44 protein-coding genes and 4 pseudogenes (2 of these 48 cut by a window edge) are annotated in these 57,671 nt (G+C 45.6%); 12 read left to right on the plus strand and 36 right to left on the minus strand.

The window, feature by feature from the left end:
• From AB447_RS11970 to pdxR, 3 genes are all read right to left on the minus strand, one after another.
• Positions 1-247 carry the 5' portion of a YebC/PmpR family DNA-binding transcriptional regulator gene (locus tag AB447_RS11970; RefSeq protein ID WP_048353962.1) on the minus strand. Its footprint begins 473 nt before the window's first position, so the window shows 247 of its 720 coding nt (coding positions 1-247); it begins with the start codon at positions 245-247; the stop codon falls past the left edge of the window.
• Positions 248-355: 108 nt separating this feature from the next.
• Complete coding sequence (locus AB447_RS11975) at positions 356-1,261, minus strand: DMT family transporter (RefSeq protein ID WP_048353961.1); 906 nt, start codon at positions 1,259-1,261, stop codon at positions 356-358.
• 59 nt (positions 1,262-1,320) lie between these two features.
• Entirely contained in the window at positions 1,321-2,748 is a 1,428-nt protein-coding gene (pdxR, locus tag AB447_RS11980; protein ID WP_048353960.1) for a MocR-like pyridoxine biosynthesis transcription factor PdxR, read from the minus strand.
• Positions 2,749-2,881: 133 nt separating this feature from the next.
• Here pdxR and AB447_RS11985 point away from each other — a divergent pair.
• Positions 2,882-3,808 (plus strand): annotated as a pseudogene (locus tag AB447_RS11985) (DMT family transporter).
• A gap of 556 nt (positions 3,809-4,364) precedes the next feature.
• Here AB447_RS11985 and AB447_RS11990 read toward each other — a convergent pair.
• From AB447_RS11990 to AB447_RS12045, 12 genes are all read right to left on the minus strand, one after another.
• Positions 4,365-5,282, minus strand: a complete 918-nt coding sequence (locus AB447_RS11990; protein WP_048406789.1) for a DUF5655 domain-containing protein — start codon at positions 5,280-5,282, stop codon at positions 4,365-4,367.
• A gap of 20 nt (positions 5,283-5,302) precedes the next feature.
• Positions 5,303-8,176 (minus strand): AAA domain-containing protein, encoded by a 2,874-nt coding sequence (locus tag AB447_RS11995; protein WP_048353959.1) that lies wholly within the window; start codon positions 8,174-8,176, stop codon positions 5,303-5,305.
• Between the two features lie 215 nt (positions 8,177-8,391).
• Complete coding sequence (locus AB447_RS12000) at positions 8,392-9,135, minus strand: SDR family NAD(P)-dependent oxidoreductase (protein ID WP_048353958.1); 744 nt, start codon at positions 9,133-9,135, stop codon at positions 8,392-8,394.
• Positions 9,129-10,304 carry a sialidase family protein gene (locus AB447_RS12005; protein ID WP_048353957.1) on the minus strand — a complete coding sequence of 392 codons (1,176 nt, stop codon included), beginning with the start codon at positions 10,302-10,304 and terminating at the stop codon, positions 9,129-9,131. The genes AB447_RS12000 and AB447_RS12005 overlap by 7 nt, the downstream gene beginning before the upstream one ends.
• A 12-nt stretch (positions 10,305-10,316) precedes the next feature.
• Positions 10,317-11,729, minus strand: coding sequence for a sodium:solute symporter family protein (locus tag AB447_RS12010; RefSeq protein WP_048353956.1), 1,413 nt, complete (start codon positions 11,727-11,729; stop codon positions 10,317-10,319).
• A 500-nt stretch (positions 11,730-12,229) separates the two neighbouring features.
• Positions 12,230-12,985 (minus strand): class I SAM-dependent methyltransferase, encoded by a 756-nt coding sequence (locus AB447_RS12015; protein ID WP_048353955.1) that lies wholly within the window; start codon positions 12,983-12,985, stop codon positions 12,230-12,232.
• A 159-nt stretch (positions 12,986-13,144) separates the two neighbouring features.
• A complete protein-coding gene (locus tag AB447_RS12020) occupies positions 13,145-13,267 on the minus strand; it encodes a PhrK family phosphatase-inhibitory pheromone (protein WP_048353954.1) in 123 nt (40 codons plus the stop codon).
• Positions 13,267-14,376: a Rap family tetratricopeptide repeat protein gene (locus tag AB447_RS12025; RefSeq protein ID WP_048353953.1), complete on the minus strand. Its 1,110-nt coding sequence runs from the start codon at positions 14,374-14,376 to the stop codon at positions 13,267-13,269. The genes AB447_RS12020 and AB447_RS12025 overlap by 1 nt, the downstream gene beginning before the upstream one ends.
• Positions 14,377-14,733: 357 nt before the next feature.
• Positions 14,734-16,059 carry an FAD-dependent oxidoreductase gene (locus AB447_RS12030; protein ID WP_048353952.1) on the minus strand — a complete coding sequence of 442 codons (1,326 nt, stop codon included), beginning with the start codon at positions 16,057-16,059 and terminating at the stop codon, positions 14,734-14,736.
• 412 nt (positions 16,060-16,471) lie between these two features.
• Positions 16,472-17,320: a PRD domain-containing protein gene (locus tag AB447_RS12035; RefSeq protein WP_057957584.1), complete on the minus strand. Its 849-nt coding sequence runs from the start codon at positions 17,318-17,320 to the stop codon at positions 16,472-16,474.
• A gap of 29 nt (positions 17,321-17,349) precedes the next feature.
• Entirely contained in the window at positions 17,350-18,816 is a 1,467-nt protein-coding gene (locus AB447_RS12040) for a glycoside hydrolase family 1 protein (RefSeq protein WP_048353999.1), read from the minus strand.
• 5 nt (positions 18,817-18,821) lie between these two features.
• Positions 18,822-20,687 (minus strand): beta-glucoside-specific PTS transporter subunit IIABC, encoded by a 1,866-nt coding sequence (locus AB447_RS12045; RefSeq protein ID WP_048353950.1) that lies wholly within the window; start codon positions 20,685-20,687, stop codon positions 18,822-18,824.
• Positions 20,688-21,721: 1,034 nt separating this feature from the next.
• On the opposite strand from AB447_RS12045, the gene AB447_RS12050 reads away from it, so the two are divergent.
• A complete protein-coding gene (locus AB447_RS12050; protein WP_048353949.1) occupies positions 21,722-22,147 on the plus strand; it encodes a very short patch repair endonuclease in 426 nt (141 codons plus the stop codon).
• Between the two features lie 246 nt (positions 22,148-22,393).
• Here the strand turns inward: AB447_RS12050 and AB447_RS12055 are convergent, their stop codons facing one another.
• Positions 22,394-23,566 carry a type II restriction endonuclease gene (locus AB447_RS12055; RefSeq protein WP_048353948.1) on the minus strand — a complete coding sequence of 391 codons (1,173 nt, stop codon included), beginning with the start codon at positions 23,564-23,566 and terminating at the stop codon, positions 22,394-22,396.
• Positions 23,553-24,539: a DNA (cytosine-5-)-methyltransferase gene (gene dcm, locus AB447_RS12060; RefSeq protein ID WP_048353947.1), complete on the minus strand. Its 987-nt coding sequence runs from the start codon at positions 24,537-24,539 to the stop codon at positions 23,553-23,555. Before dcm ends, AB447_RS12055 begins: the two co-directional genes overlap by 14 nt.
• 131 nt (positions 24,540-24,670) lie before the next feature.
• On the opposite strand from dcm, the gene AB447_RS12065 reads away from it, so the two are divergent.
• Positions 24,671-24,961: a hypothetical protein gene (locus AB447_RS12065; RefSeq protein ID WP_048353946.1), complete on the plus strand. Its 291-nt coding sequence runs from the start codon at positions 24,671-24,673 to the stop codon at positions 24,959-24,961.
• Between the two features lie 408 nt (positions 24,962-25,369).
• Here the strand turns inward: AB447_RS12065 and rlmD are convergent, their stop codons facing one another.
• Both rlmD and AB447_RS12075 read right to left on the minus strand, forming a co-directional pair.
• A complete protein-coding gene (gene rlmD / locus AB447_RS12070; protein ID WP_057957585.1) occupies positions 25,370-26,746 on the minus strand; it encodes a 23S rRNA (uracil(1939)-C(5))-methyltransferase RlmD in 1,377 nt (458 codons plus the stop codon).
• A 50-nt stretch (positions 26,747-26,796) separates the two neighbouring features.
• Positions 26,797-27,708: a diacylglycerol kinase gene (locus AB447_RS12075; protein ID WP_048353944.1), complete on the minus strand. Its 912-nt coding sequence runs from the start codon at positions 27,706-27,708 to the stop codon at positions 26,797-26,799.
• Between the two features lie 176 nt (positions 27,709-27,884).
• Here AB447_RS12075 and AB447_RS12080 point away from each other — a divergent pair, with 176 nt between their 5' ends.
• Both AB447_RS12080 and AB447_RS12085 read left to right on the plus strand, forming a co-directional pair.
• Complete coding sequence (locus AB447_RS12080) at positions 27,885-28,838, plus strand: nucleoside hydrolase (protein ID WP_048353943.1); 954 nt, start codon at positions 27,885-27,887, stop codon at positions 28,836-28,838.
• 12 nt (positions 28,839-28,850) lie between these two features.
• Positions 28,851-29,390: a GNAT family N-acetyltransferase gene (locus tag AB447_RS12085; protein ID WP_048353942.1), complete on the plus strand. Its 540-nt coding sequence runs from the start codon at positions 28,851-28,853 to the stop codon at positions 29,388-29,390.
• Positions 29,391-29,430: 40 nt separating this feature from the next.
• Here the strand turns inward: AB447_RS12085 and AB447_RS12090 are convergent, their stop codons facing one another.
• On the minus strand, positions 29,431-32,574 hold the full coding sequence (locus AB447_RS12090) for an efflux RND transporter permease subunit (RefSeq protein WP_057957586.1): 3,144 nt from the start codon (positions 32,572-32,574) through the stop codon (positions 29,431-29,433).
• Between the two features lie 144 nt (positions 32,575-32,718).
• Between AB447_RS12090 and AB447_RS12095 the strand changes: the two genes are divergently transcribed.
• Positions 32,719-33,567: a TetR/AcrR family transcriptional regulator gene (locus AB447_RS12095; protein WP_048353941.1), complete on the plus strand. Its 849-nt coding sequence runs from the start codon at positions 32,719-32,721 to the stop codon at positions 33,565-33,567.
• 45 nt (positions 33,568-33,612) lie between these two features.
• Here AB447_RS12095 and AB447_RS12100 read toward each other — a convergent pair whose 3' ends face one another.
• A complete protein-coding gene (locus AB447_RS12100) occupies positions 33,613-34,659 on the minus strand; it encodes a 2,3-butanediol dehydrogenase (protein ID WP_048353940.1) in 1,047 nt (348 codons plus the stop codon).
• A gap of 348 nt (positions 34,660-35,007) precedes the next feature.
• On the opposite strand from AB447_RS12100, the pseudogene AB447_RS12105 reads away from it, so the two are divergent.
• A pseudogene (locus AB447_RS12105) lies at positions 35,008-35,957 on the plus strand (glycosyl hydrolase).
• 39 nt (positions 35,958-35,996) lie between these two features.
• Here AB447_RS12105 and gatB read toward each other — a convergent pair.
• Genes gatB through gatC form a run of 3 tightly spaced genes read right to left on the minus strand, consistent with a single transcriptional unit; the run spans position 35,997 to position 39,207 of the window.
• Positions 35,997-37,427, minus strand: coding sequence for an Asp-tRNA(Asn)/Glu-tRNA(Gln) amidotransferase subunit GatB (gene gatB, locus AB447_RS12110; protein ID WP_048353939.1), 1,431 nt, complete (start codon positions 37,425-37,427; stop codon positions 35,997-35,999).
• A gap of 13 nt (positions 37,428-37,440) precedes the next feature.
• Entirely contained in the window at positions 37,441-38,898 is a 1,458-nt protein-coding gene (gene gatA / locus AB447_RS12115) for an Asp-tRNA(Asn)/Glu-tRNA(Gln) amidotransferase subunit GatA (protein ID WP_057957587.1), read from the minus strand.
• An 18-nt stretch (positions 38,899-38,916) separates the two neighbouring features.
• Positions 38,917-39,207, minus strand: coding sequence for an Asp-tRNA(Asn)/Glu-tRNA(Gln) amidotransferase subunit GatC (gene gatC / locus AB447_RS12120; RefSeq protein ID WP_003179590.1), 291 nt, complete (start codon positions 39,205-39,207; stop codon positions 38,917-38,919).
• A gap of 435 nt (positions 39,208-39,642) precedes the next feature.
• Between gatC and putP the strand changes: the two genes are divergently transcribed.
• Positions 39,643-41,121 (plus strand): sodium/proline symporter PutP, encoded by a 1,479-nt coding sequence (gene putP / locus AB447_RS12125; protein ID WP_048353938.1) that lies wholly within the window; start codon positions 39,643-39,645, stop codon positions 41,119-41,121.
• A gap of 36 nt (positions 41,122-41,157) precedes the next feature.
• On the opposite strand, the gene AB447_RS12130 is transcribed toward putP, so the two are convergent.
• The gene (locus tag AB447_RS12130) at positions 41,158-41,364 is read right to left on the minus strand and encodes a DUF3951 domain-containing protein (RefSeq protein WP_082634649.1); all 207 of its coding nucleotides are present in this window, start codon (positions 41,362-41,364) and stop codon (positions 41,158-41,160) included.
• A gap of 93 nt (positions 41,365-41,457) precedes the next feature.
• Here AB447_RS12130 and AB447_RS12135 point away from each other — a divergent pair, with 93 nt between their 5' ends.
• Complete coding sequence (locus AB447_RS12135) at positions 41,458-42,156, plus strand: MgtC/SapB family protein (RefSeq protein ID WP_096892051.1); 699 nt, start codon at positions 41,458-41,460, stop codon at positions 42,154-42,156.
• A gap of 78 nt (positions 42,157-42,234) precedes the next feature.
• Entirely contained in the window at positions 42,235-42,366 is a 132-nt protein-coding gene (locus AB447_RS27255) for a hypothetical protein (RefSeq protein ID WP_269769331.1), read from the plus strand.
• On the opposite strand, the gene AB447_RS12140 is transcribed toward AB447_RS27255, so the two are convergent.
• From AB447_RS12140 to AB447_RS12170, 7 genes are all read right to left on the minus strand, one after another.
• Positions 42,361-43,554 carry a CamS family sex pheromone protein gene (locus AB447_RS12140; protein ID WP_048353936.1) on the minus strand — a complete coding sequence of 398 codons (1,194 nt, stop codon included), beginning with the start codon at positions 43,552-43,554 and terminating at the stop codon, positions 42,361-42,363. The two genes, AB447_RS27255 and AB447_RS12140, sit on opposite strands and share 6 nt — an antisense overlap.
• A gap of 15 nt (positions 43,555-43,569) precedes the next feature.
• Positions 43,570-45,573: an NAD-dependent DNA ligase LigA gene (gene ligA / locus AB447_RS12145; RefSeq protein WP_057957596.1), complete on the minus strand. Its 2,004-nt coding sequence runs from the start codon at positions 45,571-45,573 to the stop codon at positions 43,570-43,572.
• 34 nt (positions 45,574-45,607) lie between these two features.
• Entirely contained in the window at positions 45,608-47,824 is a 2,217-nt protein-coding gene (gene pcrA / locus AB447_RS12150) for a DNA helicase PcrA (protein WP_048353998.1), read from the minus strand.
• 58 nt (positions 47,825-47,882) lie between these two features.
• Positions 47,883-48,569 (minus strand): heptaprenylglyceryl phosphate synthase, encoded by a 687-nt coding sequence (gene pcrB / locus AB447_RS12155; protein WP_048405837.1) that lies wholly within the window; start codon positions 48,567-48,569, stop codon positions 47,883-47,885.
• A gap of 144 nt (positions 48,570-48,713) precedes the next feature.
• Positions 48,714-49,016, minus strand: a complete 303-nt coding sequence (locus AB447_RS12160) for a YerC/YecD family TrpR-related protein (RefSeq protein WP_048353935.1) — start codon at positions 49,014-49,016, stop codon at positions 48,714-48,716.
• A 2-nt stretch (positions 49,017-49,018) separates the two neighbouring features.
• A complete protein-coding gene (locus AB447_RS12165) occupies positions 49,019-49,954 on the minus strand; it encodes a DUF3048 domain-containing protein (protein WP_231592058.1) in 936 nt (311 codons plus the stop codon).
• A 73-nt stretch (positions 49,955-50,027) separates the two neighbouring features.
• Positions 50,028-51,767, minus strand: a complete 1,740-nt coding sequence (locus AB447_RS12170) for an adenine deaminase C-terminal domain-containing protein (RefSeq protein WP_048353933.1) — start codon at positions 51,765-51,767, stop codon at positions 50,028-50,030.
• Between the two features lie 124 nt (positions 51,768-51,891).
• On the opposite strand from AB447_RS12170, the gene AB447_RS12175 reads away from it, so the two are divergent.
• Entirely contained in the window at positions 51,892-52,122 is a 231-nt protein-coding gene (locus tag AB447_RS12175; protein ID WP_048353932.1) for a YgaP family membrane protein, read from the plus strand.
• A 303-nt stretch (positions 52,123-52,425) separates the two neighbouring features.
• Here the strand turns inward: AB447_RS12175 and AB447_RS12180 are convergent.
• Positions 52,426-53,641, minus strand: a pseudogene (locus AB447_RS12180) (cytochrome P450).
• A 202-nt stretch (positions 53,642-53,843) separates the two neighbouring features.
• Between AB447_RS12180 and AB447_RS26850 the strand changes: the two are divergent.
• Positions 53,844-54,359 (plus strand): annotated as a pseudogene (locus AB447_RS26850) (TetR/AcrR family transcriptional regulator).
• A gap of 46 nt (positions 54,360-54,405) precedes the next feature.
• Here the strand turns inward: AB447_RS26850 and purD are convergent.
• The 3 genes in view from purD to purN are tightly spaced (at most 14 nt apart) and all read right to left on the minus strand, a layout consistent with a single transcriptional unit that may run on beyond the window.
• Positions 54,406-55,674 carry a phosphoribosylamine--glycine ligase gene (gene purD, locus AB447_RS12195; RefSeq protein ID WP_048405835.1) on the minus strand — a complete coding sequence of 423 codons (1,269 nt, stop codon included), beginning with the start codon at positions 55,672-55,674 and terminating at the stop codon, positions 54,406-54,408.
• Between the two features lie 14 nt (positions 55,675-55,688).
• Positions 55,689-57,227: a bifunctional phosphoribosylaminoimidazolecarboxamide formyltransferase/IMP cyclohydrolase gene (purH, locus tag AB447_RS12200; RefSeq protein WP_057957588.1), complete on the minus strand. Its 1,539-nt coding sequence runs from the start codon at positions 57,225-57,227 to the stop codon at positions 55,689-55,691.
• Between the two features lie 11 nt (positions 57,228-57,238).
• A protein-coding gene (gene purN / locus AB447_RS12205) for a phosphoribosylglycinamide formyltransferase (protein WP_048354868.1) crosses the window boundary here: on the minus strand, positions 57,239-57,671 show its 3' portion. The gene runs 140 nt beyond the window's last position; only the last 433 of its 573 coding nucleotides appear in the window; its start codon lies off the right edge, out of view; its stop codon occupies positions 57,239-57,241.

A 57,671-nucleotide genomic window follows, 5' to 3' on the forward strand; every position in this document is an offset into this window, starting at 1 on the left:
GCAGCTCGTCATAGTTTTCCTCAGAACCGCCCTTCGCCTTTTCGATCGCCCGCTCGATAATCGCTTTCGGGACATTGTACGTTTTCGCCCGCTCAAGCACGAACCTCAGCGCCTGGTTTGACTCAGGATCCGGCTCGCCCTGCTTTGCCGCCACATATATTTCACGTCCGAATTTGGCGTATATCCGGCTCGTATTCGCATCCTTAGACGCTTTCTTTTCTTTTATATTGTTCCATTTACGGCCCATAATGTAACCACTCTCTTTCCATTTCATTCACAAAATCTATTATACCGCAGGGCTTGGCGATTTCATCAAATTGATGCATTAAATTTGCGACATTTTTTTGGAAATCTGCTAGGATGCGAGATTTTGGCTGTCCTTTTTCACAACCACGGTGACAAAAATTCCGGCGATCACAAGCGTGATTCCGATCAGATGAATCATGGTAAATTGCTCCTTCAGAACGATGCCGGATAAGACGACGGCGGAAACGGGCAATACCGACGTGAAAATCCCGGAAATGCCGGCGGAAACCTTCGACACACCGCTGTACCACAAGTAAAAGGCAAGCACTGTAACGATCAGTGCATAATAGAGTACGTATGACCAATCAAGAAGTCCCGGTGCCGCAAAGTTGAAAGACAGCGCTTCGAAGACCGCAAACGGAAGAAAAAACAAAAACCCGAACAGCGACACAAACGTTGCAATCGCCAAAGCCGAAATATGCGGGGACAACAGTTTTGCCAAAAGCGTAAACATCGCCTCGCCAACCACAGCCGCTGCGATTAAGAGATTCCCGATCAAAGCGTGCGGGCTTCCGCCCCCGTCTGCTCCAAACAGATTGATCGTCATCACGCCCATGACGGCGAGCACGATTCCGATCAACATCCGCTTTTCGATTCGTTCTTTCAATAGAAAAAAAGCCAAAATCCCGACAGCCATCGGCGTCGTGCTTGTAATCATTCCGCTCTCCATCCCCGTCGTCAGCTTGACGCCGTAAAGCATGCAGACGCTGAACAGAAAAACGCCGGTAAACGACTGCATCACCAGCACAAACACGTCTTTTTTCGTCAGCTCCGGAAACCCTTTTTCAAAAACAATAAGCAAGACGATTAAAACGGCCGCCGCGATCAAAAAGCGAATCCCTGACGAAAGAAACACCGGAATCATTTCGACCATCAGTTTGCCGACGACGACAGAGCTGCCGACGATCGCCATCGCAAGCGCCATTGAGATGTAAGCCTTCAGTTGATGCTGCATTCATTTTCTCCTGTCTTTATGTATTTAGGTAAATTGTATCAAATTTCCGGCGGCATTTTTTATTTTTTTCCGCTTTCTGTCGCTAACGTCTTGATGATCAGGCTTAATTGATAGATTCCCTTTTTAAGATCGCCGGAGGAGGCAAAAGCGTAGGATAACCTGATAAAATTCCCGTTTTCCTGCGCATAGATGCTCCCGGAATTCAACAGAATGCCTTCTGCCAATGCTTTGGCGTAAAGAGATTTCATCGACAGGGGCGGCAGTATGTTCAGCCAAATAAAAAAACCGCCCTTTGGTACGTTCCATGACGCCAATCCTTTCAAGTGTTCTGCCAAAACCTCCAAGACAAAATCCCTTCTCTTTTTAAGCTGATCCCTGACGTTTTCGAGGTGCTTCTGATAATGTCCGGTTGTCAGCCATTCAGCCGCCACCCTTTGAGACAGCGAGCTTGAACCGTAGTCTGTCTGCATTTTAATATCTGATAAACGTTCGATGACAGGCTCCGGACCGACGATCCAGCCGATTCTGAGTCCCGGGCTCAGCGTTTTGGAAAAGCTTCCGATGTACAAAACATGCCCGTTTTGATCGATCGACTTGATCGGAGGGGGCGGAGCCTGGTCGATCCACAGCTCGCGGTAGATATCGTCTTCAATGATCGGAAGCTGTTCCTTTTCGCTCAAACGCAAAACCTCTTCCCTCCGCTTTTGGGACATTAACACGCCGGTCGGATTTTGAAAACAAGGGTTTGTGTACAAAATCGCCCTGCCCCGCGGCACCGTTCCGATCGTTTGCGGCAAAAGCCCGGCTTCATCCATCGGCAGCCCCGAAAGCTTCATCCCCGCCGATTGGAAGACATGCAAAGAATAAAGATAGGACGGACGATCCAAAAACACGGTCGATCCGCTTTGCAAAAGCCCCATTGAAATGAGCTGCAAAGCTTGAAGCGCGCCGGAAACGATGAGAATCGAAGCCGGGGACGCTTGAATCCCGAGCGTCCGCAAATAACGGCTGAGCGCCTCTCGTAAAGGAAGATAGCCCTTTGGCTCCTCATATCCGAAAGCCTCCAGATTGTGAGCCACCTTCCCCATCATCTCCTTCATCACAGACAAGGGAAACATGTCTTTGGAAAGCTCGCCTTTGCTAAGCTGGATCAAATCTGGATTTGACTCCGACTGGTTGATTTCCTGAACCGTTTTCCGGCTCGGCTGCTGAAACCCGGCGTCGACATACTTCCCCCAATCAGGGGACGAACGGTTGGCCAACAGCGTCCACGTATTGCTGACGACGACCGTCCCTTTCCCCATTCTGCCTTCAATCAGCCCGTCTGCCGCAAGCTCCTCCAGTGCCGTAATCACCGTGCTTCTGTTCACATTGAATTCTCTTGCCAGCGTGCGCTGGCTCGGAATCTTGCTTCCGATCGGCCACTCGCCATTTCCGATTTTCTCTTTGATATACTCAATAATTTGTTTGTATTTTGGACGTTTCATGATCGATCTCCCTGATGCAAAGTGGTTGGTTTTATTTTTTCGAAACTGGTTGAAGCCATTTTACCAAACGTTTATTAAGATGAATACCACACAAATCAACTGGTTGGTTTTTAAAAAGGAGATTGAGGATTTCATGTCAAAACAAACGATACCACTCACATTGTCATACTGCATCATGATCGGTCTATGGGCCAGTGCGTTTCCCGGCATTCGCGCAGGCCTGGCGCATTACACGCCGGAACATCTCGCATTGCTTCGGCTGCTTATCGGCTCTCTGGCGCTGTTGCTGATCGCCTTAATCACCCGCATCCCGCTCCCGGAGATGAAAGATATTCCGATGATCTTATTGCTCGGATGTTTAGGGTTTTCCGCTTATCACACACTGCTGAATGTCGGCGAACAAACGGTGAACGCCGGGATTGCCAGCCTGCTCGTTGCGACAACGCCTCTATTTTCCGCCGCATTGTCCGGTTTGTTTTTCCGCTAAAGGTTCGGAACTGCAAAATGGGCCGGATCTTGCATCAGTTTTTTAGGCGTCGGCTTGATCTCATTCGGAACAGGGAATTTCAAACAATCGGCCGCGGGGATTTTGCTGATCTTGCTGGCCGCTTTTTCAGAAAGCGTCTATTTCGTCCTGCAAACGCGCTATATCAAAAAATACGGCTTCATTCCGTTTGTCATCTATACGATTTGGGGAGGAACCGTTCCGATGCTCGCGTTTCTCCCCGGATTAGGCGAAGAGCTGAGCAATGCGCCGCTCCACTCTACGGCAAGTGTGCTGTACTTAGGATTGCTGCCGACAGTTGTGCCGTATTTTGCCCTTGCTTATATTACGTCCCGGGTCGGTCCTGCGGAAGCGACGGTTTCGTTGTATGTAACGCCGGCTTTAACGCTTATTATCGCATGGGTATGGATCAATGAAGTTCCCGCTTTTCTTTCGTTGCTCGGAGGGATGGTGACGATAGCGGGGGTATTGTTTACATACCGGAAATCGGGAAATGCCATTACCACTGCTCCGAATTTATGCCGCTCAAGACGCCGGAGAAAACAGAACGCTTGAACGGAGACGGGAGAAAGGCTTTTATTGGTATAAAGGTGTAATTGAGAAAAAAGTGATGAGATGTCCCTTAGGTGCGGGACGTCTTTTTTATTTGGCAGGTGAAACAGATATTCATGTTGAAGAGGAAAATGGGAGAGGGCGATTTTCAGCTCTTTTCCAAGAAGAAAATGATCATGTCGGTTTCAGAGAGGAGCCCGAACAATGTTAATGTTTGAAACGATCATAGGATATGTTTGTTTTCTAATGGTTAATATCATTTTTGATAAATGCATAAGAAAAAAAATCTCCGTTTGCCCACTTAGCTGTCGTTTCATTAGTACAAACAATAATTGCATTGGATATATACTTTATTTTTTGAAAACATCACAAAACGTGTGAACATCTCCCAAACTCAAAAAATAGTCCGCCAACAGTTAGGTTACCGTTCTGATAAGGAGCGGATGCCGGGATTCAACAATCCGCTTTCAAGTTTGTATGAATGTTTTAACATGGATTGGTGTTTCATTTTGCCTCACCTTTTAAGTTAACTGATGATCCAGTTTTAAGAACATCAGTTTTAAATATTTTTCTCATAAACTTGCTTGATCAAATGGATGATATATTCAATATGCTCCTCATCATTAATTTGAACTTCATAATCGCCGTTTCCCCAGTGACCTTTGCCAGCAACGTCTCTCATTAGTCCAGCCGGATCATCCAGCTCTCCCCTTTTGGCGTTAATCCAAATCTTCAAACCCTTTTTTAAAAGACGAACATCTACCATGTTACGCTTATTAATAGTAAAAGCGATATAAAGCTTTGTCGCTCTTATTGATAGGTTGTCTCCTAAATTTAAAATCTCTTCTTTTAACTGCTGGTATAGGTCAATCACCTCATCAGGCTTACGGGTTAGATGATCTTCCTCTGTAAAGACTTTGATTTCCCTGCTCACTTGTTCAATTGCTACACTTTGCTTTGAAATCGTGTTAATCGAACCCGAAGCCCCCGTTGGTCTGATAGGGTTCATTTGTATGATATTATTTTCGTACCTTTTGATTTCCCACAGTTCCATCGGCAAATCTCTAAAGTTAATTGATTCCTTTTGATGTGTTGTAAACTCAGGAGAAATAAAAATAACCTTTGATTGCGACCAATCGACACTGTTCCTCTTTAATTGTGTATCTTGATTTTCATTATATTCAAGAATAAAGTCAGCTTTATTATTGAGCATGACGGACAGATAGGCATAGCCCTGGTCAATCACGCTTGAGTGCTTCTTGTTTTTATATTCAATAATGACAAACGATTGCGTCTGGTCATCAAATGCCAGCGTATCGATCCGAAAGCCGGCCACTCGAAACTCAGACGCAATGAACCTGAGGCCTAATAATTGTTTTAAATTCTTCTCACATAGGTGCTGGATGTCTTTTTCTTTCTTAAACGGTTTTTCCCGGATTTCTTTCAGATCTTGTTGGTGTAATTGAAAGAGATACATGGCTGCGCTCCTTACTTTTATTAAGAATAAACGACGTCGTTTTCTAAAAGCATCTTCTTCAACAATCCGCTCGGTTTATTCGCGCTGTCTGATAAACAATTCATATCACCCATGACAAGAAAGCTGTCCTTTGCCCGTGAGACAGCGACGTTTAACAGGCTTTTATTAGCGTCTATGAAAAAGCAGCCGTCATTTTTTCCGTACACAGTCGACATGATGATGACCTTTCTTTCCCCGCCTTGAAAGGTATGCACGGTTCCGACATTGACAAAAGGTTTCACATCGGGTGATAAGGCTCGCTTTATAGTTCTAACTTGCATTTTAAAAGGCGTGATGATGCCGATAAGGCTTTTCGGATCTTCTTCATGATAAGCATCCCGGATTCTGTAGAAATGCTCGTTGATCCATGCGGCGATGGCCCTTGCCTCGATTTCGTTATATCGGCTCCCCGCTTTTTTGTTTGACTGTTGAGAATTGACATGTATGTGGGCTAGTGAAGGGATCGATAATTGAGCGAGCGGAAACTTATCATCTTCAGCTGCTTTTCCTCTCATTGGCTCAAGTTTTCCTTTGTACACCAGCTTGTTGCAATAATCAATAATGTCATCGTAGCAGCGCCTATGCTCGCTTAAAAACAAACCGCGTTGTTGATGCTTTTCGTATTTGCAGCTTTTGCCCGCCACTTTCATCACGCTTGATTCTGATGTGTTCAAACCAAGTACGCGAAGCTGCTCAAACTGTTCGATCGAAGTGATGACATCATTGGAAAGCGCTAATGACATATCCAGTGTTTCGTTAATATTCCACACAGGTTCAATCTGATAGACATCTCCTACAACGACTGCCCGTTTCGCTAGCGAAAATGAACATGCCGCAATCTCAGGAGTCACCTGCCCTGCTTCATCTACGATTAGCAAATCAATATAATTGTAGAGAAAATGTTCTTTCCCGTTATCATAGGCCAGCAGCAGCCGCGGAAGCTGATAAAAAGTCATAACGAAACAAGGGGTCAACATGCTTAAGTTTGTATAAAACCGGTTTAATACATTTTCAAAGTTTCTCCCCTTTTGTTTTTCCGACAGCCTTTTCTCCGTCAGCCACCTGCACTCATAATAATGAACCGCCAGCCAAAAGGACGCGTATTTTATCGTTGTATCTAAAAAATCATTGGCTTTGTCTAAAGATACAAATGAACCTGGATATTTTTCAAGAATGTTCAGCGTAATGAGTTCCTCTATTAATTGATTGTATTTGGTGCTCAATTCGCTGATTTGTTGATGTATAAGATCAACCTGCTTTATTTTTTCTCTTGCCTCTTTTGCTTTTTCGCTATAAACAGAAATAATTTCATCAAGATTCATCGACTCATCAATACATTCTTCATCCGGCAGTATAAAATACCGGATATGACTTACTAATTTGTTCTTGAAGAACGGAATAAACCGGAGCAGGCGAACAAAGAACGGCAGGTTTGAAAAGTGCGTCTGCCACTCTGATATTCTTTGTTGAATCGCTTGAAACGTGTCTTCCCACTCGCTTTTTTCCTTAGACAATTGTGTCATGTATGTATCCAAAGAAACTCCCTCAGGAGCCATTTGATTATATTCGGAGAACAGGGATAAAACCTTTTGTCTGATCTCCTCTATCGCTGATAATCGATTTGAAATCGTCTGCTCACATTGCTTGATGTCAGTGTGGTTTGTGCCAAAATAACGATTGCATTCTTTGAGCATCTTTTCGGCAGACCGCGCAATATTTTCGTTGCTTTCAACCTCGTCAAAAAAGTTTTCTCCCCGGGAATTCGTATATTGAAACCCTTTTTCCTTAGCCTCTTTCTCCTTACTGCCGGACGGAAAATAAACAGCAAAGCTGTCTACACCTTCGATCCAACGCTGCTCCAAATTGCTGTTTTCCCATTTTGGTTTGATCTTTCCGAATGATTCAATTATGTTGGTTACCGCCTGATTGTTTGTTGATGAAGCGACAATGACAGGAGGATTTTCCTTTTTTAACGCCCGTTCGACATAAAGGTTGGCAACGAGTGATTGCAATAACGTCGTTTTTCCCGTACCTGGAGGACCGTTGACAGCTAGAATTTCTCCCTCTTCCATGTTGTTGAAATGATTCAGGCACTCCCTTTGCGAAGGCGATAAAGGATATTCCCCGCCCATTTGCCCGACATGCTTCTGCATCTCTGACAGCCGATTTGGGATAAGCGGCGATAAAGAAGTGAACTCCTTGTTGATGAAATTTTGATAAAGCGGCAGACGATCCGGCTGGCCGGATAGAAGGTGATCATATAATTTTAGTATGTTTCTAGTTGCGTTGACGGAATCATCCTTAATGATGTAAACGTTTGTCTCCAATTCTATTTCTTTAACTGTATTTGAGCTTATTCCACTTTCAGTAACGGCCTCATACAGATCTTTCGTAAAATCAAAGTAGCTTTTCCAAGTGAGATTGTTTTCCAGCCTTTGATAATTGTTACTCATAAATTCATCAAAATCATTGACATAGCCGATCGCAAGCTCTTCGTCAATGATCGGATGAAGATGCTCTCTCGGAATCCACGGATATTTGCCTTCTGACGGCAGCAGTACACCATTAACAGTCAAAACCGCCGGAATATAAAGAATTCCGCTCATGTCTTCAATATTCGTCTCAACCTTTTGCTGACCGTCGAAATTCATTTTAATCGTCTTTGCCACAACGATAACATCCAGTTTTCCGGAAACGTTTTTGCGGTCTGAGAGCGTGGCAAAATGCTCATTACCGATCTTTCCTCGGATAATGCTGTCTAAATCCGAAATCGTATAGCGGCTGTTTTTAAAATTGATTTTTAATTTGGCAGCCACACTATCGCGAAAATACTTGGTTACATTTTGGGATGACATCGCTTTTCCTCCTGATATATGAAAAAACCGTTATATTGGTAATAACATTAAGTAGTAACAATTATATCCTAAATGAATGTAGGGATAAATAACTGTCTTTACAAAAAAAGATATGAATGAATTCAAAAAGGATGCCCTTAAGTTCCAAAGACATCCTTTTTTGGTTTTATAAAAATACTCTCTACAAAAAGAAGCCCCTAAAGGGCCTCAAATTTTCAATTCATATACGTCCCGCCATTCACATTAATCGTTTCCCCTGTTATAAAGTCAGACATATGTGAAGCCAGGAACAAAACGGCATCTGCGACATTTTGCGGAGTGCCGAGCTTTTGCAGCGGGATTTTGGCTGAAACTTCCTGGCGGTATTCATCAGTCCACTGCCGGCTCATGTCGGTTTCGACGGGCCCGGGGCAAACGGCATTTACATAAATGTTATGCGGCGCCATTTCTAAAGCCAGATGCCTTGTCAAATAATTAACGCCTGCTTTTGACGCGCCGTATGACGGGGCGGCATTCCGATGGGCGGTTTTTGCTGCCGTGGAACTGATATTGACAATTTTCCCGTATTTTTGTTCTATCATAAAAGGCAAAACGGTTTTGCAAAAATACAGCGTTCCATTTAAGTTAACATCCAACACGTTTTGCCAATCGGTTAATTCCATTTCCAATGTTGAACTGCGCATATTGATGCCTGCATTGTTTATAAGAATATCGATCCGCCCGAATGCGTCGATCACCGTCCTCACAACGTTTGCGGCGGTTTCCGGTTTTGCGGCATCGCCAACTAGAATGAAGCATTTCTTCCCGAGCTTCTCAATCTGCACCGCTAATTCATTCAACAGCTCACGATTTGTTCCGTTAATGACGAGAGAGGCGTCATTTTTGGCTAATGTCAGAGCGATGGCCTTCCCAATCCCTCTGCTCGCGCCTGTCACGATCGCGACGCTGCCATTCAGCATATTCGCTTCACCCATTCTTCCGAAATGCTGACGTATTTAATCGTTTGTCGAAAATAAGTAAATGCCACATGGATCTGTCCGTCCGGGGTTTGTTTTATCGTCGGATAAGAATATTCTCGATTCAGCTTATCCTTCGAGTTATTTGTCATCGCGTATCCATCGCCGACTTCGATATTTTTCATGTGTGGCCATGTTTTGCCGTCGTCTTCCGAGATTGCGATTGTCATCGGCGCCCGTGGAGCTCCCCAGAAAGCTGTCCGCCCTCCCTCAGTATTTTCATAAACATCAGCACCGCTGTCGTCTTCGATTTCGTCGTATAACGATGTCCTGCGTTCTGTACAGTTCTCAGCGTTCATATGATTGTAAACTAATGCAAGATGGCCATTATTCAATTTCGTGAATTGAATAGAGGAATTGTTGTTGGGCAATTCCGTCGGGACAGGCTCAGACCATGTCCTTCCGTAATCGGTCGAATAGCTGCTGTAAATATGGTCGGCCCAGCGGCTCCGAAACAATGCCAACAGCGTTCCATTTTCCAACGTGTCCACATTCATATGAACGCATCCTAAACTATTAGGAACCTCGTATTCTTCCCATGTTTTCCCTTGATCCTTCGAAATCTTGACAGCGCTGACGTCTTGATCACCCGTCCATTTCTTCCCTTCAGACGTGCGGCAATAAAAAACTGGCAACAGCCATTCCCCGTTATCCATGACAACGAGCGGCTGCCGAATAAAAGTGCCCGGTGTGTCAAACAACGTATAAATCGGCCCCCACGTATATCCACCATCTTCTGAGATGCGATATCTGACAATCGCCGTATCCTGGTTTCCTGATGTTTGAGCCGTGTATAACAGCCACAGTTTTCCGTCGGGCGCATGAAATAAAATAGGATTTTGCTCGGATCGGGTTGGATCATCAGAGACTTTTACGGCTTTTGTCCATTGTTTTTCTCCTTTTTTCAATCTTGACATGTAGATATGAATATCTGACAGCCCTTCCTGCGTCCCGCCAAACCATACGCATAATAAATCTCCGTTATCCAACGGCAGCAGGTTGGCCGCATGGTTTTGCACACAGTCGGACGGGAGGTATGCTTCGACACGATGCGAATCGATTTGTTTTACTGTTCCGTCAAATGTAATGTTGGATGTTTTCAGATTGTCCATTTGCCTCACTCCTTATTTCACTTCTGCAGATTCGACCTTTTGAATGTCGCTGCCCCGGGGTTTCCCGATCATTCGATCAATGATCATGACGATAAACGGCGTAATCACAGCAATGTACATATTATCGATCCCAAACGGGTTGTCCAGAAGCCACCACACCGTTGTCCCAACTCCCGACGCTGCGAGTCCTATAGTCGCTCCCCTATTGGAGCTAAAAAACGGCAGATAGAATCCCATCGCCGCGACAACGGCAATCGATGTTCTTAGGGCCCGCGTGAAAAATGACAACGCTAACAATTCAGGCGCCAAAGCGACGCCGAGCAATGGTATAATGCCGACGACAACTGATATGATGCGCGTCATTCTCAATTGTTGTTCTTGAGAGGGCTTTGCTTTCGGAACATAAAAATCTTCGATAATCAATGTCGTCGTTGCCAAAGCCACTGTTGAGACGCCTACAAAAATCGAAGCTACTAAAGAGGTCGCCACAACTGCGCTCAATATCGGGTTCATATGCTGCATAAAGACGGGAAATGCATAAATCGGATCGATGTCTGGATATAAATAGCGCGCACATACGCCGATCAAGCCGATGGCAAGCGCAAGCGGCAAGCATAGCGCTGCAGCATACAAACTCGATTTTTTAGCATCTTTGGCGCTTTTTGATGATGTGATCGCTTGAATAATAAATTGAGTCGAGAAGATGGCGCCCATATTGCCGATCAGCCACGCGAATATCGTACCCGCGCCGATCGTTCCATCCCACGTAAAGTAATGTTCCGGAAGCTTTTCCATGACCGGATTAAAGCCGCCGCAAAGATACAATGCAATCCCGACCGTTATCATCACCCCGGCATACTTCACGACCGAATGAAGAATCGTGACCCAGGCAACACCCTTCATTCCGCCGAACGCAAAGTAAAACGTGCTGACGATCGCTGTAATGATGGCGCATGTCATAAGAGGAAGACCGAGCAATGAAGAAATCGCAGCAGAGCCGCTAAGATAGTTTCCCAGATTAACCAACAGAAGGGCGCCGATCATGATAATCGAAACCATCACCTTCGTCGACTTGCCGAATTTTTGCTCGATAATGCTTGAGATGGTAAACTTTCCAGTCCCGTAAAACTTGTTGACCAAGAAGAAAGAAAAGAGGAAAAACGCGATCGTGACAGTAATCAGCGACCACGAAGAAGCAATCCCTTCGGTAAACGCCGACTCAGCCGTTCCGACCGTCGACTTCGTACCGATAAACTCAGACATTAATAAAATCCCGACTACAATCGCGGGCAGCGATTTTGCCGCATTATTAAATTCGGCATTTGATTTGCTGCGAAGCCTGATCGTCAGCCACGTCGTAAACAGTATATACACGACAATGACCGCTAATATGAACGTGATGCTTGAAGCGCTTAATTCTCCCATTGCGGTTCCCCCTTTGCTTGCAGATGCTTTTTTAAATCCCCGTTATTCCCCTGATTTCAATGTTGAAATGCCCCCTCCGAAAATAAAGCGCTTTCAATTTTACAATGAGAAAACATCTAATAAATACAACCGCAACACTGTAAGAATTCCACTGCCTCCTTCTTAGACCACTCCGTTTATTTTTAAAACACATCCCCCTTGTTTACATTTACAAATATGATTATATAACCCAACTGTTTACTTTATCAACACTATTTTATAAGAAAATTTAAAAAATCCAAAAAAATAAATATATTGTTTTAAAATTAAACAATTGGATTCTATTCAAGGCAACAACACATTCCATTTTGATGGCCGATTAACATTAACAGCTGAAGTTCCACCGTTTTTATGTTCACCAGTTTGTTTTCAAAAGAAAAAGGCAATGAAAAATCCATTGCCTAGAGTTCTCGTTTTAGAATTGTATGGCTAAATAATCGCTGTATTCATTTCACTAATGGTCATAGCGCTTCGGCTAAAATGAAAAAACGGTGCTGCTTCACTTCAAAATAACCCTCTCGTTCGATCATTTTATGAATGGCGTACAATTCATCCTTGTACTGATTCATATCAAACCCCGGCGCCTGCCAAGGGATGGCTTTTAGATAATATACCAAAGCCCCAATATCATAAAATCTTTGAATCGGGAACTCTTCCGCGCTTTTTAGAACCTTAAAACCATTTTCCTTTATCTCTTTTTCAGCGTTCTTTAAGTCCCAATCTAAATACTCAGCATTGATCGGTGCGCTAAGTTTTTCATTAATACCATTGCAATCGAGCCCGCCGACTTGTTGGGTTAGAAACTTTCCCCCTTCTGAAATAACCCTCCTCACCTCTTGAGCCGAAAATGACTCATGTTGATTGATGACCAGGTCGAATTGTCCGGTCGCAAAAGGAAGAGCCTCATCATCAACTTGAACGACTGTAACCCCTAAAGGCGTCAATCGTTCCTTTGCGACAGGCACATTAGGCAAATAACCTTCTGTAGCATATGCTGACGGAGGAAAAGGCCCTAATTTGGACAAAAACTCTCCTCCGCCTGTTCCCATATCCAACATTGATGTGGCATCTTGAATAAGAGAAAGCGCCATGCTTCCATATGACCATGAGAGAAGCCCGCTTGTCATTCTTCCTGTTCGGGTAATAAATGAAAAATCCCAGCCGACAAAAGGTTCATCTGCATGTTTTAATAACGAAAAAAATGTTTGATCATTCATTTTTCATCCCTCCAATTCGTTAAAAGATTTCATACGCCTTCATGCATTGGAGGGCCTCTTGCAAATGTGAAAGGTTGTTATGTTTCGTATTCTCTCGATTTCACCGTTGATGACACCTCTTTTCCTTATTGCAAAAAAAGAAGCCCTAAAAGGACTTCATTAACCCCCGACAGGCAATTCCGCTACTTGAACACTTCCTGACGCCGTATTATGGCTCTGGGATAAAGCAGCACCGCCAAAGATCACAGCTGTTAACGACAAGCAAAGAATGATTTTTTTCATTACAATCCCTCACTCCCTAATGATCTCATTTTGTTTTCAGCTTTCATGGCTATTTTAACAAATTCTAGTGCTTTCTTGTAATCTCCTTTGTCTTCATAATAGCTTGATATGAGTAAAGAAAGGTCGTAAACGCCGTCTAAATCGTTCATCTCGTCTAAGGAATGGATGTCATCTTTGATGCTCCCTACGTTTTCACGACAATACAGTTCATATATAATATTTATTTTCTTTTCATAATGCTTATTCCCGTTTTTCTCTAATTCCTCTTGTCCCTTTTGATAATAGTAAAGAGCCGCTTCTGTTTCGCCGATTTTGAAAAACTCTCTGACCAGCATGTAAAGAGAGTTAATGTAATAACTCGATTCACGCCACTCTGGATTGCTCAACGCGTGCTGTACTGCCAGAATACAATCCTGGGATCGATCTGAATTGGAATAAAGAATGCTGATATTGTGGTGAAGCATCGCCTCTAAAAATGGATCGCCAATCTCCTTTGAAATTTCAATCGATTCCGCGAAGTATTTCTCTGCGTCTTTAAAGCGCTGCATCTGCATATAATTTGTCCCCATGACAACCTGAGAAATCGCCAGCTTCTTTTTATACCCGTCATACATCTTGTAAATATTCATCGCATCTTTTGCATAATTGAGTGAAACCGCATTTTGCCGGAGAGACATGTACAGCCAGGACACTTTAAAATAAAACTCAGCCGCTTCAATATCATCGGGAATCTTCACTAATTTTTTCTCCGCAACCTTATAAAGACTGATCGCCCGCTCAAAATTTTTGTTATAGGCTTCGTGCATCGCCTCAAAAAAGTAAAAATAGTAATCGATCATATCATCCGTCTGTTCGATACTCTTGATTTGCGAAGCGTTAAAATAAGATTGGCGCGGCAAACGTTCTCCCCTTGCATCATAAAGCATCATCCGGTACCGCTCTTCAAGAAGCGAAAAGTAGGCCAGGACATTTTGGTTTTCTTCCATCTCTGTAAACAGCGACTTAGCCCTTTCAAAAAACGTTTTTGCCTGTTCAATATCGTGCTTTTTAATCGCCAAATGGAATTCGTTCAAGACACCCGCTACAACTTCAGAAGCGACCTTGTTCATATCAAGCCCCCTCATTTCATTTAAGATTGTTGTTTATCTTTAACATGATCGTATCATATGTGTAAATTTTTGTAATGTCCTTTTGTCAATTAACGAGAGATTTTTGTCAACAATTCGGTTTAAATCCAACATAGCGCAACTCAAGAAAAAAGAACTGCTATATAACCGGTCTTTTTGATATTTACTTTTCGTTTACCTGAGGACGCTGTTTCATTATTTCTCAATTTTGCGCTGAAAAAATTCTTTTTCCTGAAGTGGCTGCCCGTTCATTTGCCTGTCTTGTCATCTCATCAGTCCGCTCAGCGCCGGCAGATCATCCGGCTTCTTCCAAGACCGAGAGCCGAGACAGCAGGAGAATCATTTATGCCGCTGATGAGTAAGTATCGGGAATAGTACTTTTGGATGAAACAGATGAAGAGGGCTTCTGATAAGATTCATCACTCTAACTAATCGAATATATATTTCCGGATCAGAAGCTGAAAGTTCATAAACCTTTTTGCAGTACCATTGCTTAAATGGCTGAACAAAAGTTCGTTCCCCTTTAATTTCGGGATGACGAAGAGCCTCTGTTGTCGCCATTTCCCAAGGAACATTGATAATGTTAGAAATCCGCTTATGAAATCTTTGACCAAACCCCTTGCAAGCTTTCTTAGCTCGGGAAAGAGAAGCTTGCAACTCTAAAGCCTGCATCGCTGCAACAGAAATTCCCTGTCCGAAAAGAGGATCAAAACGGCAATGAGCATCACCGATGATGCAGAAACCTTCCGGCATGTTTTTGGCTTGATCAAAACGGCGTCGCACTTGAGCGGGAACTCGATATATTTTAATGTCGGAAAGAGGTTCTGCTCCCTCAAGAAATTGAAGAACATCAGGAACGGGAAGTCTTTTTGCGTATGAAATAAACTCATCATCTGTTTGTGGCGGAGATGCATTAGCATATCCGCTGAACGTGACAGAAAATCGGTTTTCTTCAAGCGTTTGAATATAGGCGCCGTAAGGGTTATCGGGAAAGCTCGGTGATATAAGAAGGTTGTGCCATTCGAGATGTTCTTGTTTTTGATGAGAATAAAAACGGGTCGCATAAAACAATTGGATCTTCACTTTTTCTTCCTTCACTTTTATATCAAGTGCTCTCAGCCAATCTGTACTTTTAGAAGCGGAACCGCTGGCATCCACTACTAAACCGGCAGCCAGTTCTTCTGCGAGGCCCGTTTTAAGGAAACGTACTCGGACTCCTAGAACGGTATGGTCATGCTTGTTTACTAACAGCTGTTCCACCTTTGTTTCATATAGAGTAGTAATATTGGGAACTTCTTCGACCCGTCTTTGTAAATGCCATTCAAACATCGGCCGGCTTTGCTGAACCATAGGAAAATCTCCAGAAAACCGTTCTTTCCAATAACCAAAATGGTGCCATTTCAGATCGTTTGTAAAATCAGTGATGATGCTGCCATCTTCTATTAATTGAGACATGATCCCCGGAAACAACATCTCAATCGCTTCTTCCCCTCTTTTCAATAGAACATGAGGGTGGTGGCTTTGAGGAACTCTTTTTCTAGGCGCTTTTTCTTTGTATTCTTGATCTGCTTCTACGATGATGACTTGCTGAAAAAAATGAGACAACGCTTTAGCAGCTAATTTACCGGCAATCCCGCCGCCAATGACCACAGCTTTTTCCCGCATATGATATCCTCCATTTGTTTTGTATAGGCATGGCTGAAGCAGCCAGACAACGCACTTATTACAGCTTAAAAACTTTCAAGATCTTTTCCTCATGAATCACCGTAACATTGATTGAATTTCATAATCGCCATTTTCCCTTGTCGGCGACTTCTGTCAGCAACTTCTATATGGATCATCCAGCTTGCTTTTTTGCTATAATCTTTTGCTGTTTGGGGTAGATCGCTTTTCCTCCTGATGTATAAAAACATGATATTGGTAATTTAATTAATCATTAACAATTATATCCTAGATTGATGCAGGGATAAATTACCGGCTTTATGAACAAGCATTACAGAACGCCCTATTGAAACATCAGGCTTTCAAACAAAAGAAACCACTCGCCTTCCACAAAGGCAAGTGGTTTAATTATCATTTATTTTAATTGTTGATAAGAAATCAAACGATGGATATGGACAGCCAAGTATGTCAGTTCATCATTCGGAATGACGTTTCCGTGTACCTGCTTGATATAATCCTTAATTTTGAAAGCTACATCCATTGCTTGCGGATATAAATTAGCAATTTGCTCAAATAATTCATTCTCCTGATTTCCCAGCAATTTATCAGCATAAAACCTTTCAACGAAAAATTTAACGTGTGTGATAAATCGGCTGTAATGAATATTCTCTTGATCTAATTTCATGTTTAATGTGTAACGGACAAGGTTCACAATACTCCCGATCATTTTTGCATATTTCATTCCATCTTTTGATTCTGTCTCTTCACCTAATGCATTAATTAAGTGGAACGCAATATTTGCCGCTTCTTCTTTCGGTAATTGGATCCCAAGTGTTTCATTGATGAGCTGCAGCGCATAATTCCCTGCCTCAAACTCTTCCGTATAGTAGTTTTTAATTTCCCAGTAGACGCGATTCGTAATATTGATGTTCTTTTTATAACGCTCTACTGCAAAATTCAAATGGTCCATTAATGTGAAGTATACGCCGGAATTTAGCTTTGTTTTTAGTTTTTCTTCTGCATGCTGAACAATTTGCTGGGTCAATTCAATAAATTCTTGCGGCATTGAATCTATCAGTTGGAGAAATTCCTTTGCCTTCATATTGTCTACTGACATAAACACTTGATCAGCTTGTTTTTCTTCAATCATATTCCCGGGCTTTTGCCCGTAACCGATGCCCCTGCCGCATAAAACCATCTCCTGTCGATTCTGATCCACAGCCAGTACCACACTCGAGTTTAAAACTTTTTTTATTTTAAACATCGCCATCACCTTTTCATGAATGCGGTTTTTTAGTCTAATACTTCTCCATTTGACTCGATCACTTTCTTATACCAGTAGAATGAATCTTTACGTGAGCGCTTCAATGTCCCGTTGCCATCGTCATCTTGATCAACATGGATAAATCCATATCGTTTGGACATTTGAGATGTTCCCGCACTAATAATGTCAATGGATCCCCAGCTGGTATATCCGAAGAGATCTACACCTTCTTCAATGGCTTCTTTCATCTGACGGAAATGCTCTCTGAAATAGTTAATACGATAATCATCATGGATCGATCCATCGCTTTCAACAACATCTTTCGCACCCATGCCGTTCTCGACAATAATGAGAGGTTTTTGATAGCGATCATACAATTCAATGAGCGAAATTTTTAAACCGACCGGATCGATTTGCCAACCCCAATCTGTTGCAGGCAAATATGGGTTTTTCACACCGCGAATCGTATTGCCATCTGTTTTTTCCAGCCCTTCCTGTGCAGATTCTGTCAGGGACATATAGTAGCTAAATGAAATGAAATCTACCGTATGTTCTTTCAAAATGGCAAGATCGTCCGCTTCCATCTTAATATTGATATTTTTTCGTTCCAGCATGCGTTTGATCAATGGCGGATATTCGCCAAACACTTGAACATCTGCATAGAAATAGTTATCGAGGTTTTGCTTCAGTGCACGTTCAACATCATTCGGATGACAAGTGTGCGGGTAAGTCGTAAGTTTTGTTAGCATACATCCCACCTGACTGCCTGGAATGATGCGATGACAATCTGCAGTCACAAGAGCGGATGCCACAAATTGATGGTGCAATGCTTGATAAACCGTTTCCTCTATTTTTCCTTCAGGACAGCGGTCAGGAATGATTCCCGCTGTAATGAAAGAATGGCGGTGTATACTGTCTATTTCATTAAAGGTAAGCCAATATTTCACAACATCTTTATAGCGTTCAAAACACACATTGGCGAATTTCACAAAGAGGTCGATCACTTTTCTTTCAACCCATCCATTGTATTTCAGACTAAGTGCTAATGGCATTTCATAATGTGACAGAGTCACGATCGGTTCAATGTTATGTTTTTTCATTTCTTGAAACAGACGGTCATAAAACTGAAGGCCTTTCTCGTTCGGCTCAGCTTCTTCCCCTGTCGGGAAAATTCGGCTCCATGCAATCGATATACGCAATGTTTTAAAGCCCATTTCTGCAAAGAGAGCCAAATCTTCTTTATAGTGATGATAAAAGTCAATCCCTCTGCGCTTCGGATATTTTTTTACGTCCGGGTCCTTCATTGCACGATCAATATTTTCAGAAGAAACAGCAAGGTGTCCTTCGTAATCTTCTACACTCAAATCCGAACGGTACATGGCAATATCTGCAACAGACGGTCCTTTTCCATCAACATTCCAAGCTCCTTCTGCCTGGTTTGCGGCAATCGCACCGCCCCATAAAAAACCTTTTGGAAATCCTTTTGTCTTTGTCATCATGATTACCCTCCTAATTGTGTAACAACCATCAACGTATCTTGACGATTGACCTCTTTTAATTGCGTTACTTTTATATCATATTGATCCGTATTCGTAATAACTGCTAGTGTAACTGGATCATAACCTGCTTCCTTAATTTTTTCCAGGTCAAATTGAATGAGCAGATCACCCGCTTTGACTTTGTCTCCTGCTTGCACCAAAGGTTTAAAGAACTTGCCCTCTAGCTGAACGGTGTCAATCCCTATATGGAAAAGAACCTCAACTCCATTTGCTGTTTTCATGCCGAGCGCATGGTTTGTTTCAAAAAGAAGGGAAATCTCGCCATCTATCGGTGCATATAGTTCACCCTTTAAAGGAATAATGGCAATTCCTTCTCCCATTACCTTTGAAGAAAATATGTCATCTTCTACATCAGATAGTGAAATCATTTGACCGGTGACTGGACTTTTGAACGTCTCATCTCCGCCTAGTTTTTCAACGAAAGCACCTCGCTCTGCTTCTTTTTTCTTTTCTTCTGTCTTTCGATCTTTTCCTAAAATAAAGGCAGCAGCAAAAGCAACAACAAATGAGATGGCAAAACCGATAACTGCAAACATGAAGTTGCGTGGAAGCTCGTCAGATATGAACATCGACATACTTGCAAGACCAGGTCCAACAAGAACAAACGCTTGAAGTCCGACAAGTCCAATGAAGATGCCGCCAATGAAAGAACCGATCATGACACCGCCAAGCACACGTTTATTTTGCAGTGTCACCCCGTATAATGCCGGTTCGGTAATGCCAAATAATGCGGAAATCCCTGCAGAAATGGCAGTTGAACGAAGTACTTTATCTTTTGTACGAAGGGCAATTGCGAAACACGCCCCGCTTTCGGCGAGATTGTGTGCAAGTGACGCAGGCAAGTAGAGTGCTTCTTTTCCGAGATTGCCCATTGTTGTTACAGCGTAAGGCACCATCGCTTTATGCATCCCTGATGCGACCATAAATGGAAGGACTGCTGCCAGGATCGCAACCGCAACCCAGCCCACTTTGTCAAACATAGCAAGGATGAGTGCTGTGAAGCCTTGCCCAGCTGTAAAACCGATTGGTCCCAGCAGCAGGAGAGTGATCGGAACTGTAATAACCAATGACATCATCGGTACGAAGAAAATTCGGATGGGTTTTGGCGAAATACGAGTAAACCATTTTTCCATCTGTGCATACAACAGGACAGATAAAATCGCCGGAAACACCTGATAGGCATACGCAATATTTTTCAAATCAAATGAAAATAATTGAGCGCCTTCTGTCAGCATAGCCGTCATGTTTGGTAGAATAAGAGCGCCGACTGCCGATAATGCAACAAGCGGATTCACTTTCAGTTTATTGGCTGTCGTCACGGCTACCAGCAATGGCAGGAAGTAAAGCGGCGCATCGCCAACCATATTTAAAATCTGATACGTCTGCCCTTTGGCATCCATTAATCCGAATAACGAGAAGAGGAGGAGAAACGATTTTAAAATCCCTCCGCCCGCAATAGCTGGAACAAGCGGTTGAAAAACACCGACAATGAAGTCCAATAGTACAGTCCCCGCTTTTCGCTTTTCCTTCGGCTGATTGGAAGACCCGTTTTGTCCAGCAGGTGATCCGCCGAGAAGGCCGGTCAATTTCTCATAGACTTCGATGACATCGTTTCCAATCACAACCTGGCACTGTCCCGACATACGGACAGCGATGACACCCGGTGTTTTCTCAAGTGCCGGTACATCCGCCTTGTTTTGATCAATCAATGTAAAACGGAGTCGTGTCGAACAATGCTCCAAGTGGGCTATATTCTCTTTACCGCCTACATGCTGCAATACGTCTCTTGCTGTTTGTGTATAATTCACTGTTTCTCCCCCTTTTCTGAAACATGAGACCTATATTTAGACAATAAAAAAAGGACCTAAACCGACAAATTAAAAAATTTATCAGTTTTAGATCCTGCCTGCATGACCAGTCACATGTCTAATTTATCAATATTGGATTTGATTAAAGTATATATCGGTTTTATGAAAGCGTCAACATTTATTTTGTTTTTTTGGAAGAAGGAAATTTCTTGGTCGAATGGCCTGCAATTTATTCTCAATGGCTATCATAAACATCTTCAAGGACCCGCAAATCGTGCGCAAAGGCTCCAGGGTTACAGACACATGAATTACACGCTTCGGCTTTATCTCAATCATCGTTCGCAGCAAAGCATTATCCGACACCACTCCTCAAGCAACGAGAAGTAACGAGTACATTCTAATTCTCTTTCTTCTCGAAAAACATTAACTTCGCCTGTTCAATATTTATGCTTTTTAATTGCCAAATGTAATCGTTCAACCACCTCCGCAAGCACTTCTGAACCGATCTTACTCATGCCGAGAACCCGTCTTTCCCTTTAAGATTGTTATCTTTCTTAAAATGATCTTATTATATGTGTAAATTTTTATAATAACCTTTTGTCAATTAGTGAAGTGGGTTATAAATGGATGACACGAATGCAATAGAAAAATATACACTTACATGTTGATTTTTTTAATGCTCTTAATATAAGAAATTAGAATATTAATAAAGATTTTATTGATTATTTGCCAAATCCTGTTGGAACTGAAACACATTCAGCATTGTAATGCTCCACCAAAAAAAATTACAATATTCGTATACCTAATCTTATATACAGAATACATTTAGAAATGATTATGATTTTTCCGATACAGATCGAATTCCTGTCTTGGAATCTTAAATACCAAAATATTTAAAGATTACTTCAATCTAAACTATTCATTAGAGACAAGACCTTAAAAACTACGGAATTAAATGCAGACGCAACATATTTCCTGTCTATCATTTGTTTAAAGAGGCTACTATTAACTATGATTATGGAGGGGAAGAAAATATGACAGATGTAATGTCGAAAGAGCAAAGAAGAAAAAATATGCAGGCAATTAAGTCTATTTCAAAACTTGAGGAAAAAGTTTCACGAGAGCTTTGGAAGAGGGGAGTCCGTTTTAGAAAAAATACTAAGACCTTGTATGGGAAACCCGATCTTTCAATAAAAAAATATAAAGTGGTTATATTTATTGACTCTTGTTTTTGGCATTGCTGCCCATTACACGGAAATGTGCCAAAAACAAATATAGAATTTTGGGAGAAGAAATTAACGCGCAATAAGGCTCGAGATGAAGAAGTTAACAGATATTACATAGAAAACGGATGGTATATTAAAAGAGTATGGGAACATACAATCAAAACTAATCTAGATAAAGTAGTGGACGATATTGTAGAATTTATCAATAATGCAAAAGGTAATAGTAACAACTAATTCACCTTCTTTTTCATGATATCTAATAAGTTTAAAAGTGAAAAGACTCACCAAGAAGGCGCATTATATAAATTGAAAAACAATTTTTATACCAATAAAAACAGTTAGGATCAATATAGCAGGATAGTTGCCATTAGCCTTGGTAACATCTTTTTAAAAAAATAGAGCAATTTGTATACAAATTACTCTACTAATCTATGAGATTTTTAAATTGGAAAGTTCTCGTATCAATTTAGAGATTTAACCTCAGCTTGAATACTTTTCACGTGCATATTCAATAAATTTATTTACAGTCCATAACCGTCCCCGATATTCAGAAGGATAGAGTGAATGATATGGTTCCGGGACTACCAGTGTTACTTTTTCATCCGCCATCTCATCCAGCTGGTTTGGAGATATTCCCTGTTGTAACGTTAACAAATGCTTTACTTCTATTCTGTCTGCCTCATTCAGTATTTGTCTCCATCTGTCCTTACAAGTTGTTTTTGCACCTAAAAATATAAGTTTATCCTCCGGGAAAGATATATCAGCGTATGCAGCATTTGATGGCAGAAGAAAATCGGGTTTCTTGTTCCCCTCGGATTGTCCAGGATGGGAGAACGGAAGAACAAGGGAAGAAAACAGAAAATCAACATGATGTTCCAATGATTTTCCCGCCCTGCTTTTTCTTCTATTTAAAGCACTCTTGGAAAAAGCAAGTAGAGACTCCAAATCATTATAACAAAGCTGATCTTTATAAAGCTCCCTCTCAATCTCCCGAAAAACACTGTATTCCGTTTTTATCCACTCCAAAATTATCCTGTCTGAGGAAAATTCTCTTTTTTTATAGACCTTTTTATGTATTTCCCTTGCTGCTTCTGCGAGTCGTAAAGTATCTGGGAAATATTTAAACGTTGATGCAGCTTTTTCAATTTCACTTTCTAATTTTTTTGTTAATTCCAGATCCGAAACTCTGCCCTCATTATAAACTGCATTGTTACTTATTAAAGATAAAGAAAAAGAGTCGATAAATTCTTCAATATCCTCTTCAGTCTCCAAAATATGCACCTGAAAATTTTTAGACTCAATCGGAATAAAAATAATTAGATTACCAACTTGTTCCGCCTTATTAAATGGTGAATTGCTCCAGAACCTTGTAATTCGGTACTCATTCCTTGTTCCTTTGCCATAGTAAATTACCCTGCTATCAAAAGGAGTATAGCCATCAAGGTGTATTTTAACCCACTTGTCTTTGTTCTCTCCTTTCACACCTTTCTCTTCAAAAAAAATATTCCATGCCGATTTTGCAATATAAATACCAACTTGGTGTGCACCTGTTAAATCTACATCGTTTGCAGATATAAACTTACAGTAAAAGCGGCCAAATTCCTTGGCGGCCTTGATTGCATTGGTCAGTTTAACTGACTCATTTTGTTGCATACTCCAACCGACCCTCTTTCACTCCTACCAGTATTTCGTTCCGTTCAATAGCCTGTATCATTTTTTCAGCGATTAAGCTAACTACCGGAACCGCGACACTGTTACCAAACTGTTTATAAGCAGCAGTATTGCTTACTACAATCTTAAATGTTTCCGGAAATCCCTGCAACCGGGCACATTCTCTTGGGGTCAATTTTCTTGGATTTTTGTCATCCCCTTGGGGGATTAAGATCTCACTTCCATCCTTATAATAACGTGCAGATAGTGTTCTGGTATATGAATTTAGATCGGCAAGGCCGTAACCAAATCCGTTACCCTTCTTACTGTGCTTTTCCTTGTAATCCTGAAGATATTTCCAAAGCTTATCACTGAGAGTATATTTTTCATCAACATTTTTTTCAAGTATAGTATACAGTGCAGGTCCCTTATTAGGTATTTCCGGAAATTCGAATCTAAGAGGATTTTTGAAGCCTACTATATAAATGCGTTCCCTGTTCTGTGGGACAAGGCCTTTTGCATTTAAAACTTCAGCATAAACAGTGTAGCCCAGTCCTTCCAATACATTCATAATCACCTTAAATGTTTTCCCTTTGTCATGGCTTTTTAGGTTTTTTACATTTTCCAATAAAAAAGCCTGCGGCTTTTTTTCTTTAAGAATACGTGCAATATCAAAAAATAAAGTTCCCTGAGTCTCATCCAGAAAGCCGTGTTCCCGGCCAAGACTTTTTTTCTTGGAAACACCTGCAATACTAAACGGTTGACAAGGAAATCCTGCGAGCAATATATCATGATCCGGAACATCTTTTTCGTTAACTTGCCGGATGTCACCAACAGGTTTTTCCCCGAAGTTTGCTTCGTATGTCTCCTGTGCCTTTATGTCCCATTCACAGGAGAAAACACATTCACCATAAGGTTCAAAGGCTGTCCGGATGCCCCCAATACCAGCAAACAAATCAATAAATCTGTATAACATAAATCCTCACCTCCGAACACTTGTCCTATAAGCATTATAGCAAAGTTTATTGGATAACGGTTATTTTTTGTGATAAAATATTAAAGTTCCTTTTTTCAACTTTACCTCTATTATTTTAAGGGGGGTTTCAAGTGACAAATATAGTTATATACTATCGTCGAAAGAAAGAAGAGAGTGTCGAAAAGTCAGTTGAAAATGTTAATAAATTAATTCAATATTTCGAAAACTTTTATACAATCAAAGGGATCTTTTTAGACGATCACGATGATAGGAACCAGTTTAATGAACTTTTAAACTTCCCTTTGAAAGAAATTGATATATTATATACAAATCATTATTTTGATGATGAATTCGACAATCAGCTGATAAATCAGCTATCAAAAGCCGAGCATTTTAGTGTGAAATATATTGATAACATATAGATACATTTATACTTTTTTTATTCTTCTATTCGAATCAATCCTGATGTTTGTATCCCTCTCATTATTCCTCATCATACTTTTGATTTTTAAAATTTGATTAATCATTTGATCATATTCCATGATACTGCCTTAGTGATTTTAAAAAATAATGATTTCCGTCGAGACCCTCACTATCAAAATTTCGCGTACCTTTTCTTTACCTCATTACTTTCTTTAATAGGTCATCCGCTCAAATAAAAGTAAATACCACCCGTATTTACAGGTGGATTTCTTAATGGCTAAAAAACTTTGTTGCTAACCAAATCCCAGTAGGCTTCTAATTATATACTACTTCTTCTCATCAGATCTTAAAGTAAATCCTATTTATATAACGCAAATAATGTTCCTGCAAAAATGCTTCTCCAGTTATTATACTTTTTTTAATAACGCACAACACTCCACATGGCTCGTATGCGGAAACATATCAACAGGCTGCACCTCAAGCGTCACATACCCGCCATCCTCAAGCACCCGCAAATCGCGCGCCAAGGTACCAGGATTACATGACACATACACAACACGTTTCGGCTTCATCTCAATAATCGTCCGCAGCAAAGCCTCGTCGCAGCCTTTGCGCGGCGGGTCAACCACTAGCGTGTCAGCCGAAATTCCTTCTTCATACCACTTCGGAATCACGACCTCAGCTTCGCCAACTTCAAACTCAGCGTTCTCAATACCATTCAACTCAGCATTCCGCTTCGCGTCCTCAATCGCTTCCGGCACAATTTCGACGCCGTACACTTTTTTCGCCTGCTTCGCCAGAAACAGCGAGATCGTGCCGATGCCGCAGTAGGCGTCGATGACGGTTTCTTCGCCGTTCAGTCCGGCATATTCGAGCGCTTTGTCGTAGAGCACCTTCGTTTGCTCTGGGTTGACTTGGTAGAACGATCTGGCGGAGATGGCGAATTTAATGTCGCCGATGGTGTCGTAGATGTATTCTTCTCCCCAGATAACGTGCGTTTCGTCGCCGAAGATGACGTTTGTTTTTTTCGGGTTGATGTTTTGGACGATCGATTTGACGTGCGGGAATGAGGCGGTGATTTCCTTCATGATTGCGTTTTTGTGCGGGAAATCGTTTGTCTTCGTGATGAAGACGACCATCATTTCGCCAGTTGCGACACCGTATCTGACCATGATGTGTCTGAGCCAGCCTTTGTGGCGTTCTTCGTCGTACGCTTTGATTCCGTAGCGGTTGCAGATTTCTTTGATCGCTTGAACGACGCGGTCGTTTTCCGACTGCTGGATGAGGCATTTGTTCATATCGATGATCTCATGGCTGCGCTGCTGGTAGAAGCCTGCGACAAGACCGCCTTCCCTTGTGCCGACAGGGACCTGGGCTTTGTTTCGGTAATTCCACGGGTCTTCCATGCCGAGGGTCGGGTGGACGGTGACGCGGCTGAGGTCGAGCTTGCCGATTCGTTCGAGCACGTCTTTAACCTGCTTCTGCTTGTAGAGAAGCTGGCCTTCGTAATTGATGTGCTGCAGCTGGCAGCCGCCGCACTGCTTGTAAATCGGGCACGGCGCTTTGGTGCGGAAGCGGCTTTCTTCCTTTAAATCGATCAGGCGGCCGAAGGCGAAGCCTTTTTTGACGCGCGTGACTTTGATTTTCGCTTTTTCGTCGGGCAAGGCGTTCGGGACGAAAACCGGGAAGCCGTCGACTTTTGCGACTCCTGCGCCTTCATGGGTCAGATCTTCAAATACGACATCGTAATATTCATTTTTTTGTACGGGGGCTGTTTGTTTCATTTTCTTCACCTGCTATAAGAAAAACTTGGCCGCGTCTTGTGAGACCAAGTTCAATCATCTAGTCTTTGTGCTTTTTCTTTTGACATTACGACATTGATGTGGCGGTAGAGGTTTTCGAATTCTCCGGGCAGTTCGCCGCCGTATTCGCCGTCAAGGTTTAAGAGCATTTTGTCCTTCTGCTTTACTTTTACGCGGTTCGCTTTTGTATAAATGACATGTTCGTTGTGGATGTGGTCGCCGCGGAGCGCGAGTCCGGCAAGCCGGATAAATTCGGCGAGGTTTGTCCGTTTTAAAATAATCAGATCAAACATGCCGTCATTCAGGCTTGAGTCCGGGGCAAGCTTTTCGAAGCCGCCGACCGAATTGGTGAGCATCACCAAAAACAGCATCACTTCGCCGTGGAACAGCTTGCCGTCGTATTCGATTTCGACCTCTGTCGGCTTCAGCGACGGAAGCATTTCCATTCCCTTCAAATAATAAGCGAGCTGGCCGAGCATCGTCTTCAATTTGCTTGGTACGTCATACGTCAGTTCGGTCAGGCGTCCGCCTCCGGCGATATTGATGAAATACTGGCCGTTTACGCGACCGATGTCGATCGGACGGGGTTCTCCTTCTAGTATTGTGTCAACGGCCTTTAAAATATCCTCTCTCGGTATGCCGAGGGCTCTTGCGAAATCATTTGTCGTCCCGACCGGTATGACCCCGAGGTTCGGACGGACTTCCAACGGCGCCAGGCCGTTGACGACTTCGTTCAGCGTCCCGTCGCCGCCCGCTGCAACGATTAAATCAAACTCTCTCTCTGCGGCGCTTCTGGCGGCCTGTACGGCGTCCCCTTCTCCTGTCGTTGCGTGGCATGATGTCTCGAAGCCCGCCTGTTCGAATTTTTGGAGAACTTGGGCAAGATTTTTTTTGAAAATTTCGCGTCCGGAAGTCGGGTTGTATATGATTCGTGCACGTTTCATGTTCATCATCCTATTAGAGTATCCGTATCATTTCTTTACCAACAACCTTTAATTATACTAGTTGTTGAAAAAATCGCAACTAAATGGATGCCAACCTTAGTAAATAAGAACGTGAAAAGACTTTGAAGATCAATTGATGTAAAATAATAAATATTAAGAAAAAAGGGTGTGATCACGTGAAGAAGCTTGTTTATTTCAACCATGACGGAGGGGTCGACGATCTCGTCTCCTTATTTTTGCTATTGCAAATGGACGATATCGAATTGATCGGGACATCTGTCATACCCGGTGACTGCTATCTGGAGCCTGCGCTGAGCGCAAGCAGAAAAATCATCGACCGCTTCGGCTCGTACCGTGTCGAGACGGCGGCATCTGATTCAAGAGGGGTCAACCCTTTTCCAAAGGAGTGGCGCATGCACGCCTTTTATGTTGACGCCTTGCCGATTTTAAACGAAAAAGGGACGGTAGAGACTCCTGTTTCCGACCTTCCCGCCCACCTTCATCTGATTGAGAAGGTAAACGGCAGCAAAGAACCGGTGACATTGCTGTTTACCGGACCGCTCACGGATTTGGCGCGCGCGCTTGAAAAAGATCCGTCGATCGAAAAGCGGATTGAAAAGCTTGTCTGGATGGGCGGCACCTTTCTTGAAAAAGGGAATGTCGAGGAGCCTGAGCACGACGGGACGGCGGAATGGAACGCGTTTTGGGACCCGTACAGCGTGAAGACGGTGTTTGAGAGCGGCATTGCGATCGAAATGGTCGCACTTGAAAGCACGAACCAGGTGCCTTTGACAAATGACATTCGCTCGCATTGGGCGAGCCTGCGAAAGTATATCGGCATTGATTTTATCGGCCAATGCTATGCGCTCTGCCCGCCGCTTGTACATACGGAGACAAACTCCACCTACTACCTGTGGGATGTGCTGACGACGCTGACGCTCGGCAAAAAGGATATGATCGGCTCAAAAACGGTCAATGCGATCGTTCACACGGAAAGCCCGCGCCAAGGAACGACAGAGGCACATCCAGACGGGAGGCCGGTCGAAGTCGTCGATCAGGTCGACAGGGAAGCGTTCTTTTCCTACTTTGAAGAGTTAATGAAAAAAGCCGACAACATTCCGGCAATATAAGGGGGCAATGGCGTGAAAAGAAGAGAGTCGATTTATATCAGGCCGCTGACGGCCGACGATGCGGAAGCGTGCCTGAAGCTGCAGACAGACAACCGCGGGTTTTTCGAACGGTTTTCGATGGAGCGCACTGCTGATTTTTATACGCTTGAAGGGCAAAAAAAGCGGCTGCAAACGTTTTGGGAACAAATGCAGCAAGACGAAGACTACTATTTCGGGATTTTTCTTCAGACAGATGATGCGCTGATCGGCACCATCAACCTCTTTCAAGTGCTGCGCGGCTCTCTGCAAAGCGCGTTTATCGGCTATTTTCTCGATGAAAAGCACAACGGGAAAGGCTATACGACAGAAGCGGTCAAGCTGATGGTCGACTATGCGTTCAATGATTTGAAGCTGCATCGCATCGAAGCCGGCGTCATGCCCCATAATCTCGGATCGATCCGCGTGCTCGAAAAAGCGGGTTTTCACAAAGAAGGGCTTGCCAGAAAAAACGTCAAAATCAACGGAAAATGGGAGGATCATCAAGTATTGGCGATCATCAACCCCAATGATTAAAAAAAGCCTCAGCTGTCAAAAGCTGAGGCTTTCTTATATCCTACTCTTCTTCCATTCCCGGCTTTTTCCGGCGGAATTTGGCCAAAATTTCATATACGATCGGCACAATAACCAATGTCAGAAGGGTCGAACTGATCAGACCGCCGATAACGGTAACGCCGAGCCCTTTTGAAATGACCTGGCTGCCGCCTTCGAATCCGAGCGCCAGCGGAATCAGGGCGCCGATTGTCGCAATCGCCGTCATCAGGATCGGGCGGAGTCGTGTAGAGCCGGCTTCAAGGAGCGCTTCTCTCGTAGACAGTCCTTCCGCTTCCTTATGGATGACGCGGTCGATCAGGACGATCGCGTTTGTGACGACGATTCCGATCAGCATCAGCATGCCGATCATCGCGTTCAAGCTGATCGTTTCACCTGAGACGTAAAGCCCGGCCAAGGCTCCGATGACTGTAAACGGCAGCGAGAACAGAATCGCAAACGGCGCCAATGCTCCGCCGAACGTAATCACGAGCACGAGGTAAACGATCGCAATCGCTGCAAGCATCGCGATTCCGAGCTTCGTAAAGGAGTCGGCGATATCTGCGGAAACGCCGCCTGTATCGATCGTAACGTTGTCAGGAAGGTCAAGCTTGTCAATTTTCTTCTGGACATCGCTTGATACCTTTGTGATGTTGTCTGTCTTGATTTCCCCTGTGACATCGGCATAGACTTTTCCGTCGCGTTTTGAAACGGTGTCAGATGTCGTGCCTTCTTTTACTTTTGCGACATCGCCGATTTTCACTTCCTGGCCTGTCGCCGATGTGAGCTTTTTGTTTTCTAAATCTTTGACGCTCTTATACTCGTCTTTTTCTGTTTTAATGTTGACATCTAGCTCTTTGCCGTCTTTTTTGACGGTTGTCAGTGGAGCCTGCGACGTTTCTGTCATTAAGGCCTGAGAAATTTGAGACGCCGTCAAACCGAGTTTGCTCAGCTTCTCCTGGTCTGCGACAAATGTGTATTCGTCATATGTGCTGGAAAGGCCTGACTTCACGTTTTTCAGATCTTTTTGATCCTTCATGATCTTTTCGATGTCTTTGACAGTGCCTTTAATATCTTTTTCAGAATCGCCGTACACGTAGTACGTTAATTCGTTGTTATTGCCCGAAGAGTTGAAATTCTGCGTTTTCCATTCTCCGCGTTTGGATTTTTTCTGGATTTCTTTCAGCACGTTGTCTTTTTCTTTGTCAAAATCAGGCGTATCCTCTTCATATTTAATATAGAAGAGCGCGCCGTTTGAATTCCCTTGGGCGAGCGGGCTGCTTGAGCCTAAAGAGTATTGAACCGTATCGACGTGCTTGCGGTCCAATAAGAGCTTTTCGGCTTTTGCGGCTTCGTCTTCCGCTTCTTTTTCCGTTTCGCCCGGTTCAGGCGTGTATGTGATCTGGATCGTTTTTTCTTCTTCAGACGGCAGGTAGCTTGCGCCGATCAACGGAACGAGGAACAAGCTTCCGAGCAGCATCAGAATCGCGATGATCGATGTAATCCATTTATGGCTGAGCGCCCAGTTTAAGATTTTTTTATAGGCGTTTGCCAGTCTTCCAGGCTTATGTTCTTTCCCTTTTACAGGCGCTCCCGTCAGCGATTTTTTGAACAGGCTGTGCGCGAGCATCGGCACGAGCGTGATCGAAATCAGGAGTGATGCGGCAAGCGCAAATACGATCGCCAGGGCGAACGGGATGAACAATTCGCCGATCTGGCCGCCGACGAGTGCGAGCGGCAGGAATACCGCAACCGTCACGATCGTTGATGACATGATCGGCTTGAACATTTCTTTCGTCGCTTCGCGGACCAATGCTTTTCCGCGGAGCGGTTCATCTTTCAGCCTCATGCGGCGGTAAATGTTCTCGATGACGACGATCGAGTCGTCGACAACCCGGCCGATCGCGACCGTCATGGCGCCGAGCGTCATGATATTCAGCGTGATATCAAGCTGGTTTAAGACCAGCAGCGCGATGAGCAGAGACAATGGGATAGAAACGATCGAAATTAATGTTGATTTAATATCTCTTAAGAATAAGAGAATGATCACAATCGCAAAGAGCGCCCCGAAAATCGCTTTGTCCAGCATCGTTTCGACCGACTGGGTGATCGGTTCAGCCATGTCTAACGTAGCGCTGTATTGGAAGCCTTTGTGGTCTTCTTTGAATTGCTTCAGTTCTTTTTTGACGTTGTCGGCAACCTCTACCGTATTTGCATCATTTGCTTTGACGATATTGATGCCGATGCTGTCTTTTCCGTTCGTGCGTGAAATCGATTCGGCTTTTTTCACGTCTTTAATATTGGCAATCTCAGAAAGCTTGACAGTCGGCACTTCTGTACTTGCGCTTTGCCGGGTCTGTGCGGCCATCTGCGCGCCCCCGGCAGCTTGTGCACCCTGTGCAGCTGCACCGCTTGCACTAGAAGCAGATGCGACCGGTATTCTCATATTCTTCAAATCTTTGATTGTTTCGATATCGCCGCTGACGACGACTGATTTTTCTTTATTGCCGAATGTGTACAATCCAAGCGGAGTTGTCACATCTGACCCTTGAATCACTTGCTTGACTGTGTCTTTGTCAAGGCCGTATTTTTTCATTTTGTCTTCTTTAAAAGAAAATTCAACTTCTTCAACCTGCTGTCCGGATACTTGAACAGAGGCTACGCCTTCAATGCCTTCAAGCTTAGGAACGAGGCTGTTTTCCACGTTTTTCGTAAGCTCTTGAAGGTTGTTTTTGTCGCTTGATACGCTGAGCGTCAGGATCGGGAAGGAGTTCATGCTGTAGCGCGAAATTTCCGGATCTTTCACGTCATCGGGAAGATTGACGTTTTCCAGCGCTTCAGCCGCTTCTGTCTTCGCCTTGTCCATATCTTTATCATAATCGTATTCGATCATCACCGATGATGCGTTTTCGTAAGACGTGGACGTCACAACGTGTACGCCGTCCAGGTTCTGCACAGCTTGTTCAATCGGCTTTGTGACATCATCAGCCACTTGGCTCGGGGCAGCCCCCGGATATGTCGTATTAATCGAAAGGTATGGCATGTTTACGTCAGGAATGGATTCCTGCTTCATATTCAAACCCGCATAAAGGCCGGCAACCGTAACAATAATCGTCATCAGCCACACAGCGAACTTGTTCTTCAGCACAAAATTGATGATAGAATTCATTACGACCTCCATTTTAAAATATTTTCTGAATACTGATTGACTGACTGGTCATTCTATACAATAATAAACGTCAAAAGTAAATAGCGTCAACTTATATATGTTAAAATTAAATCAATTTTAAGGTTGTTCAAAAGGAGTACTTTCATGACAGAAAAAGAAGAAAAAATCATTAAAGCCGGCCTTCGCCTGTTCGCGAAAAACGGGTTTGCCTCTACAACCATTCAGGAGATTTCCAATGAATGCGGCATTTCAAAAGGAGCTTTTTATCTGCATTTTAAATCGAAGGACGCGCTGCTTCTCGCAATCATTAAGTATTATATCGATAGAATGACAGAAAATATGAAGAGGATCCGGCAAAAAAATTCTCCTCCGAAGGACATTTTCAAGGAACAGATTGCTTATCAGTTTAAAGAGAGCAAAGAGCATCGAGACTTCATCCTTGTGATGATCAGCGAGCACAGCATCCCGGAAAACAGCAAAATCGAGGAATATTTTAAAAATGTCAGCGGAAAATTTCATGAAGCGTATCAGGAGGCGCTGCTGGCGGCCTACGGCGACGCCGCACAGCCTTTCCTCGATGACTTGACGGTCATGGTGCAGGGAATCGTGCACTCTTATCAAAATTTGTTTATCTTCAACGAGCTCGACATTGACTTTGATGAGCTTGCCGGTTTTATTATCAGAAGGGTCGACGAGATGATCAGCGGCATGACGCAAAGCGGTGAACGGCCGATTCTTGCGGAAAGAACGTATCTACTGTACCGCGACGGCCCGCAAAAAGTTGATAAAAACGGGATTCTTGAAGAGATCGCAACATACAGGAATCATACGGATCTGGCCGAAGACATTCACATCACGCTTGATGTGCTGGAAGAGGAGCTGAAACTGGAGGCTCCGCGGAAGCCCGTCATTCAAGGAATGCTGACGAACCTGGAACAGGAGGAAAGCTTGCGGCATCTCTTTCAGATGATCTCCCGTTTTCTTGATCGCTAAAAAAGAAACCAGATTCCCATAAAAATCGGAATCTGGTTTCTTAATTTATTCAGCTTTGACCAGGATTTTCACTTGATCTCTTTCTCTCAATAATCCTTCAAAGCCCTCTTCGATGACCTCATCAAGCGTAATTCGTTTCGTAACCAATTTGTCAGCCGGGAAATATCCTTGAGCCATCAGACTGATGACAGCCGGAAACACGTCGCGGTAGCCGATGATCCCGGTTAATGTCCTTTCCTTCATGACGATATCGTGAGGATGGATCGGCGCTTCTTTTTCAAAAATGCTGACGACCATCGTTTCCCCGTTGATTTTTGTTGCATGAATCGCTTGTTTTAAAACGGGCGGCACGCCGGTCACTTCATAAGCTACATCGACGCCGCCGTTTGTCCGTTTTTGGATTTCGGCCACTGCGTCGCATTGTTTTGGATCAATGACAATCGCACCAAGCTCTGCCGCTTTTTGCCGGCGGATGTCTGATAATTCGACAGCGTAGATTTCCGATGCGCCGGACGCTTTTAACGCTTCAATCACAAGCAGGCCGATTGGACCTGTCCCAAAAACGGCCGCTTTGTCACCGACTTTCAATTTGCTTTGACGGACGGCATGAAGCGCAACGGCTGACGGTTCAACAAGCGCCCCTTGTTCAAATGATACATCATCCGGCAATTTATGAATCATTTCCGCCGGAACGGCTGCATACTCGGAAAATCCGCCGCCTCCCCCGGCGAGCCCGAAGAATCCCATTTTATCGCACAGATTATACATTCCTTGTTTGCAAGCTTCACATTCGCCGCACGCGTAGATCGGTTCAACCGTTACACGATCGCCGGCTTTAACATTTGTAACCCCTTCTCCTACTTCCACGACCTGTCCGGAAAATTCGTGTCCCAAAACAACCGGGGCTTTATCGCCGCTTAGCGGGTGTGTTTCAGTCGGAATGAAAATAGGACCTGCGGTATATTCGTGAAGATCGCTTCCGCAAATCCCGCACCATTCTACTTTGACTTTCACTTTGCCCGCAGCCGCCTGAGGTTCGTCGATTTGTTCCAATCGCAAGTCTTTCGCACCGTGCCATCTAAGCGCTTTCATTTTCCTCATCTCCTATTAAAATATTTGTTGCCTCACTGCTATTATACTCTTTTCCATAAGGTCTTTCGAACTATTTATAATAAAACCGCCATATACCTTTTTAATAAGGCGGAAATATCCCTGATGGAAAATCAAACGATCGTCCCATGTCCCTTTTTCAATATCGGTCGTACAATTAGATAGATTTTGAATAGATGTATAAAAAGAGCAGGAGGTTTTGCCGCGATGAAAAGAAATATCTCATGTTTTGTCATCGCATTATGTTTTATTTTGGCTGCTTCACAGCCGGTATACGCACACACCGTTTTACCGGTTAATCCTGACGCACAGCCGACGACAAAAGCGATCATGAACTGGCTCGCCCATCTGCCGAACCGTTCAGACAACAAGGTGTTATCAGGTGCATTCGGCGGATACAGCGGTGATACGTTTTCAATGGCAGAAGCCGATCGTATCAAAAACGCTGCCGGACAGCTGCCTGCCGTTTACGGTTGTGACTATGCAAAAGGATGGCTTGAACCGGCAAACATTGCCGATACGATTGATTACAGCTGCAACAGCGATTTAATATCGCACTGGAAAAGCGGCGGCATCCCTCAAATCAGCATGCACCTTGCCAATCCCGCGTTTCAATCGGGCCATTTTAAAACTCAGATTTCAAATGCCCAGTATGAGAACATATTGAATTCAACCACACCTGAAGGACAGCGCCTTGATGCCATGCTAAAGAAAATCGCAGACGGTCTTCAGCAGCTGAAAGATGAAGGCGTTCCCGTGCTTTTCAGGCCTCTTCCGGCGAGTGGTTCTGGTGGGGGCTCACAGAATATAATCAAAAGGACAGCCAGAGGATTTCTTTGTATAAACGGCTTTATACAAAAATCTATCACTATATGACAGATACAAGAGGATTGGACAACCTCATCTGGGTATATGCGCCTGACGCAAACAGAGATTATAAGACAGACTTCTATCCGGGGGATTCATATGTTGACATTGTCGGATTAGACGCATACTTTACAGACGCATATTCGATCCCGGGGTATGACGAACTGACATCTCTTAACAAGCCGTTTGCCTTCACAGAAGTCGGGCCGCAGGAAACGAACGGCAGCCTGGATTACGCATTATTTATCAATGCGATCAGAGAAAAATTTTCGAAAACCATCTACTTCTTAGCCTGGAATGACGGCTGGAGCCCCGCTGCAAACAAGGGGGCGGCAAATCTTTATAACGATAGCTGGATGCTGAATAAGGGAGAAATATGGAACGGCGATTCATTAACGCCTGTCGTTGAATAAAAAAACCCTTGGAGAAACGATTTCTCCAAGGGTTTTATATTACCGTTTATTAATTTCTTCAAGCAAAAGCTTGTTGACCATCGGCGGGTTTGCCTGGCCTTTTGAAGCTTTCATGATTTGGCCGACGAGGAAGCCGATTGCACGGTCTTTTCCGTTTTTGAAGTCCTCGATCGACTGCGGATTGTTGTCGAGCGCTTCTGTGACAAGCTTTCTGAGCGTAGCTTCGTCAGAGATTTGCACAAGGCCTTTTTCTTTGACGATTTTTTCAGCGTCTCCGCCGTTTTCGATTAATTCTTTGAAGACTTTTTTCGCGATTTTCGATGAAATCGTGCCTTTTTCGATCAGCTTGACCAGACCTGCAAGGCCTTCCGGCGTAAGCGCGACGTCTGCGAGCTCTTTTTGCTGTGCATTCAGGTAAGCCGATACTTCACCCATCAGCCAGTTTGATGCGAGCTTGGCGTCAGCGCCTTTTTCGACGGCTGCTTCGAAGAAGTCTGACATTTCTTTTGTCAGCGTCAAGACCTTCGCGTCATAGGCAGGCAGGCCGAGCTCCTCGATGTAACGCTTGCGGCGCTGATCCGGAAGCTCCGGAATGCTGTCTTTTACGCGCTGTTTCCACTCGTCGTCGATGTAAAGCTCGACAAGGTCCGGTTCAGGGAAATAGCGGTAGTCGTCAGAGCCTTCTTTGACCCTCATCAAAATCGTCGTTTTTGATGCCTCATCATAGCGGCGCGTTTCCTGCTGAATGATGCCGCCTGACAGCAATACTTGCGCCTGGCGTTTTTCTTCATGCTCAAGGCCTTTTTGGACGAAGGCAAAGGAGTTCAGGTTTTTCAGCTCTGTCTTTGTGCCGAATTCTTCCTGTCCGACCGGGCGGAGCGAAATGTTGGCGTCGCAGCGGAGCGATCCCTCCTCCATCTTACAGTCGGAAACGCCCGTATATTGAATGATCGACTTCAGCTTTTCAAGATACGCGTACGCTTCTTCAGGCGTGCGGATGTCCGGTTCTGAAACGATTTCAACCAGCGGCGTACCTTGGCGGTTGTAGTCGACAAGGGAGTATCCGTCGCCTGTGTGCGTCAGTTTGCCGGCATCCTCTTCAAGGTGAAGGCGCGTGATGCCGATGCGTTTCGTTTTTCCGCCGACTTCGATTTCGATCCAGCCGTTTTCGCCGATCGGTTTATCGAATTGGGAAATTTGGTACGCTTTCGGGTTGTCAGGGTAAAAATAGTTTTTCCGGTCAAATTTCGTCTCTGTCGCGATTTCGCAGTTTAACGCCATCGCCGCTTTCATGGCAAAATTGACGGCTTCTTTATTCAAGACAGGCAAAACGCCCGGATATCCCAAATCGATGACGCTTGTCTGCGTATTGGCCGCAGCTCCGAATGGCGTCGGCGAACTTGAGAAGATTTTCGATTTCGTTTTTAGCTCAACGTGGACTTCAAGTCCGATTACCGTTTCAAAGTTCATGTTTTTTCACCCCTTACAGTTCAGGTTTTGCTTTATGATGGTCTGTCGCCTGTTCGAATGCATGGGCGACGCGGTATACTGTGCTTTCGTCAAAGTGTTTGCCGATGATTTGCAGGCCGAGCGGCAAACCGTTCGCAAATCCGCACGGTACGCTGATTCCCGGTACACCCGCAAGGTTGACCGGGATCGTCAGGATGTCGTTTGCATACATTGTGAGCGGATCGCTCGTTTTTTCGCCGATTTTAAACGCAGGTGTCGGCGTTGTCGGTCCGATGATGACGTCATAGTTTTCGAATACGTCTTCAAAGTCTTTTTTGATCAGCGTTCTGACCTTTTGCGCCTTTTTATAGTACGCATCGTAGTAGCCTGAGCTTAACGCGAACGTGCCGAGCATGATACGGCGCTTCACTTCGTCTCCGAAGCCTTCTGAACGCGTTTGTTTATAAAGGTCGATCAGGTTGTCGGCATTGTCGGTGCGGTAGCCGTAGCGGATGCCGTCAAAGCGGGCAAGGTTCGCCGAAGCTTCTGATGACGACAGCAGGTAGTACGTCGCAAGCGCGTATTTGCTGTGCGGAAGGGATACTTCTTCCCATGTCGCGCCAAGACCTTCAAGCACTTTTAGCGCTTCAAGGACGGACTGCTTCGCTTCTTCGCTTACCCCTTCGCCGAGGTATTCTTTCGGAACGGCGATTTTTAAGCCTTTAATATCGCCTGTCAGCGCAGACAGGTAGTCAGGCACGTCCACATTTGCGCTTGTCGAATCCATTTTGTCGACGCCCGCAATCGCCTGGAGAAGGTATGCGTTGTCCTCGACAGATCTTGTGATCGGTCCGATTTGATCCAAAGAAGAAGCAAACGCGACTAAACCGTATCGTGACACGCGACCGTATGTAGGCTTTAAGCCGACGACGCCGCAGAAAGAAGCCGGCTGGCGGATCGATCCGCCCGTGTCAGAACCGAGTGAAAACGGCACTTCTCCCGCCGCAACCGCCGCCGCGGAGCCGCCGCTTGAGCCGCCCGGAACGGTTTCTAAGTTCCACGGGTTTTTCGTTTTTTGGAAACCGGAATTTTCCGTGGAAGACCCCATCGCAAATTCATCCATGTTCAGCTTTCCGATCGTAACCGCCTCTGCATCGTGCAGGCGCTCAACAACCGTAGCGTCATAGATCGGGTCGAAGTTTTCCAAAATTTTACTTGAACACGTTGTGCGAAGATCCTTTGTGACGATATTATCCTTGATTCCGATCGGCATCCCGAACAAAAGGCCGTGCTCGTCCCGGCCGCCTACAGCTTCATCGAGCTCTTTGGCATAAGCGCGGGCTTTTTCTTCATCAAGCTGCAAAAAGGCCTGCACCTTTCCATCGACTTCCTGAATCCTCTTATACGATTCATCGACTAAGTCCGATATGCTGATCTCTTTTTTATGTATGAGACTTTTCAGTTCAGATATTTTATGGTCAAACAATGACATGGTCTCTCGCTCCCTCCTTTAGTCCAGAATTGACGGCACGCGAATATAGCCGTCTTTATGATCAGGTGCGTTTTTGACGACATCCTCAACCGGAAGGCCTTTATCCGGGACATCTTCCCTCATGATATTCTTCATTTGCAATACATGTGTCGTTGGCTTGACATTCTCTGTATCGACTTCATTCAGCTCTTCGGCAAAAGAAATAATGCTGTCAAGCTGTTCGGTAAACATAGCCGCTTCCTCATCCGTGATCGCCAGCCTGGCCAGATGGGCGACATGCTTTACTTCTTCTATTGAAATACGCGACATTACACAAACACCTCCAAGATGATTCTCGCTTAGTCATATAATACTGATCATATCAAATTTCAGCCTTCTAAATCAACAAAACCGCGGAATCCCGGCCCTGACTCTATTGTATACTAAAAACGGCCCGGTAGTGGTCTGTACTAAAATTCAGAACATTTTTACTTTTATGTTTATTTGTAAGCGTTTTCATTGTGATGCCCATCGGAACGGCCGTGTCCTTTTTTCGAAAGAACGGGCGTGTCCTGCGGTTGATTGATGCGGAATAGTTTGATAGGTTAGGTAACTAAGTACGATCACATGGCAGCGCCTGGTTTTTCCAATACTTGATCTTAAAGACGAGGCCCTGCAAATCAATCTTCGTACACAGCAAATCAGTATTGTTAAAATTTCAGGAGAGGTGATGCCACATTATTGTAAAGAGGAGAGATACGAAACGTGAGTATTGAAGTATTTATTTCACTTGGCATTTATTTTGCCGCCATGCTCTTAATCGGCTGGTATTCCTACCGAAAAACATCCAATTTGAATGACTATATGCTCGGAGGCAGAGACCTTGGACCTGCTGTTACGGCTTTATCGGCCGGGGCGTCTGATATGAGCAGCTGGATGCTGATGGGGCTGCCGGGAGCGATGTATGTCACAGGACTTTCGAGCGGCTGGCTTGCCGTCGGCCTGACGATCGGAGCTTATGTCAACTATGTGCTTGTCGCACCGCGCTTGCGTACATTTACGGAAGTGGCGAATGACGCGATTACCATTCCAGACTTTTTCGAAAATCGATTCAATGATACGACAAGAGTCCTGCGTCTGGCGTCAGCCCTCGTCATCATGGTGTTCTTTACGCTGTATACGTCAGCTGGCATGGTATCCGGAGGACGGATGTTTGAAACGGCGTTCGGTCTTGACTATAGGATCGGTTTGTTCTCTACCGCCCTCGTCGTAATTGCCTATACGCTGTTCGGAGGATTTTTGGCTGTCAGTCTGACCGACTTTGTGCAGGGGTTGATTATGTTTATCGCACTAGTGCTCGTGCCGATCGTTGCCTTTACTCAGTTGGGCGGAGTTACGCCGACATTCAATATGATAGAAGAAGTCAATCCAAGCCTGTTGGACTTCTTCAAAGGAACGACCGTCATTAGCATTATTTCTTTTATTGCCTGGGGATTGGGCTACTTCGGGCAGCCGCACATCATCGTCCGTTTTATGGCGATTTCATCGGTGAAAGAGCTGAAACCCGCCCGCCGCATCGGAATGGGCTGGATGATCGTCTCAGTAGCCGGTGCATTACTTACGGGGCTGATCGGGGTAGCTTACGTCCATCAAACAGGTATCAGCCTGAAAGATCCGGAAACGATTTTCATCGTATTTTCTAACATTCTGTTTCATCCGTTGATCACCGGATTCTTGCTTTCAGCGCTGCTTGCAGCGATCATGAGTACGGTGTCATCCCAGCTCCTGGTCACCTCAAGCGCCATGACCGAAGACCTATACAGAACGTTTTTCCGCCGCGGGGCAACGGATAAAGAGCTTGTCCTCGTCGGACGGCTGAGCGTCCTGTTGGTCGCCGTCATCGCCCTTCTTTTATCGTTAAGTCCGAATGACACGATTTTGAAGCTCGTCGGCTATGCGTGGGCCGGATTCGGTTCGGCGTTTGGACCTGCGATTCTGCTCAGTCTCTACTGGAAGCGGATGAATCAGTGGGGCGCCCTGGCAGGCATCATGACCGGCGCTGTTACTGTGCTGATCTGGATTATGACCGGACTCGATCAAACGACCGGCATATACGAAATGATTCCGGGCTTCTTCCTGAGCCTCGCAGCGGTTGTCGCCGTCAGCTTCATGACGCATCAGCCCGCTGAAAAAGCGGCTGAGATGTTTGAGGAGATGGAAGAAAAGCACCGTTCTGCATCATAGACGAAAAGGCCGTCCAGGGTATTCCCTGCGGCCTTTTTATTTCCCTTCCCCTGAATCGTCATCCTCCCGGCCATCCTGTTCTTTTTTTTCTGCATGGAATTCTTTTGATGTCTGTCCGGCAATATAATCAAAGGGAGTGTAGTGGTTTTGAACGGTTTTCTTGCGGATAAACATGTTATACGCAGCGATCAGGATAACGGAAACGACCGTGAGCGGAAAGAGAAGTGATAAAAAAATCAGCAATGTATATCCCCCCTTCTGAAAAACCAGTTGTACGCCCATCTTCTCTGTGAGAAAATCATATCAATTATGAAAGCAATATGAAAGAAAGGAGACATGCGCATGGATTGGCACATCGATATGGATACGCTGATGAAGCTTGGAATCGCGACATTGGTCGGGATGGTCATCGGCCTCGAAAGGGAATTGAAAAATAAGCCGCTCGGCTTGAAAACGTGCATTGTCATCGCCATCAGTTCATGCGTGTTGACGATGATCAGCATTGACGCGGCCTATCATTTTCCAAGGTCGAACAGGATCATGATGGACCCTTTGCGTCTGCCTGCACAAATCATTTCCGGGATCGGCTTTATCGGAGCCGGCGTCATTTTGCGTAAAAGCAATGACGTCATTTCCGGGCTCACCACCTCAGCGATGATCTGGGGAGCGGCGGGTCTCGGCGTCGCCATAGGTGCAGGCTTTTATAAGGAAGCATTTATCAGTCTCGCATTTATTTTAATCAGCGTCGAATTTCTGCCGTGGGTCGTCGGAAAAATCGGCCCGAACCGCCTGCAGGAGAAAGAAATCCGCGTCCGCATGTCATTGTCCGACAAGGACAAAATGACGGACATTCTCAAGGAAATGAAAGCGAAGCATATCCGCATCCACTCCGTCCGGATCGATGACATGCCTGAAAAAGAGTTTGCGGTGATGGAGACGAAAGTGAGGGTTCACAGGAAACGGTATGTAACAGATGTGTATTACGATATCAAATCGATCGACGGAGTCGTCGGGGTGAAGTGCGATACGATGTAAAAAAATCAGCTTGTTAACAAACGCTTGCATTCGCGGTCACCGCGCTTTGGTCCTCACGCAAGAAAGGAACGGCGGCTAATGGCTCAGGCGCCCAGCCTGAACGCCGCCGTCATCATGTCGTGTGGAAAGTCCGCTCCGATGCTCGCAATTCCCAGTCTTCAAGCCAAACTGAAAGAAGAAGCCGTTAAACAGCTGCTTCTTTTTTTATGAATCATAAATATGAACGGTCGGTTCTTTGGCTCCCGGCTTTTTGAGGATGAGGGCTTCCTGGCCGTCTGAAGACGTAATGTTAATCTCGACGTTCAGCTCGCTTTTGCCGTAATAATCCATCACTTCTCCGGTCAGAAATTGCGTAAATGCAATGACTTCGCTTTTGCCGTAGAATTGCATCGGAATGTTGATTTTCATTTCCTGCATTTGGTCGTCTTTGTACAAAGCCGTTCCGACGACGCCTGTGTAGTTTGGAAAGTATGTTTCGATTTTATTTTTAAAGCGGTTAAACAGCTCCGCATCGTCCGGATGCTTTTCTGTTCCGTCCGTTGACGGGAAGAATGTGTATCCTTCATTGATGTTATCCCAGCCTGAGATATCGCTTGTTCCGGCCTTAACCTCGGTTTTGGCAATAAAGTTTCCTGGCACGATCGACGATTTTGGCGCCTGCTTGTACAGGACGATCGTGAGCGGAATGTTTTTGAGATCCTTCATGTTCCGGACGCGTTTTGCCACTTCCTGAGCGATCTTTTCGCCCTCTTCTTTCAATTTCTTAGTGCTGATCGTCACTTCTTTTTGCGGATCGCCGACATTTTCGCGGTAATAGTATACCGAGTTAAGCGCCAGGCCGATCACAACTCCGCCAAGCTCGATCGTATCCTTGTCTTTTCTGACGAGGTAATCGTGTTCAAGCATATGGGCCAGATAAATCGGGCTTTCTTCGTTTTGCTTTTCAGCAGACCCGCTGCCGGAAAGAGCCGGATTCAGCCCGAGGTTTTTAAAATCCTTATCCTTTTTCTCCGCTTTTTTCAGGTCGCTTCCCGTTTTTTTGCGGGCCAGCCAGCTTGAGACCGTATCTTCATCCAAATACTGCCCTTCCTGAAAAAGGTAGTCTTTCGTTGAGAAAGAATCTTGGGCGAGGCGCATCATGCCCGTTTCGAATTCATCGATGTCAAGCCTCGTGTTCATCTGTTCGGTTGTCAATCCGCGCGCCTTTCCTGCTTTAAAAGGAAGAACCATTTTATAATACGAATCAGAGATGTTGTATTTCGGAATGATGGCTTTTTCTTTCGACTTTTTCGTCTTTTGCACCATCTCCTGCTCCTCTTTTCCCTTAAAATTCGACGGCGCACAGGCTGAGAGCATCAGCATCCCCGCAGCAGCCGCCAAAATTAATGCTTTTTTCAATAGAAAACACTCCTCTTATTTCTTTAGCTCTCTGATCAATCTTGCTTCATCCCATACTTCGATGTTAAGCTCTTCAGCTTTGGCCAGTTTGCTGCCTGCTGCTTCGCCGGCAATGACAAGATCGGTTTTTTTGCTTACGCTGCCTGTGATTTTTCCCCCGAGCGCTTCGATTTCCGCTTTCGCGTCGTTACGCGACATTTCGCTGAGCTTTCCGGTCAGCACGATCGTTTTTCCTGCAAAGTAGGAGTCGCTGTCTTCGGCTTTTACTTGTTTCGGGCCTGTATACACCATGTTCACGCCAAGCTGTTCAAGCTCATCCAAAAGTTTGAGCATCTCTTCTTTTTCAAAATAGGTGACGATCGCATCAGCCATCTTTTCGCCGATTTCGTCGACTTCCAGCAATTCTTCTTTTGATGCTGTTTTGAGGCGGTCAATCGTCTCAAAGTGCATCGCGAGCGTTTTTGCCGCTTTCTCTCCGATAAAGCGGATGCCGAGGCCGAAAAGAAGCCGCTCCAACGAGTTTTCCTTCGATTTTTCGATCGATTGAAGCAGGTTGTCGGTCGATTTTTCTCCCATTCGTTCGAGGTTGATGAGCTGCTCCCGCGTCAGCTTGTAAAGATCGGCGACATTCTTGACCAAATCCTCGCGGAACAGCTGGGTGATGACGCGCTCTCCAAGCCCTTCAATATTCATCGCATTGCGGGAGACGAAGTGAATCAGCCCTTCCCTGATCTGGGCCGGACATTCCGGATTGATGCAGCGCAGAGCGACTTCTCCTTCGATTCTGACGAGTTCGCTTCCGCATTCAGGGCATTCGTCAGGCATGCTGAATTCCTTTTCTTCGCCTGTCCGCTGTTCGACGAGCACATTGACAACCTCGGGGATGATGTCTCCCGCTTTTTTGATGACGACTTTGTCATACAGCCGGATATCCTTCTCCTTAATTAAATCTTCGTTATGAAGGGAAGCCCTTTGGACCGTCGTTCCCGCCACTTTTACGGGCTCAAGAATCGCCGTCGGCGTTACGACGCCGGTGCGGCCGACGCTTAATTCGATGTCCAAAAGCTTTGTCACGACCTCTTCGGCCGGAAACTTGTAGGCAATCGCCCAGCGCGGGCTTTTCGCCGTAAATCCGAGCTCTTCCTGCTGATCAAGGGAATCGACTTTAATGACGATGCCGTCGATTTCATACGGAAGATCGGCCCGCTTTGTTTTCAGCTCGTCAACGATCTCGATTACCTCTTCGATTGTGCTGCATTTTTTTCGTTCATGATTCGTTTTAAAGCCGAGTTCATCAAGAAAATCAAGACCCCGGCTTTGCGTTTCGACGCCCATTTCGTCAAGCTCCGCTATACTGTAGACGAAAATATCGAGGTTTCGTTTCGCGGCAATTTTCGGGTCAAGCTGTCTCAATGAGCCGGCGGCCGCATTCCGCGGGTTTGCAAACGGCTCTTCCCCCCGCTCAAGCCGCGCTTCGTTCAGCAGTTCAAAGGAGCGCTTCGGCATATAAGCCTCCCCGCGCACCTCAATCGACAGGCTCCGCTTCATTTTAAGAGGGATGTTTCTGATCGTCTTCAAGTTTTCGGTAATATCCTCGCCCGTCGTTCCGTCTCCCCTTGTCGCACCTCTGACAAATACCCCGTTCTCATAACGAAGCGAAACAGCAAGACCGTCGATTTTGAGCTCGACGTTGTACTCGACGTCTCCGACCGATTGGCGGACCCTTCGGTCAAAGTCGCGCAGATCCTCTTCATTAAACGCATTGCCGAGACTCAGCATGGGCGTTTTGTGCTGCACCTTTTGAAAAGCGTCCAAAACGGCCCCGCCGACGCGCTGTGAAGGCGAATCAGGCGTTTTCAGATCCGGGTGCTCCTCTTCAATCGAAATGAGCTCCTTCATCAGTTTGTCATATTCGGAATCCGGCACACTCGGATCGTCAAGCGTGTGATATTCGTAGTTGTATTTGTTGATCAATGCATGCAGTTGTTCCACACGTCGTTTAGCTGCTTCTTTTTCCATCGATTTCGTCCTTTCATCCTGAGGTCTTTTGCCATTATTGCTTTTCAATTGGCGCAAAGGCCGCGAGCAGACGTTTCACTCCGATTGGACTCGGAAAGGCGATGTCAAGCTCAGTCGATTCACCTGCCCCTTTCACGCTGACGACCGTGCCTGTGCCCCATTTTTTATGAGAGGCTTTGTCTCCGACGGCCCAGTCGATTCCGTCGCCGCCCGTTTTGGTGTAAGCCGTCGCCGGACGGGTGACGGGCGCTTTCCGCTCCTGTTTTCGTCCGAACGGAGATGCCGTATTCTTCTTCTCGTTTAGATTGTCCAATAATTCTTCCGGTATTTCCGCGATGAATCGCGATTCCGGATTCATATTCGTTCTGCCGAACAGCGTCCGCATCCGCGCGTTCGTTAAATAGAGCTCTTCCTCAGCCCGCGTAATCCCGACATAGGCGAGCCTCCGCTCCTCTTCCATTTCCGCTTCCTCCATCAGGGAACGGCTGTGCGGGAAGACCCCTTCTTCAAGCCCCATCAGAAAGACGACCGGAAATTCGAGTCCTTTAGCAGCGTGAAGCGTCATCAAGATGACGGCATCTTTATTACCGGATTCCTCTTCCTGCTGATCAAGCTGATCGATATCGGCGATGAGCGCAAGGTCCGTCAAAAAGGAGACGAGCGATTTATCTTCGCTTTGCTGCTCAAAGTTTTTCGTCACTGACAAAAACTCGTCGATATTCTCTAATCGGCTCTGGGCTTCGAGCGTTTTCTCCGCCTTCAGCATGTCGCGGTATTCGGTTTTTTCGAGGATTTCTTCAGTCAGTTCTGTGACGGATAAGTATTCCTGCATATTCGTCAAGTTTTCGATCATCTGCCTGAAATCGTCAAGGGCGTTGGCCGCTTTCGCGCTGAGGCCGATAAAGTCGACCTGGCCGAGCGCTTCAAACAGAGACAGCCCGTTCATGTCCGCGTATGCCGCGATTTTATCGACGGAAGTCGCACCGACGCCGCGCTTCGGCACATTGACGATTCTCGCAAAGCTGATATCGTCATCCGGATTTGCGACAAGCCGCAGGTAGGCGAGAATGTCTTTAATTTCCTTCCGGTCATAGAACTTCGTGCCGCCGACGATGTTGTAATTGATGTTCGCTTTCATCAGCGTTTCCTCAATGACGCGGGACTGGGCGTTTGTCCGGTATAAAATCGCGATATCGGAGTAGGAGCGCTTGCCGGATTGGACGAGCTCCCTGATTTTTCCGGCCACAAATTGCCCTTCGCCAAATTCGTTGTCCCCCCTGAAATAGGAGATCTTCGCCCCTTCGTCATTTTCGGTCCACAGGTTTTTCGGCTTTCTGTTCGAGTTGTTTTTGATCACTTCGTTGGCCGCGTTCAAGATCCGCTGCGTCGATCTGTAGTTTTGCTCCAGCAAAATGACGCTTGCGTTCGGGTAGTCTTTTTCAAAAGACAGGATGTTGGCGATGTCCGCTCCGCGCCATCTGTAAATCGACTGGTCCGAGTCCCCGACGACGCAGATGTTTTGGAAGCGCTGCGCCATTTTTTTGACGAGCAAATACTGTGCCCTGTTCGTATCCTGATACTCATCGACATGAATGTATTGAAATTTGCGCTGATAGTATTCAAGCACTTCAGGCACCCTCTCAAACAGACGGATCGTCGTCATGATCAAGTCGTCAAAATCGAGAGACTGGTTTTTCTGCAGTTTTTTTTGATAATCTTTGTAGACGTCGCTGACAACCTGCTCAAAAAAGCCGCCCGCTGTTTTCTCGTATTCCTCAGGGTCGATCAGTTCGTTTTTCGCGCCGCTGATGGAGCCGAGAATGCTCCGCGGGTCAAACTTATTCGGATCGATGTTTCTTTCCTTCAAGATTCCTTTAATGACAGAAAGCTGATCTGACGTATCAAGAATCGAGAAATTGCGGTTGATCCCGATCCGGTCGATGTCCCTCCGCAAAATTCTCACGCACATGCTGTGGAAAGTCGAAATCCAAATGTCATCCGCACCTGGTCCGAGAATGCTTTCCACGCGGTCTTTCATCTCTCTCGCCGCTTTGTTCGTAAACGTGATCGCGAGAATGTTCCACGGAGCAACGCGCTTTTCCGCCATCAAATACGCGATCCGATGGGTCAAAACCCGCGTTTTTCCGCTTCCCGCGCCGGCCATGATCAAAAGCGGCCCTTCCGTTGTTTTGACCGCTTCCTGCTGTACGTTATTTAATCCATTCAATAATTGGTCGCTAATATAATTCAATCCGTTCACCGCCTCTTCAAACATATGTTCTATTATAAACCAATCCGGTTTGTTCCGCTTATTTTTTTACGGCGTCCACCGTTTTCAGCGCTTGTCCGAAATCTTCGTAAATCGCGTTCCCGACAACGACGACGTCGGCGTATTCGGCCATTTTTGCAGCTGTTTCGGGATCTGAAATGCCGCCGCCGTAGAATAAAACCGTATCGGTCAAAACGGCCTTCGTTTCCTTCACCGTCTCGACATCCCCGAGCATTCCGCTGTATTCCAGATAAAAGACCGGCATCGAAAAGAGCTTTTCCGCCAGCCGCCCATAGGCTTTGATGTCTTCGAGCCCAATCTCTGCATCAGCATCTGTCAAAGCCGCCGCCTTGCAGTCCGGGTTTAAAATGCAGTAGCCTTCGACGATGATCTCTTCAGGAGACATCAGCTCGCCGTATTCTTTCATCGCTTCTTTATGTAAGCCGACGATCCAGTCGGGGTTTTTGCTGTTCAGTACGGTCGGGATAAAATAGAGGTCAAATCCCGGCACGATCGCATCAATCGCGGATACTTCAAGGACGCACGGCACTAAAAAACGCCGGACTTTCGACATCAGCCGGAGCACATCATCCTCTGTGATGTTGTCGCTTCCGCCGATCAGAATCGCATCCGTTCCCGATTCGCACAGCTGCTCGAGCTGTTCGTCCGTTATCTCTTTATTTGGATCGAGTTTAAAGACGTGCTTCCACTCGGTAATATCGTACATAAAAAAAGCTCCTCCAATCGTTCTTGCCATTTAAATATTATAACAAATTCATCCCTGTTGGAAAAACGGATAACGAAGAAAGTAAGAGTGGAAATTTTGGACATAAAAAACCGCCGGGCTTAAGGAGCCAGGCGGTTTGAAAGATCATTCGGATTCTTGTTCTTTTACACGGTCCAGCGCCATAATATAGGCGTCATTTCCGTAATTCAGGCAGCGTTTTACCCTGGAAATGGTCGCAGTGCTCGCTCCGGTTTCCGTTTCAATTTTGTGGTACGTGTTGCCGTCGCGGAGCATTCTGGCGACTTCGAGCCGCTGAGCCAGCGATTGTATTTCATTTATCGTACACAGATCATCGAAAAAACGGTAGCATTCTTCGAGATCTCTCAATGATAGGATAGATTGAAAAAGCTGGTCGAGCTCTCTCCCGCGCAATTTATCGATCTGCATCGTTACACACCTTCTCCTTTGCTAATAGAAACCTTGCTGAGATCGGGAATGATGTTGATCCACGTTTTTCCCGGAACGAAAGGAACGTTTTTTCCGTCCTTTACCGGCACCAGCCGGCCGCCTTCGTTCTTCCAATCGACTTGATGGACTTCCCCGTTTTGCAGAAGCAGTCCTTGTCCGCCTGAACGCAGGTCGACATCCCTTCTCCCGTAGGCATCTTTGATTCGATGTTCGGCTTCCACTATTAGTATATTTTGAAGAATGATCGGTTCTTCTGTTTCAAGGTCTGTTGTCAGCATGCCGTCTGACATTCTTATATAACCGTCAACCTTTTTATCATAACCAAAATCTACTTGGTTTGTAACGTTTTTTGTCCCGTAATCCAACCGGATGCGGTAAGGCGTCCCTGATGTTGGACGGGCTTTTTTAAACGTATAAGGTTCTACGGCGGTTTTCATGGAGTATCCTTTGTCAGCGGCTGCTTTGTTAATATTTTCAAATGAAGTATACGAGTTATGGGGCGCCTCCCGGAAGTCCGCTCTCCAAAACAGACTGCCGTCATAATCCATTCCGTTGATATGATCCGCTGCACCGTTTTCAAGCCGTTTTTTTGCACCCGGACTCCAGCCGTGATGCACCAGTATGCCGTCAAAACCGAGAGCCAGATCAACGAAATACTCTCTGGCGCTTCTGACGGGACCTGCGGTTTCAGGCATTTCGCTTTGAAAAATCGCCAAAAATCTTGTGATCGGTCCTTCGCTCAAACTCTCAATCACGATGTCTGCCTTGCTTAACCCCGACTGCGGCCTTGCCTTTGGATGATTGTTCACCACAACGGCGAGCGGCCGCTTGCGAATCTCTCCATCCGCTTTCATTCCCGTCAGCGGATAGATATTCTGCACATTCTGTTCATTGCTTATCCCGCATGACACCAGCATTGCGGCACAGGCTATGGACAGCAGTACTCTCACATATCGATTGATCATACATTAGCTCCCGCTCTTTTATATTTTAACGCATTATCGATGGAAAGAGTACAGTTTTTTTCATGACATCAAAGATCCCTTTCGGCGTCACCCTGATGTAGGGAAGATGGGTGCTTTGGAGAAACAGCAGGGTATAGACAGGATCGCTGAACATGTATCCTCTTTCAAAAAGAAGGTCTTTCAGCGCGCTTTCCCGTTCAAGCACCTTCTGAAACGCCTCTTTTGACGCCCCGCCGCTTAAATGAAGAGGAATTTCGTGGAGGATTTTTCCGTTTTCGGCTAATACGATGCCTCCGCCGATTTCCTTCATTCGCTCAAAGGCCAGCAGCATGTCATCTTTATTTTTCCCGATTGCAATAATGTCTCCCGTCGTCGAATATGAGCTGACAAATCCTTGCACACGTGTGGCAAAGCCTTTCAGCATCGTATTGACCCGCCATCTGCCGTTTTTGTCGAACAGGGCGAGATAGCTTTCATCATGATCAAACGAGAGCTGGTTGACGGAGTTGTCAATCTCAATCGTATAAGGCTCCATGATGACGGCATTCCTCATCTTCAATCCGAGCGGCATGGAAAACTGCAAATCATCCATCGTTAGATCATATGAAAGGTTCAGAGGGACAAGACCGCCTTTTTTCCAGTCCGTCTCTCTAAACAGCTCCATGTCCGCTCCGTCAGATTTCAAGATCCGGCCTTTCGCAAGCACCGTCACCGGAGCCGGATTTTCAGGGCTTTCCAATATGTTCAATGTCGCATATCTGCCCGGTGCGACGACGCCGAGAAGGTCTTCAAGCTGATAGTATTTCGCAATATTGAAAGAGGCCATATTATAAGCGTCGATCGCCGGAACGCCCTCTTCAAGAGCGATTGAAATGAGCTTGTTTGTCATGCCTTCCTTATAAAAATTCGGCGTTGCGCCGTCCGTCGTGTAGAACAAGTGGTCGTAATGGCGGAATCCCTCTTCATGAAGGTCGCGCAGGATCGTTCTGAGATCAGGGCGTATCGAAGAATGCCTTAACCCGGCATAATAGCCCAGCTCAAGCCGCTTCAATACTTCCTTTCCCGTCATGGCTTCATGATCGGCATCTGCGCCGAAAAGCTTCATTTTTGTTAGCGTTTTCTCGGATGCGCCCGGAAAATGGCCTTCGATCCGTTTCCGCCTTCTTTTCGTGCATTGCATGCAGTGCAGGATTAAGTCATCTCCGTCCAAAAGGCGCGGCCAGCCCGTCATTTCTCCGCCCTGAATCACGTCAGGGTGCTCGCCCCAGTGCTTCCGGTAGTCGATCGAAAGAATCCGGTCTTCGTCAGGCACCTCTGTCTGTAAATCATACCTTGACCACCAATAGTAGTGAACAGGCTGTTTTTTCAGCTCCTCCAAAATAGAAAACGCTTTCTTTTTTCCGCAATGCAAAAGCAGGAACAGGTTGTCGTTGACGAATGTCGTCGTTCCAAACTGTGACACATATTCGGCCAATGTTTGGGGATTATAAATTTGAAAAGGATGGGCATGCGGCTCAATATACCCGGGTACAATGTATTTTCCTTCACAATCTATGGTAGTTTTAACGGCCGTTTTCGGAAGATCGCGGCCGACATAAACGATTCTGTCACGATGAATCCATACGTTTGCAGAGATCCATTGCTTTAAATAAGGGTTCAATACGTTTGCATTTCGTAAAAGGAGCGTTGGGAGCAGCCTTGAACTTACAACATCAACTTGTGATCTGATGTCTTTGTTTTTCCAAATTAAGGTGCGTTCGAACATTCACATACTCTCCTTTACATGTAATGACCCTATGTTAACACATTTACTATTGTCACGCATTACCAATCCGTTACAATTTTTCGAAAACACAATTATTTAATTATTTAAATCGGAGGAATCAATGATGAAACAAAACATCGGACTGTTTGACGCCGTATTTCGCATTGCGTGCGGACTGACGATCCTGTCGGCGGCAGCGGCAAAGTTTACGAGAAAACCGTGGTGCAGAATGACGCTTTTGTGCATGTTTATGGGGGCGCTCAAAACCGCTTCCGGCATTTTACGATTTTGTCCCATGACGTATGTCTGCCAAACGTATATGAAACCGCAGGGAGAGACTGGCGAACAATCATAAAAAGCACCTTTTGGGTGCTTTTTTGCATTGAATAGCGTCATTTTTGCAAATGCTCTCTTATACAGTCTTCACATAAAATCAAGCCGTTGCTCTCCAAAAACCTTTTGACATGGGTGATTCCTGATAATCCGACGGGTTTGTCCATGTAATAAAATGTCTCGTCTTTTGATATTTGTTTTTTACACTTTTTGCAGGTTACATGACTCATCTGCTTTCTCCTTCCCTATCACTGTCTTCATAAAATGTTACTAAAGGTTGGACGGTTTTTCCACCGACAACAAAAAAGCACCATTTCAGGTGCTTTTAAAATGAATATGGCGCCGTTTTCCCTGCTGACTTCACCCGCAGACGAAAATGTTTTAAACCATACATACTGCTGTCGGCCATCGGCACGATCGCAAGCTTTTCCATCGAGGAATACTGCTTGAGGAGCGCCTCAAGAGCGATCGCTGCTTCCAGCCTCGCGAGCGGGGCGCCTAAGCAGAAGTGGATGCCGTGGCCAAATCCGATATGCGGGTTCGGATGGCGGTGAATATCAAATTCGTGCGCCCTCTCAAATTTCGCTTCATCACGGTTGGCGGATGCAAGGAAAGCGACCACACCTTCTCCTTTTTTCAAGCTCACTCCTCTGATTTCGGTATCCTGTTTAACGAAGCGCACGATCATCGGTGCGACGGCTTCCTCGGGTGGCCTGCGGAATCAGTTCAGGATGCCCGGCGAGCTCATCATACGCACCCGGTGTTTCGAGAATGCTGTAGACCGCATTTGAAACCAAATTCGTCGTCGTTTCATTCCCCGCCATCAAGAGCAGATTGCAAAACGGAACCAATTCATCAGGGGAAAGCTTGCCCCCTTCTTGTTCTGCTTTGATCAAAAGCGAAATCAGGTCATTGCCGAGGTTTTGTCTTTTCTCTTCAATCATCTTTTCAAAAAATCCAGTCAGTTCTTCTTCGCCTTGATCCCTGATGTTTTTCCGCTCGTTCACATCTTCCGGCCGATCGCTCTTCGGCAGGCTGACCAACAGGTCGGACCATTCTTTGAAATGATGCTTATACACTGAAGGAACGCCGAGCAATTCCGAAATGACAATGACGGGCAACGGATATGAAAAATCCTGTACAAGGTCGATCTCTTCCCTGCCGCGGACATCAGCGAGCAGTTCATTCGTCAGTTCGCGAATGCTCGGCTCCCACTCTTTCATGACGCGCGGTGTAAAAGCCCTGTTGACGATCGATCTGATTCTCGTATGTTTCGGCGGATCCATGCTGATCATCGTTTTCGCAAACGTATTGCCAGTTCCAACCTGAGGGAATTGATTTGAAAAAAAGTCTTTGTCGCTGATCACTCTTTTGACATCATCATAACGGAACACACTCCACACTTTACTGTCTTCATCATAATGAATCGGTGATTCGGTGCGCATTTTTTCATACCATGGAAACGGATCATACGGGTCTTGTCTGTTCTTTCCGTTAATCAGCGCTTTCTGAATGGGGTTCTGCTGTTTTGCTTGACTCATTCACTTTCACTCCTTCGGTTGCTTGTCAGCTGATTCATGAAGTTTAATATGTTAGTTTTAAATTAAAAGATTCCACCTGGCCATTCAACCAACAAATGGAAAATAAGTGTCGAAAAAGTGTTTTGAGGAGGCGGCTGAAGTGGCTGACAGCTACCGAGGGGACAAGCGGATCACAAAATCGAAAACAAACTAAAAAAAAGCCTTGTTTGAACTGCTTGCTGAAAAAGAATGGGGAAAAATCTCTGTGCAGGATATTACGCAACGGGCAAACTTGAACCGAACGACATTTTATCAGCATTATCAAGATAAATACGATTTGCTTCATTAAAATATGAGAGACATGTTTGAAGCGATGAAAGAGGATATCTTTTCGCCGCTTGATATAGATTGCAGCGGGGAAAAGCATGAAGCGTACTGGTATGTGCTGCGCTTTTATCAGCATTTGCAACAGAACTGCGGTGATTTTACGATTATCATCAATAGAAGATATGAGCTGAACATTAAGGAGCTGCTCAATGATTTTTGGAATGACAGCTTTTTGACGGGAATCAAAAAAACGGCAGCTTCTGATACTGACCGCTCAGTGCCTCTTGATATCCAGCGGCGGTTTGTGATTTCCGCCTTTGCGGGGACAGCCGCATGGTGGCTTGAAAACGGCATGCCTTTTCCGCCCGAATTGATGGCTGAATCGATGATCAAGATGATCCAAAAAAATTGACTGCAAAAAAGAGACAAAACGGATGCTCCGCTCTGTCTCTCCATCGTTATTTCTGCGCTGCCTTGAGCGCACGCGCGCCGATATCCGTCCGGTAAAACATCCCCGGTTTTCTTACTCGTTCCACCGCTTGATAGGCTGCTTCCCTTGCCCCATCAAACGTCTCTGCAAACGCTGTGACATTGGCGACGCGGCCGCCGTTTGTCACAAACTGATCGCCGCTTTTTTTCGTGCCTGCGTGAAAGACGACGGTCTGTTCCATGTCATGCTTAAGCATGCCGATCGGCGTGCCTTTTTCATAGCTTTCCGGATAGCCTTCAGATGCAAGAACAACGGTGAATGCCGCCGTATCCTTCCATTTCAGCTCTACTTCGCGCTCTTCCAACAGATCAAGCATCACTTGCACAAGGTCTGATTCAAGGCGCGGGAGGACGACCTGTGTTTCCGGATCTCCGAATCTGGCGTTGAATTCGATCACTTTCGTACCTTTTTCCGTCAGCATTAAGCCGGCGTATAAGACGCCTGTAAACGAACGGTCTTCTTTGACCATCGCCTGTGCGGCAGGCTCTAAAATCGTTTTGACGGCATCCTGGACGACCTCTTCAGAAATCTGCGGAACCGGCGAATAAGCGCCCATGCCGCCCGTATTCGGGCCCTTGTCTCCGTCAAATGCCCGCTTATGGTCCTGGGCGATTACCATCGGATACACCTTTTCACCCTTAACAAAAGCCATCAGCGAAAACTCTTCACCGCTTAAAAACTCTTCGATCACGACGGAAGCGCTGGCTTCGCCGAACTTTTCATCTTCGAGAAAATCGTGCAGACATTGAATCGCTTCTTCATCCGTCATTGCGACGGTCACGCCTTTTCCGGCGGCGAGGCCGTCCGCTTTGATGACGATCGGCGCGCCTTTTTCTTCGACATACGCTTTTGCATTTTCAAAGGATGTAAATGTTTCGTATTCTGCCGTCGGGATCTGATATTTCTTCATCAGATCTTTCGCGAACTGCTTGCTGCCTTCGATCACCGCGGCTTTGGCGGATGGACCGAACACCGGGAGCCCCGCTTTTTCAAACTCGTCGACAAGACCCTCGATCAAAGGAACCTCAGGACCGACGATCGTCAGTCCGATGTTGTTTTCCTTTGCGAACGCAAGAAGTCCCTCATGGTTTCCTTCATCAAGATCAACGAGCACGGCCGTTTTCGCCATTCCGTCATTGCCCGGCGCCGCATATACGGTATCGACAAGCGGGCTTTGCGCCGCCTTCCAGGCCAGTGTGTGCTCTCTGCCGCCTCTACCGATAATCAATACGTTCACGCTGTTTCCTCCCCTTAATGTTTGAAGTGGCGGATTCCGGTGAAGACCATGGCAATGCCGTATTCATCCGCTTTTTTAATCGAATCTTCATCACGAACCGAGCCGCCCGGCTGGATGATTGCGATAATGCCCGCTTTTGCGGCTTCCTCGACCGTGTCAGGCATCGGGAAGAACGCGTCAGATCCAAGCGCGCTGCCCTTCGCTTTTTCGCCGGCCTGTTCGATCGCGATTTTGGCGGAGCCTACGCGGTTCATCTGCCCTGCGCCGACGCCGATCGTCATATCGTCTTTTGCCAGGACAATCGCATTCGATTTGACGTGCTTCACGACTTTCCAAGCGAGTTTCAGGTCTGCCCATTCCTGTTCGGTCGGCTCCCTTTTCGTCGGTATCGTAATCTCGGCATCGTCAAAACCGTGCAAGTCCAAGTCCTGGATCAACAAACCGCCTTGAACGGATGTCAGCTGTTTTTCGCTTTTCACAGGCTGATTGACATCAAGCGTCAAGAGACGAAGGTTTTTCTTGGATGTTAAAATATCAAGCGCTTCTTGACTGAATGATGGCGCGATAATGATTTCCAAAAAGATCTGGTGAAGAGCTTCGGCAGTCGCTTTGTCAACTTCACGGTTGAGCGCGATAATGCCGCCGAAAATCGACGTTTCGTCAGCGGCGTATGCTTTGTTAAACGCCTCTTCGATCGTGTTGCCCGTCCCGACGCCGCAAGGGTTCATGTGCTTGACGGCAGCCGCAGCCGGCTCTGTGAACTCGCGGACGATTTGAAGTGCCGCATCCGCGTCTTTGATGTTGTTATAGGAGAGCTCTTTTCCGTGCAGCTGTTCAGCTGAAGCGATTGACCCTTTGACAGGGAGCGCGCTTTGATAAAAGACTGCTTCCTGATGCGGATTTTCGCCGTAGCGGAGCGATTGTTTTTTCTCAAACGTGACGGTGAACTGTTCAGGCTCTTTTTCACCGGTTACGTTTGTTAAGTAGTCAGCGATCAACGCGTCATAAGCTGCCGTGTGGCGGAATACTTTTGCCGCGAGGCCGCGTTTTTTCTCAAGGGATACCCCGCCAGCTTCTTTGATTTCGTTCAGCACCGGCTCGTAGTCTTGAGGGTCGACGATGACGACGACATCCTGATGGTTTTTCGCGGCGGCGCGAAGCATGCCCGGTCCGCCGATATCGATGTTTTCAATCGCTTCTTCGTATGTGACGCCTTCCTTTGAAATCGTTTCTTTAAACGGATAAAGGTTGACAACGACGAGGTCGATCGGCTGGATGCCTTGTTCATCGAGCTGAGCCATATGTTTTTCATTGCCGCGGACAGCAAGAAGTCCGCCGTGGATGTTCGGGTGAAGGGTTTTCAGCCGTCCGTCCATGATTTCCGGAAAGCCCGTCACTTCAGAAATGCCGATGACGTCTACACCGCTTTCCTGAAGCAGTTTTTTTGTGCCGCCTGTAGAAATTACTTCAACGCCAAGCTCTGTCAGCTCTTTTACAAAAGGGACAATATTCGTTTTATCAGATACGCTGATTAATGCGCGTTTGATCGTCATTCTTTTTCACCTCAGTCATTTAGTTCAAGAAGCTCTTTGATTACGTCGGGATAAAGCTCGTGTTCCAATTTGTGAATCTTTTCTTCAAGGGATTCCAATGTCTCGTTCTGATCAAGCTGGAGTGCGCGCTGCGCGATAATCGGTCCGGTGTCCATGCCTTCGTCAACATAGTGAACCGTGATGCCTGCCACTTTCACGCCTGCTCTGTACGCTTGTCCGATCGCGTCGATGCCGGGGAACGCCGGAAGGAGCGACGGATGGATGTTAACGATTTTGTTCCGGTATGCCGACAGCAGCGTATCGCCGATCAGCCTCATATACCCCGCCAAGACAATCCATTCCGCTCCGTGGAGGCGGAGCTGTTCAACAATCACCTGTTCAAAAGCCGCTTTATTTTCGAATGATTTCGGCTGGAATGCAAACGACGCGATTCCGGCTTTTTCC

This window comes from Bacillus glycinifermentans, assembly GCF_001042475.2.
GTDB classification, from domain to species: domain Bacteria; phylum Bacillota; class Bacilli; order Bacillales; family Bacillaceae; genus Bacillus; species Bacillus glycinifermentans.

Bases quoted from the DNA above. Each gene is read 5' to 3' on its own strand.
- AB447_RS12100 (WP_048353940.1), bottom strand. From the start codon at position 34,659: ATGAAAGCGCTTAGATGGCACGGTGCGAAAGACTTGCGATTGGAACAA.
- rlmD (WP_057957585.1), bottom strand. From the start codon at position 26,746: ATGAAACAAACAGCCCCCGTACAAAAAAATGAATATTACGATGTCGTA.
- AB447_RS12035 (WP_057957584.1), bottom strand. From the start codon at position 17,320: ATGTTTAAAATAAAAAAAGTTTTAAACTCGAGTGTGGTACTGGCTGTG.
- ligA (WP_057957596.1), bottom strand. From the start codon at position 45,573: ATGGAAAAAGAAGCAGCTAAACGACGTGTGGAACAACTGCATGCATTG.
- AB447_RS12050 (WP_048353949.1), top strand. From the start codon at position 21,722: ATGACAGATGTAATGTCGAAAGAGCAAAGAAGAAAAAATATGCAGGCA.
- AB447_RS12160 (WP_048353935.1), bottom strand. From the start codon at position 49,016: ATGCAGATCGATAAATTGCGCGGGAGAGAGCTCGACCAGCTTTTTCAA.
- AB447_RS12015 (WP_048353955.1), bottom strand. From the start codon at position 12,985: ATGAATGATCAAACATTTTTTTCGTTATTAAAACATGCAGATGAACCT.
- purH (WP_057957588.1), bottom strand. From the start codon at position 57,227: ATGACGATCAAACGCGCATTAATCAGCGTATCTGATAAAACGAATATT.
- AB447_RS12075 (WP_048353944.1), bottom strand. From the start codon at position 27,708: ATGAAACGTGCACGAATCATATACAACCCGACTTCCGGACGCGAAATT.
- AB447_RS12095 (WP_048353941.1), top strand. From the start codon at position 32,719: ATGACAGAAAAAGAAGAAAAAATCATTAAAGCCGGCCTTCGCCTGTTC.
- gatA (WP_057957587.1), bottom strand. From the start codon at position 38,898: ATGTCATTGTTTGACCATAAAATATCTGAACTGAAAAGTCTCATACAT.
- AB447_RS12000 (WP_048353958.1), bottom strand. From the start codon at position 9,135: ATGCTGAATGGCAGCGTCGCGATCGTGACAGGCGCGAGCAGAGGGATT.
- AB447_RS12135 (WP_096892051.1), top strand. From the start codon at position 41,458: ATGCGCATGGATTGGCACATCGATATGGATACGCTGATGAAGCTTGGA.
- dcm (WP_048353947.1), bottom strand. From the start codon at position 24,539: ATGTTATACAGATTTATTGATTTGTTTGCTGGTATTGGGGGCATCCGG.
- AB447_RS12020 (WP_048353954.1), bottom strand. From the start codon at position 13,267: ATGAAAAAAATCATTCTTTGCTTGTCGTTAACAGCTGTGATCTTTGGC.
- AB447_RS12010 (WP_048353956.1), bottom strand. From the start codon at position 11,729: ATGGGAGAATTAAGCGCTTCAAGCATCACGTTCATATTAGCGGTCATT.
- gatB (WP_048353939.1), bottom strand. From the start codon at position 37,427: ATGAACTTTGAAACGGTAATCGGACTTGAAGTCCACGTTGAGCTAAAA.
- AB447_RS12170 (WP_048353933.1), bottom strand. From the start codon at position 51,767: ATGTTCGAACGCACCTTAATTTGGAAAAACAAAGACATCAGATCACAA.
- gatC (WP_003179590.1), bottom strand. From the start codon at position 39,207: ATGTCGCGTATTTCAATAGAAGAAGTAAAGCATGTCGCCCATCTGGCC.
- AB447_RS12175 (WP_048353932.1), top strand. From the start codon at position 51,892: ATGAAACAAAACATCGGACTGTTTGACGCCGTATTTCGCATTGCGTGC.
- AB447_RS12005 (WP_048353957.1), bottom strand. From the start codon at position 10,304: ATGGACAATCTGAAAACATCCAACATTACATTTGACGGAACAGTAAAA.
- AB447_RS12040 (WP_048353999.1), bottom strand. From the start codon at position 18,816: ATGACAAAGACAAAAGGATTTCCAAAAGGTTTTTTATGGGGCGGTGCG.
- AB447_RS12030 (WP_048353952.1), bottom strand. From the start codon at position 16,059: ATGCGGGAAAAAGCTGTGGTCATTGGCGGCGGGATTGCCGGTAAATTA.
- AB447_RS11990 (WP_048406789.1), bottom strand. From the start codon at position 5,282: ATGTATCTCTTTCAATTACACCAACAAGATCTGAAAGAAATCCGGGAA.
- pcrB (WP_048405837.1), bottom strand. From the start codon at position 48,569: ATGTACGATATTACCGAGTGGAAGCACGTCTTTAAACTCGATCCAAAT.
- AB447_RS11975 (WP_048353961.1), bottom strand. From the start codon at position 1,261: ATGCAGCATCAACTGAAGGCTTACATCTCAATGGCGCTTGCGATGGCG.
- AB447_RS27255 (WP_269769331.1), top strand. From the start codon at position 42,235: ATGGCTCAGGCGCCCAGCCTGAACGCCGCCGTCATCATGTCGTGTGGA.
- pdxR (WP_048353960.1), bottom strand. From the start codon at position 2,748: ATGAAACGTCCAAAATACAAACAAATTATTGAGTATATCAAAGAGAAA.
- AB447_RS12090 (WP_057957586.1), bottom strand. From the start codon at position 32,574: ATGAATTCTATCATCAATTTTGTGCTGAAGAACAAGTTCGCTGTGTGG.
- AB447_RS12165 (WP_231592058.1), bottom strand. From the start codon at position 49,954: ATGCTGGTGTCATGCGGGATAAGCAATGAACAGAATGTGCAGAATATC.
- AB447_RS11995 (WP_048353959.1), bottom strand. From the start codon at position 8,176: ATGTCATCCCAAAATGTAACCAAGTATTTTCGCGATAGTGTGGCTGCC.
- AB447_RS12055 (WP_048353948.1), bottom strand. From the start codon at position 23,566: ATGCAACAAAATGAGTCAGTTAAACTGACCAATGCAATCAAGGCCGCC.
- AB447_RS12025 (WP_048353953.1), bottom strand. From the start codon at position 14,376: ATGAACAAGGTCGCTTCTGAAGTTGTAGCGGGTGTCTTGAACGAATTC.